The sequence below is a fragment of the Pseudomonas sp. GW460-12-10-14-TSB1 genome (genome assembly GCF_017349775.1).
In the GTDB taxonomy this organism is placed as follows: domain Bacteria; phylum Pseudomonadota; class Gammaproteobacteria; order Pseudomonadales; family Pseudomonadaceae; genus Aquipseudomonas; species Aquipseudomonas piscium.
The window spans coordinates 1-56,646 of the sequence record NZ_JACNAC010000018.1 but is presented as its reverse complement, the minus strand read 5'-3'; the positions used below and the strand labels follow the sequence as shown (position 1 = coordinate 56,646).

51 protein-coding genes and 1 pseudogene (1 of these 52 only partly in view) are annotated in these 56,646 nt (G+C 64.1%); 34 read left to right on the top strand and 18 right to left on the bottom strand.

The genetic code is table 11. The annotated features are described in order from the left end of the window. The 6 genes from xerD to J4D52_RS13440 form a co-directional block, all read left to right on the top strand. Nucleotides 1–712, top strand: the 3' portion of a protein-coding gene (gene xerD / locus J4D52_RS13465) for a site-specific tyrosine recombinase XerD (RefSeq protein ID WP_016702737.1). It extends 185 nt beyond the left edge of the window; the window shows 712 of its 897 coding nt (coding positions 186–897); its start codon lies off the left edge, out of view; its stop codon occupies nt 710–712. Nucleotides 713–900: 188 nt separating this feature from the next. Further along, on the top strand, nt 901–1,632 hold the full coding sequence (locus tag J4D52_RS13460) for a thioredoxin fold domain-containing protein (RefSeq protein WP_025806559.1): 732 nt from the start codon (nt 901–903) through the stop codon (nt 1,630–1,632). A gap of 131 nt (nt 1,633–1,763) precedes the next feature. Continuing rightward, complete coding sequence (locus J4D52_RS13455; RefSeq protein ID WP_007927672.1) at nt 1,764–3,068, top strand: homoserine dehydrogenase; 1,305 nt, start codon at nt 1,764–1,766, stop codon at nt 3,066–3,068. A gap of 62 nt (nt 3,069–3,130) precedes the next feature. Continuing rightward, nucleotides 3,131–4,540, top strand: coding sequence for a threonine synthase (gene thrC / locus J4D52_RS13450; RefSeq protein WP_025806560.1), 1,410 nt, complete (start codon nt 3,131–3,133; stop codon nt 4,538–4,540). Between the two features lie 154 nt (nt 4,541–4,694). Further along, nucleotides 4,695–8,270 (top strand): ATP-binding protein, encoded by a 3,576-nt coding sequence (locus J4D52_RS13445; protein WP_102677739.1) that lies wholly within the window; start codon nt 4,695–4,697, stop codon nt 8,268–8,270. A gap of 90 nt (nt 8,271–8,360) precedes the next feature. Beyond that, nucleotides 8,361–9,605, top strand: coding sequence for an EAL domain-containing protein (locus J4D52_RS13440; protein ID WP_063428531.1), 1,245 nt, complete (start codon nt 8,361–8,363; stop codon nt 9,603–9,605). A gap of 8 nt (nt 9,606–9,613) precedes the next feature. Here J4D52_RS13440 and J4D52_RS13435 read toward each other — a convergent pair whose 3' ends face one another. Beyond that, the gene (locus tag J4D52_RS13435) at nt 9,614–10,276 is read right to left on the bottom strand and encodes a response regulator transcription factor (protein ID WP_025806563.1); all 663 of its coding nucleotides are present in this window, start codon (nt 10,274–10,276) and stop codon (nt 9,614–9,616) included. A 104-nt stretch (nt 10,277–10,380) separates the two neighbouring features. On the opposite strand from J4D52_RS13435, the gene J4D52_RS13430 reads away from it, so the two are divergent. Together J4D52_RS13430 and J4D52_RS13425 are read left to right on the top strand one after the other, a co-directional pair. Then, nucleotides 10,381–10,563, top strand: a complete 183-nt coding sequence (locus tag J4D52_RS13430) for a hypothetical protein (protein WP_124302525.1) — start codon at nt 10,381–10,383, stop codon at nt 10,561–10,563. 189 nt (nt 10,564–10,752) lie between these two features. After that, on the top strand, nt 10,753–11,037 hold the full coding sequence (locus J4D52_RS13425) for a DUF3509 domain-containing protein (protein ID WP_007923026.1): 285 nt from the start codon (nt 10,753–10,755) through the stop codon (nt 11,035–11,037). A 167-nt stretch (nt 11,038–11,204) separates the two neighbouring features. Here J4D52_RS13425 and J4D52_RS13420 read toward each other — a convergent pair whose 3' ends face one another. Continuing rightward, the gene (locus J4D52_RS13420) at nt 11,205–12,074 is read right to left on the bottom strand and encodes a TIGR02285 family protein (RefSeq protein ID WP_371860321.1); all 870 of its coding nucleotides are present in this window, start codon (nt 12,072–12,074) and stop codon (nt 11,205–11,207) included. 66 nt (nt 12,075–12,140) lie between these two features. Continuing rightward, on the bottom strand, nt 12,141–13,340 hold the full coding sequence (locus J4D52_RS13415) for a CaiB/BaiF CoA-transferase family protein (RefSeq protein ID WP_102677738.1): 1,200 nt from the start codon (nt 13,338–13,340) through the stop codon (nt 12,141–12,143). Between the two features lie 149 nt (nt 13,341–13,489). Between J4D52_RS13415 and J4D52_RS13410 the strand changes: the two genes are divergently transcribed. The 3 genes from J4D52_RS13410 (at nt 13,490) to J4D52_RS13400 (ending at nt 17,150) form a co-directional block, all read left to right on the top strand. Further along, nucleotides 13,490–14,029 (top strand): YaeQ family protein, encoded by a 540-nt coding sequence (locus J4D52_RS13410; RefSeq protein WP_025806566.1) that lies wholly within the window; start codon nt 13,490–13,492, stop codon nt 14,027–14,029. Between the two features lie 63 nt (nt 14,030–14,092). Beyond that, a complete protein-coding gene (recJ, locus tag J4D52_RS13405; protein WP_025806567.1) occupies nt 14,093–15,802 on the top strand; it encodes a single-stranded-DNA-specific exonuclease RecJ in 1,710 nt (569 codons plus the stop codon). A gap of 241 nt (nt 15,803–16,043) precedes the next feature. Then, nucleotides 16,044–17,150: an NADH:flavin oxidoreductase/NADH oxidase gene (locus J4D52_RS13400; RefSeq protein WP_102677737.1), complete on the top strand. Its 1,107-nt coding sequence runs from the start codon at nt 16,044–16,046 to the stop codon at nt 17,148–17,150. 214 nt (nt 17,151–17,364) lie between these two features. On the opposite strand, the gene J4D52_RS13395 is transcribed toward J4D52_RS13400, so the two are convergent. Beyond that, nucleotides 17,365–18,984, bottom strand: a complete 1,620-nt coding sequence (locus J4D52_RS13395) for a glucan biosynthesis protein D (protein WP_102677736.1) — start codon at nt 18,982–18,984, stop codon at nt 17,365–17,367. Nucleotides 18,985–19,173: 189 nt separating this feature from the next. Between J4D52_RS13395 and J4D52_RS13390 the strand changes: the two genes are divergently transcribed. Next, nucleotides 19,174–19,707: a GNAT family N-acetyltransferase gene (locus tag J4D52_RS13390; RefSeq protein ID WP_063428548.1), complete on the top strand. Its 534-nt coding sequence runs from the start codon at nt 19,174–19,176 to the stop codon at nt 19,705–19,707. Between the two features lie 3 nt (nt 19,708–19,710). Here the strand turns inward: J4D52_RS13390 and J4D52_RS13385 are convergent, their stop codons facing one another. From J4D52_RS13385 to J4D52_RS13375, 3 genes are all read right to left on the bottom strand, one after another. After that, complete coding sequence (locus J4D52_RS13385; protein ID WP_063428550.1) at nt 19,711–20,916, bottom strand: DUF418 domain-containing protein; 1,206 nt, start codon at nt 20,914–20,916, stop codon at nt 19,711–19,713. A gap of 5 nt (nt 20,917–20,921) precedes the next feature. After that, complete coding sequence (locus J4D52_RS13380) at nt 20,922–21,518, bottom strand: TetR/AcrR family transcriptional regulator (protein WP_063428551.1); 597 nt, start codon at nt 21,516–21,518, stop codon at nt 20,922–20,924. A gap of 166 nt (nt 21,519–21,684) precedes the next feature. After that, nucleotides 21,685–21,990, bottom strand: coding sequence for a hypothetical protein (locus J4D52_RS13375; RefSeq protein ID WP_102677735.1), 306 nt, complete (start codon nt 21,988–21,990; stop codon nt 21,685–21,687). Between the two features lie 161 nt (nt 21,991–22,151). Here J4D52_RS13375 and J4D52_RS13370 point away from each other — a divergent pair, with 161 nt between their 5' ends. Continuing rightward, nucleotides 22,152–22,580 (top strand): hypothetical protein, encoded by a 429-nt coding sequence (locus J4D52_RS13370; RefSeq protein WP_241190621.1) that lies wholly within the window; start codon nt 22,152–22,154, stop codon nt 22,578–22,580. 19 nt (nt 22,581–22,599) lie between these two features. Here J4D52_RS13370 and J4D52_RS13365 read toward each other — a convergent pair whose 3' ends face one another. From J4D52_RS13365 to J4D52_RS13335, 7 genes are all read right to left on the bottom strand, one after another. Then, nucleotides 22,600–24,024 (bottom strand): gamma-aminobutyraldehyde dehydrogenase, encoded by a 1,425-nt coding sequence (locus tag J4D52_RS13365; protein ID WP_102677733.1) that lies wholly within the window; start codon nt 24,022–24,024, stop codon nt 22,600–22,602. Nucleotides 24,025–24,166: 142 nt separating this feature from the next. Beyond that, complete coding sequence (locus tag J4D52_RS13360) at nt 24,167–24,994, bottom strand: ABC transporter permease (protein ID WP_053277602.1); 828 nt, start codon at nt 24,992–24,994, stop codon at nt 24,167–24,169. Continuing rightward, nucleotides 24,984–25,931, bottom strand: a complete 948-nt coding sequence (locus tag J4D52_RS13355; protein WP_102677732.1) for an ABC transporter permease — start codon at nt 25,929–25,931, stop codon at nt 24,984–24,986. Before J4D52_RS13355 ends, J4D52_RS13360 begins: the two co-directional genes overlap by 11 nt. 1 nt (nt 25,932) lies before the next feature. After that, nucleotides 25,933–26,970, bottom strand: a complete 1,038-nt coding sequence (locus J4D52_RS13350; RefSeq protein WP_025806578.1) for an ABC transporter ATP-binding protein — start codon at nt 26,968–26,970, stop codon at nt 25,933–25,935. A gap of 183 nt (nt 26,971–27,153) precedes the next feature. Continuing rightward, a complete protein-coding gene (gene ydcS, locus J4D52_RS13345; protein ID WP_102677731.1) occupies nt 27,154–28,305 on the bottom strand; it encodes a putative ABC transporter substrate-binding protein YdcS in 1,152 nt (383 codons plus the stop codon). Nucleotides 28,306–28,438: 133 nt separating this feature from the next. After that, nucleotides 28,439–29,929: a gamma-aminobutyraldehyde dehydrogenase gene (locus tag J4D52_RS13340; protein ID WP_102677730.1), complete on the bottom strand. Its 1,491-nt coding sequence runs from the start codon at nt 29,927–29,929 to the stop codon at nt 28,439–28,441. A 104-nt stretch (nt 29,930–30,033) separates the two neighbouring features. Next, a complete protein-coding gene (locus tag J4D52_RS13335; protein WP_025806581.1) occupies nt 30,034–30,948 on the bottom strand; it encodes a LysR family transcriptional regulator in 915 nt (304 codons plus the stop codon). Nucleotides 30,949–31,138: 190 nt separating this feature from the next. Here J4D52_RS13335 and J4D52_RS13330 point away from each other — a divergent pair, with 190 nt between their 5' ends. From J4D52_RS13330 to J4D52_RS13260, 15 genes are all read left to right on the top strand, one after another. Then, nucleotides 31,139–31,864 carry a tellurite resistance TerB family protein gene (locus tag J4D52_RS13330; RefSeq protein WP_102677729.1) on the top strand — a complete coding sequence of 242 codons (726 nt, stop codon included), beginning with the start codon at nt 31,139–31,141 and terminating at the stop codon, nt 31,862–31,864. Between the two features lie 232 nt (nt 31,865–32,096). Then, entirely contained in the window at nt 32,097–33,719 is a 1,623-nt protein-coding gene (locus J4D52_RS13325) for a methyl-accepting chemotaxis protein (protein WP_025806583.1), read from the top strand. Next, a complete protein-coding gene (locus J4D52_RS13320; protein WP_097305478.1) occupies nt 33,719–34,255 on the top strand; it encodes a chemotaxis protein CheW in 537 nt (178 codons plus the stop codon). Before J4D52_RS13325 ends, J4D52_RS13320 begins: the two co-directional genes overlap by 1 nt. Next, nucleotides 34,252–35,523, top strand: coding sequence for a protein-glutamate O-methyltransferase CheR (locus tag J4D52_RS13315; RefSeq protein WP_025806585.1), 1,272 nt, complete (start codon nt 34,252–34,254; stop codon nt 35,521–35,523). The genes J4D52_RS13320 and J4D52_RS13315 overlap by 4 nt, the downstream gene beginning before the upstream one ends. Next, nucleotides 35,520–36,200 (top strand): chemotaxis protein CheW, encoded by a 681-nt coding sequence (locus J4D52_RS13310; RefSeq protein WP_025806586.1) that lies wholly within the window; start codon nt 35,520–35,522, stop codon nt 36,198–36,200. Before J4D52_RS13315 ends, J4D52_RS13310 begins: the two co-directional genes overlap by 4 nt. Then, nucleotides 36,197–38,533, top strand: coding sequence for a hybrid sensor histidine kinase/response regulator (locus J4D52_RS13305; protein WP_102677728.1), 2,337 nt, complete (start codon nt 36,197–36,199; stop codon nt 38,531–38,533). Before J4D52_RS13310 ends, J4D52_RS13305 begins: the two co-directional genes overlap by 4 nt. After that, nucleotides 38,530–39,543, top strand: a complete 1,014-nt coding sequence (locus J4D52_RS13300) for a chemotaxis response regulator protein-glutamate methylesterase (RefSeq protein ID WP_025806588.1) — start codon at nt 38,530–38,532, stop codon at nt 39,541–39,543. Before J4D52_RS13305 ends, J4D52_RS13300 begins: the two co-directional genes overlap by 4 nt. Before the next feature lie 48 nt (nt 39,544–39,591). Continuing rightward, entirely contained in the window at nt 39,592–40,593 is a 1,002-nt protein-coding gene (locus J4D52_RS13295) for a PleD family two-component system response regulator (RefSeq protein ID WP_007927977.1), read from the top strand. Nucleotides 40,594–40,701: 108 nt separating this feature from the next. Further along, nucleotides 40,702–41,797 (top strand): peptide chain release factor 2 gene (prfB, locus tag J4D52_RS13290; protein ID WP_097305473.1). Its coding sequence is split into 2 segments (ribosomal slippage): nt 40,702–40,773 and nt 40,775–41,797, totalling 1,095 coding nucleotides; the frame shifts between segments, so codons are not numbered across the junction. 110 nt (nt 41,798–41,907) lie between these two features. Beyond that, nucleotides 41,908–43,407: a lysine--tRNA ligase gene (gene lysS / locus J4D52_RS13285; protein WP_025806589.1), complete on the top strand. Its 1,500-nt coding sequence runs from the start codon at nt 41,908–41,910 to the stop codon at nt 43,405–43,407. Nucleotides 43,408–43,507: 100 nt separating this feature from the next. After that, the gene (locus J4D52_RS13280; RefSeq protein WP_025806590.1) at nt 43,508–44,224 is read left to right on the top strand and encodes a TetR/AcrR family transcriptional regulator; all 717 of its coding nucleotides are present in this window, start codon (nt 43,508–43,510) and stop codon (nt 44,222–44,224) included. A 132-nt stretch (nt 44,225–44,356) separates the two neighbouring features. Further along, a complete protein-coding gene (locus tag J4D52_RS13275; RefSeq protein WP_102677727.1) occupies nt 44,357–44,902 on the top strand; it encodes a hypothetical protein in 546 nt (181 codons plus the stop codon). A gap of 32 nt (nt 44,903–44,934) precedes the next feature. Next, on the top strand, nt 44,935–46,212 hold the full coding sequence (locus J4D52_RS13270; RefSeq protein WP_025806592.1) for a flavohemoglobin expression-modulating QEGLA motif protein: 1,278 nt from the start codon (nt 44,935–44,937) through the stop codon (nt 46,210–46,212). Nucleotides 46,213–46,365: 153 nt separating this feature from the next. Continuing rightward, complete coding sequence (locus J4D52_RS13265) at nt 46,366–47,283, top strand: alpha/beta hydrolase (RefSeq protein ID WP_063428593.1); 918 nt, start codon at nt 46,366–46,368, stop codon at nt 47,281–47,283. Continuing rightward, a complete protein-coding gene (locus J4D52_RS13260) occupies nt 47,280–47,606 on the top strand; it encodes a hypothetical protein (protein ID WP_023969761.1) in 327 nt (108 codons plus the stop codon). The genes J4D52_RS13265 and J4D52_RS13260 overlap by 4 nt, the downstream gene beginning before the upstream one ends. Before the next feature lie 93 nt (nt 47,607–47,699). Here the strand turns inward: J4D52_RS13260 and J4D52_RS13255 are convergent, their stop codons facing one another. The 3 genes from J4D52_RS13255 to J4D52_RS13245 form a co-directional block, all read right to left on the bottom strand. Next, nucleotides 47,700–48,488, bottom strand: coding sequence for an OmpA family protein (locus J4D52_RS13255; protein WP_102677726.1), 789 nt, complete (start codon nt 48,486–48,488; stop codon nt 47,700–47,702). A gap of 53 nt (nt 48,489–48,541) precedes the next feature. Continuing rightward, a complete protein-coding gene (locus J4D52_RS13250) occupies nt 48,542–48,955 on the bottom strand; it encodes a DUF4398 domain-containing protein (protein ID WP_025806595.1) in 414 nt (137 codons plus the stop codon). Between the two features lie 285 nt (nt 48,956–49,240). Beyond that, entirely contained in the window at nt 49,241–49,585 is a 345-nt protein-coding gene (locus J4D52_RS13245) for a hypothetical protein (RefSeq protein WP_025806596.1), read from the bottom strand. Nucleotides 49,586–49,825: 240 nt separating this feature from the next. On the opposite strand from J4D52_RS13245, the gene ppc reads away from it, so the two are divergent. The 6 genes from ppc to J4D52_RS13215 all read left to right on the top strand — a co-directional run bounded on the left by ppc (nt 49,826) and on the right by J4D52_RS13215 (nt 56,371). Next, entirely contained in the window at nt 49,826–52,456 is a 2,631-nt protein-coding gene (ppc, locus tag J4D52_RS13240) for a phosphoenolpyruvate carboxylase (RefSeq protein WP_102677725.1), read from the top strand. Nucleotides 52,457–52,745: 289 nt separating this feature from the next. Beyond that, nucleotides 52,746–53,393 (top strand): adenylate kinase, encoded by a 648-nt coding sequence (gene adk, locus J4D52_RS13235; protein ID WP_025806598.1) that lies wholly within the window; start codon nt 52,746–52,748, stop codon nt 53,391–53,393. A 98-nt stretch (nt 53,394–53,491) separates the two neighbouring features. Continuing rightward, nucleotides 53,492–54,166, top strand: coding sequence for a tRNA (adenosine(37)-N6)-threonylcarbamoyltransferase complex dimerization subunit type 1 TsaB (gene tsaB, locus J4D52_RS13230; protein ID WP_102677724.1), 675 nt, complete (start codon nt 53,492–53,494; stop codon nt 54,164–54,166). Nucleotides 54,167–54,350: 184 nt separating this feature from the next. Next, nucleotides 54,351–54,650 (top strand): hypothetical protein, encoded by a 300-nt coding sequence (locus tag J4D52_RS13225; RefSeq protein WP_025806600.1) that lies wholly within the window; start codon nt 54,351–54,353, stop codon nt 54,648–54,650. After that, a complete protein-coding gene (locus J4D52_RS13220) occupies nt 54,650–55,510 on the top strand; it encodes a DUF72 domain-containing protein (protein WP_102677723.1) in 861 nt (286 codons plus the stop codon). Before J4D52_RS13225 ends, J4D52_RS13220 begins: the two co-directional genes overlap by 1 nt. A gap of 33 nt (nt 55,511–55,543) precedes the next feature. Further along, entirely contained in the window at nt 55,544–56,371 is an 828-nt protein-coding gene (locus J4D52_RS13215) for an oxaloacetate decarboxylase (protein WP_063428600.1), read from the top strand. Between the two features lie 48 nt (nt 56,372–56,419). Here J4D52_RS13215 and J4D52_RS13210 read toward each other — a convergent pair. After that, nucleotides 56,420–56,646 (bottom strand): annotated as a pseudogene (locus J4D52_RS13210) (energy transducer TonB); the annotation flags it as partial.

The window sequence follows — 56,646 nt, the reverse complement described above, 5'->3', positions numbered from 1 at the left end:
GCGGGTGGAGCAAGCCTACAAGCCGCGTTCGACTGCGCGTTTTCTCTCCGGGGTGCGTGGCTTCTATCGTTACCTGCTGCGGGAAAAACTGATCGCCGTGGACCCCACGCTGCAAGTCGACATGCCGCAGTTGGGGCGGCCGTTGCCCAAGTCCCTGTCGGAGGCTGATGTCGAAGCCCTGTTGGCCGCTCCCGACCTCAGCGAGGCTATCGGCCAGCGCGATCGCGCCATGCTTGAGGTCCTGTATGCCTGCGGCCTGCGGGTCACCGAGCTGATCAGCCTGACCCTGGAGCAGGTCAACCTGCGCCAAGGCGTGCTGCGGGTGATGGGCAAAGGCAGCAAGGAGCGTCTGGTGCCGATGGGCGAGGAAGCGATTGTCTGGGTCGAGCGCTACATGCGCGATGCCCGTGGCGAGCTGCTCGGCGGGCGGCCCAGCGATGTGCTGTTCCCCAGCCTGCGCGGCGAGCAGATGACCCGGCAGACCTTCTGGCACCGGATCAAGCATCAGGCCAAGGTCGCCGGGATCGGTAAGTCGCTGTCGCCCCATACCTTGCGGCACGCCTTCGCCACCCATCTGCTCAACCACGGCGCCGACCTGCGGGTGGTGCAGATGCTGCTTGGCCACAGCGACCTGTCGACCACCCAGATCTACACCCATGTCGCCCGGGCCCGTTTGCAGGACCTGCACGCCAAGCACCATCCCCGCGGTTGAGTGAGGTGTCGGTCACGACCCGGCAGCGGCTCCGCGCTGATCGGCAAATGACCGGCTTGGCTCAGCGGGAGCCCGCCAGGCGGGCCTTATGTGGTAGGCTTTGCCGGTTTGCAAAGTGGGCCGTTATGACCCGGTGTTCCAGTACGGGCGTTCTGACCGTCCCATTTGTCCGCCTTCAGGAGTTCCCAATGCGCGTGACCCAGATTATCGCCGCCGCAGCCATTGCGTTGGCCAGTACCTTTGTTATGGCCGATGACGCCGCCGAAAAAGCGATTCGTAAAAGCCTCCAGGGCCTGCAGCTCGAAGTCCCGGTAGAAAGCATCAGCGCCAGCCCGCTGCCTGGCCTCTATGAAGTCAAGCTCAAGGGCAGCCGCGTGCTGTACGCCAGCGCCGACGGCCAGTTCGTGATGCAGGGCTACCTGTTCCAGCTCAAGGACGGCAAGCCGGTCAACCTGACCGAAAAAACCGAGCGCCTGGGCGTGGCCAAGCTGATCAACGCCATTCCGGTCGCTGAAACCGTGGTCTACCCGGCCATCGGCGAGACCAAGACCCACATCACCGTCTTCACGGACACCACCTGCCCGTACTGCCACAAGCTGCACGCCGAAGTGCCTGAGCTGAACAAGATGGGCGTGGAAGTGCGTTACGTCGCCTTCCCGCGCCAGGGCCTGGGTTCGCCGGGCGACGAGCAGTTGCAGGCGGTCTGGTGCTCGGCCGACAAGAAAGCGGCCATGGACAAGATGGTCGACGGCAAGGAAATCAAGGCCGCCAAGTGCGCCAACCCGGTTTCCAAGCAATTCGCCCTGGGCCAGTCGATCGGTGTGAACGGTACGCCGGCCATCGTTTTGGCCGACGGCCAAGTGATTCCGGGCTACCAGCCTGCGCCACAAGTCGCCAAACTGGCGCTGGGCGCGAAATAATCCTGCGTCGTCGAGCCTTTGACGATCATGGCGCAGCGGTTGTGGCCGACGCGTCATTAATAGAGAGCCGTGTGGTTTGCGGCTGTTTTCCACGGCCGACCTAGTGTCGGCCGTTTCATGGGGAGTTCAGAGTGAATCCGGTCAAAGTGGGCATCTGTGGGCTGGGTACCGTCGGTGGCGGTACCTTCAATGTACTTCAGCGCAACGCCGAGGAAATTGCTCGTCGTGCCGGGCGTGGAATCGAAGTGGCACAAATTGCCATGCGCACGCCAAAGCCTCAGTTCCAAACGACCGGTATTGCGATTACCAACGATGTGTTCGAAGTGGCCACGAACCCTGAGATCGACATCGTCATAGAGCTGATGGGCGGCTATACCGTTGCCCGCGAGCTGGTACTCAAGGCCATCGAGCATGGTAAACATGTGGTCACCGCCAACAAGGCGCTTATCGCCGTACACGGTAACGAAATTTTCGCCAAGGCCCGTGAGAAGGGTGTGATCGTGGCGTTCGAGGCCGCCGTGGCGGGTGGTATTCCAGTCATCAAGGCGATCCGCGAAGGCCTGTCGGCCAACCGCATCAACTGGGTGGCCGGGATCATCAACGGCACTGGCAACTTCATCCTCACCGAAATGCGCGAGAAGGGCCGCACCTTCGAAGACGTGCTGGTCGAGGCCCAGGCCCTGGGTTACGCCGAAGCCGATCCGACCTTCGACGTCGAAGGCATCGACGCGGCGCACAAGCTGACCATCCTGGCGTCCATCGCCTTTGGTATCCCGCTGCAGTTCGACAAGGCCTACACCGAAGGCATCACCAAGCTGACCACCGCCGACGTGAACTACGCCGAGGCCCTGGGCTATCGCATCAAGCACCTGGGCGTGGCCCGCCGCACCGATGCCGGCATCGAGCTGCGCGTGCACCCGACGCTGATCCCGGCCGATCGCCTGATCGCCAACGTCAATGGCGTGTTCAACGCGGTGATGGTCAACGGCGACGCCGTCGGCTCGACCTTGTACTACGGCGCCGGCGCCGGCATGGAGCCGACCGCTTCGTCGGTGATCGCCGACCTGGTGGACGTGGTTCGCGCCATGACCAGCGACCCGGAAAACCGCGTGCCGCACCTGGCCTTCCAGCCGGACTCGCTGTCGGCGCACCCGATCCTGCCGATCGAGGCCTGCGAAAGTGCCTACTACCTGCGGATCCAGGCCAAGGATCACCCGGGCGTACTGGCCCAGGTGGCGAGCATCCTGTCCGAGCGCGGCATCAACATCGAGTCGATCATGCAGAAAGAGGTCGAGGAACACGACGGCCTGGTGCCGATGATCCTGCTGACCCACCGGGTGGTGGAACAGCGCATCAACGATGCGATCACCGCGCTGGAAGCCCTGCAGGGCGTGGTCGGTCCGGTCGTACGGATCCGCGTCGAGCACCTGAACTAATCCGCTTCGTTGCGGGAGCCCCGGCGGCTCCCGCTTGAGAACTCTTTTTAGAGGAGCCAGTCATGCGTTACATCAGCACCCGCGGCCAGGCACCGGCCCTGAATTTCGAAGACGTCCTGCTGGCCGGCCTGGCGAGCGACGGTGGCCTGTACGTACCGGAAAACCTGCCACGTTTCACCCAGGAGGAAATCGCTTCCTGGGCCGGCCTGCCATACCACGAGCTGGCCTTCCGGGTAATGCGCCCGTTCGTCACCGGCAGCATTCCGGATGCCGACTTCAAGAAAATCCTCGAGGAAACCTACGGTGCGTTTTCCCACAACGCCATTGCCCCGCTGCGCCAGCTGAACGGCAACGAGTGGGTCCTGGAGCTGTTCCACGGCCCGACCCTGGCGTTCAAGGACTTCGCCCTGCAACTGTTGGGTCGCCTGCTGGACTACGTGCTGGAGAAGCGCGGCGAGCGCGTGGTGATCATCGGCGCCACTTCCGGCGATACCGGTTCGGCCGCCATCGAAGGCTGCAAGCGTTGCGACAACGTCGATATCTTCATCCTGCACCCGCACAACCGTGTGTCCGAAGTGCAGCGCCGGCAGATGACCACCATCTTCGGTGAGAACATCCACAACATCGCCATCGAAGGCAACTTCGACGACTGCCAGGAAATGGTCAAGGCCAGCTTCGCCGACCAGGGCTTCCTCAAGGGCACTCGCCTGGTGGCGGTGAACTCGATCAACTGGGCGCGGATCATGGCCCAGATCGTCTACTACTTCCACGCGGCCCTGCAGCTGGGCGGCCCGGCGCGTTCGGTGGCGTTCTCGGTGCCGACCGGCAACTTCGGCGATATCTTCGCCGGTTACCTGGCCCGCAACATGGGCCTGCCGATCAACCAGCTGATCGTCGCCACCAACCGCAACGACATCCTGCACCGCTTCATGAGCGGCAACCAGTACGTCAAGGAAACCCTGCACGCCACCCTGTCGCCGTCGATGGACATCATGGTCTCGTCGAACTTCGAGCGCCTGCTGTTCGACCTGCACGGTCGCAACGGTGCCGCGCTGGCCGGGCTTATGGATTCCTTCAAGCAAGGTGGCGGTTTCAGCGTCGAGCAGGAGCGCTGGACCGAAGCCCGCAAGCTGTTCGATTCCCTGGCCGTGGACGACGCCCAGACTTGCGAGACCATCGCCGAAGTCTTCGCCCAGACCGGCGAAGTGCTCGACCCGCACACCGCGATCGGCGTCAAAGCCGCCCGTGAGTGCCGTCGCAGCCTGGACATCCCGATGGTGGTGCTGGGCACCGCGCATCCGGTGAAGTTCCCGGAAGCGGTGGAGCAGGCCGGGATCGGCAAGGCCCTGGAATTGCCGGCGCACCTGTCCGACTTGTTCCAGCGCGAAGAGCGTTGCACCGTCCTGGCCAACGACCTGAAAGCCGTCCAGGCCTTCGTCAGCCAGCACGGCAATCGCGGCAAACCGCTCTGATCGAGTGACATCGATCGTCAACAAGGCCCGTCTCTGACGGGCCTTGTCTTTTTATACACAGGCTGTTTATCGCGCGCGGCTTCTAAGGACGGGGCTCAAGGAAAGAGCACAAGGACAGAGCGACGCCGCGTCGAGGATCACTCACAGGATGCTTATGTTGCTGCGCCCGGTTTTCCGCACATTGATGGTTTTGGCGATGCTGTCCCTGGCTCCGTGCCTGATGGCGGCGCAGAACCTGCCCTTCAAGCTGGTGCCGGCCTTCGTTGAGCTGCAACCGCTCACCCTGGCCCCGGCCGAACGGCAATGGCTGGCGGGCCATGGCACCTTGAAGGTGGGCATTTCGATCGACGACTACCAGCCGATCGATATCACCCGCGACCGCAACCGTTACCAGGGCATCAGCGCCGACTACCTGAGCCTGGTGGGCGAACGCCTGGGTGTGTCCCTGGAAGTCCTGGGGTTCTCCGAGCGCGAACAGGCGGTCGAGGCGCTGCGCACGGGGGCGATCGATATCCTGACCAGCGCCAACGGTTACGAGCGTGGTGCCGTGGGGCTGCATTTTTCCAGTGACTACATGCCCGACCGCGCGGTCGTGGTGGTGCGCAGGGACGAGGCGGAAATGCCCGAAGACCTGGCCGGCAAGAAAGTGGTGCTGCTGGAGGGCTATGCGGACGCCAAGATCGCCCATGCGGCCTATCCCAACAGCCAGATCATTCTTTCGCCCAATCTGTACAGCGGTCTGGAAGCCCTGAAACAGGGGGATGTCGATGCCTTTATCGGCAATGAAGTGATCGTCCGTGCCTACAAGGCGCTGCGCCCTTACCTGGGGTTGCAGGTCCGCACTGAAAGCCGGCTGCCGCCGATCGGCTTTGCTTTCGCCACGCGCCAGACCGACCCGCTGCTCGGCCGCCTGATCGAACAGGCGCTACAGAGTATCGACGACTCCACGCGGCGGGAGATTCTGGCCCGCTGGACCACCGGGCTGGGCGCCAGCACCGGCGACGAGCGGATCAAGCTGAGCAAGCAGGAGCGCGCCTGGCTGCTCGAACATCAGCATGTGGTGGTGGCGTCCCAGCAGTTTCCGCCCTACGTGTTCAAGGACAAGGACGGCCAGTGGGCCGGGTTGAACATCGACCTGCTCAGCCGGATTTCGCGCATGACCGGCCTGCAGTTCGTCCAGGAGGAAACCTTCTCCACGGCCCACACCCTGGACCTGCTGCTCAAGGGCCGGGCGCAGATGAACACCACGCTGTCGGCCAACGATGAGCGCTGTGGCTTCCTCGACTTCACCCATGCCTTTGGCGGCTCGGCCTGGGTGTTCGTGGTCCGCGCCGACGACATCCAGCTCAATACCTTCAACCAATTGGCCGGCAAGGTGCTGGCGCTTCCGGCCAAGCATGCGCTGGAGAGTTACGTCCGGCAGAACTACCCGAAGGTCCACCTGCGTCTGGTCGACACCTACCTGGAGGCGCGGGCCCTGGTGGCCAGCGGCGAGGCCGACGCGACCATCCAGAACGAAGTCGAGGTGCAGGGTTACCCGGCGAACGGGCTGCGCATCGGCCGCAGCGTCGAGGGCAAGTGGTCGGCCGACGAGTTGTCGGTGCGCCGGGACCAGCCCGAGCTACTGAGTATCCTGAACAAGGCCCTGGAAGCCTTCCCGGTGGCCGAGCTCAGCGCCATCCGCCTGAAATGGCTGGGGGTGACGCCGGTGCCGGTGCCCATGTGGCAGCGGGTGCCGGTGTGGATCTACTGGGTCACCTTCACCGCCATCCTGTTCGGCCTGTTGTCCCTGGCCTGGAACACCCGGCTCAAGGGGCAGATCCGCCAGCGCCTGCAGGCCGAGCAACGGCTCAACGACCAGCTGGCGTTCAAGCGCGCCTTGCTCGACGGCATCCCCAACCCGATCTTCGTCCGCGACCTGGCCGGACGCCTGATCACCTGCAACAAAAGCTACGAAACCCAGACCGGCATGCAACTGGAACAGATCAAGGGGCTGTGCCTGACCGAGCTGGACGTCCTGCCCGAGGCCACGGCCCGGCAGCTGCACCGCGAGCTCCTGGAGCAGCTGGAGACCCAGGAGCCGGTGTTCGTCGACCGTCAGATCGAGTCCAGGAACGGCCCGGTGCAGGTCTACCAATGGACGGTGCCGTTCTACAGTGCCCAGGGCGATTTGCAGGGGCTGCTGGGGGGCTGGATCGATATCACCGAGCGCAAGCGTCTCGAGGAGGAGTTGCTGGAGGCGCGTCGCGCGGCGGATCGGGCGAACTACGCCAAGAGCGCCTTTCTCTCGACTATGAGTCATGAGATTCGCACGCCGATGAACGCGATCATCGGTTTGCTGGAGCTGGAAAAGGAACAGGCGCGCCTGCGCGGCATGCCGTTTTCCGATGCCTTGCGCGTGGCTTATCAGTCGGCGCAGGAGCTGGTCGGCCTGATGGGCGACAACCTCGACCTGGCCAAGATCGAGGCCGGGCACATGCAGCTGGCGCCGCAGACGGTGGCCCTGCGAGTCTTCTTCGAAGACATACAGCAATTGTTCGAGGTCACCGCGCGCAACAAGGGGCTGCACCTGACGCTGGCCTTCGACAAGGCGGCGGATGGCTTCTACTGGCTCGACCCGTTGCGCCTGCGCCAGGTGCTGCACAACCTGCTGAGCAATGCCCTGAAGTTCACCCAGGCCGGCGAGGTGCGGGTATCCGTGGAGCGCCAGGCCGACGAACATGGCGCCGACCGCTTGTGCATCGGCGTGGCCGACACTGGGTCGGGTATCAGCCCGGAGAAGCAGGCGAGCCTGTTCGATCCGTTCATTCAGGCCCATGTGCAGACGACGCCGGAGCAGGGCGGAACCGGCCTGGGCCTGAGCATCTGCAAGCAACTGGTGGAGCTGATGGGTGGCCGTATTCTGCTGCAAAGCCAACCCGGCGTGGGAACCACCGTGACCCTCGAACTCTACCCGGAACAGGTGGTCGAGGCTTTCAGCCAGTCGCCCCAGGTGACCAGCGAGCGCCCGCAGAGCCGTCGCATGTCGGTGCTGGTGGTCGATGACGTGCGGGCCAATCGCATGGTGCTCAGCCAGCAACTGATGTTCCTCGGGCACAAGGTGGTGGCGCTCGACGGTGCCGAGGCGGCGCTGGCGCGCTGGCAGGGCGAGGCGTTCGACCTGGTGATGACCGACTGCCACATGCCGGGCATGAGCGGTTATCAGCTGAGCGAAGCGATACGTGAGATCGAGGCCCGGGAAGGGCGCGACGCCTGCCCGCTGATCGGCTGCACGGCCAATGCCTTCGAGGATGAACAGCAGCGCTGCGAGCAGGCCGGCATGGATGAACTGCTGGTCAAGCCGGTGACTCTGGACCGGCTGGCGCAGATGCTTGCGCGCTTCTTGCCGCCGCCGTCCTTCGACATCCAGACCCTGCGCACCATGACCCAGGCCGACGAGCCGATCCTGCAACGCATGCTGCGCGAGCTGTGGAACAACCTGGGGCAGGAGCAGGCGGCCCTGGAATCGGCGGTGCTGGAGCAGGACTGGGCGCGTATCGGTGCGTCCACGCACCGCCTGAAAGGGGTGTGCTGCCTGATCGATGCGCTGCCGCTGGCCCAGGTCTGCATCGACCTGGAGGCCGTTGCCCGGGCCCGCTCGACGGCGGAGCTGGCGGAGCACTGGCTGCGTCTTAAGGAGGCCATCGGCTGCTTGCGCAGCGATATCGAGCCGCACCTGGGTAGCGATTAAGACTTGTCTTATGGGGCGACCTGCCCTCTGCGATTAACGTACCGGCCCGCTGCGGATTCTCGCCGCTCTTGCCGTATCGGAGGTCGTTGCATGCACTCGTTGAAAGTGCTCGTTCTAGAAGACAATTCGTTCCAGTTGATGGCCCTGCACCAGATGCTCAACGCCAACGGCGTGTTCAACGTGTTGAACGCCGAAAGCGTTGCCGCCGCCCGGCAATCCCTGGACAGCAAGGGGCCGGTGGACATCGCCATCTGCGATCTGTACCTGGAGCAGGCCGACGGGCTGGAACTGATTCGTTACCTGGCGGAGCAACAACGGGCGAAGGCGCTGATCATTCTCAGCGATGCGCAAGCGGATGTCCGCGAAGGCGCGGCGGCCATGGCCCGGCAGCAGGGCCTGAATGTGCTGGGCTGCCTGCCCAAGCCGGCCTCGGTCACCGTGGTCAATGAACTGCTGAGCCTGTACCAGCAATGTTTCGAGCCGGGCCCGCAAGCCTTGTCGCTGGCCCAGGTGCGCGAAACCCTGGGGCTGGATGTATTCCAGCCTGAAGTGCCGACTGCCGAGGAAGGGCAGGCGGCGGTACTGCGCCATGGGGTCGCGCACTTTCAGCCGGTAGTCAGCCAGGACGGCGAGGTCCAGGGCGTCGAGGCGCTGGCGCGCTGGCAGCACCCGGAGCATGGCTTGATGCTGCCCGCCGAGTTCCTGCCGGTGATCGAGTTCGCCGGGCTGGAAGAAGCCTTCACCTGGCTCATGCTGGAGCAGGCCATGCAGCTGTCGGCCGGGGTGCGGCTGGTCATGGGCCGTTCGCTGGCGATCTCGGTGAACATCCCGGTGGGTATGCTGGAACTGCCGAACTTCGCGCGCCAGCTGGAAGCCCTGCTGCGCCGTTTTGAAGTACCGGCACGCCTGCTGACCCTGGAAATCGTCGAGACCACCGAGCTGCAAACCGATACCGCCCATGTGGAGGCCCTGCTGCGCCTGCGCATGATCGGCTGCAAGCTGTCGATTGGCGACTTCGGCACCGGTGGCACCAGCCTGCAGCGTTTGCTGGAGCTGCCGTTCACCGAGCTGAAGATCCCGCCGGCCTTCGTCTGCGGGCTGGCGGCCGATGAGCGCAAGTCGGCGGTGGTGGCCGGCGCCATGAGCATGGCCCGGCGCATGTCGCTGGGCCTGGTGCTGGCTGGTATCGAGAGCGCCGCCGACTACCAGGCGGCGAAAAAGCTGGGGCAGGCGCGCCTGCAAGGCTGCTTCATCGCCGAACCCATGAGTGCGGTTGCCGTGCGCCAGTGGATCGTCCGGCGCTTGCGTGACGACCTCGACGAACAGGCCGGCTGAGCCCGCGCTCAGGCGAGTCCGTGTTCCTGCACGTAGATGTACAGCGCCGCGGCGCTGGACAGGCCGAGCTTGCGCATGGCGCTGACCTTCTGGGTGCTGACGGTCTTTTTGCTGCGGCTGAGCTTCGCGGCGATTTCCCCTACCGTCATCCCGGCCGCCAGCAGGCGGATCACTTCGAGCTCGCGGGGCGACAGCTGTTCCCCGGACAACAAGCGGTCCGGCCCGACCTCGCCCGCCAGGCTGAGGAGTTGCTGGATGGCCTGGGCGACAAACACCTTGTCCCGGCGCACATGGCTGATCGCCGCCGGCAGTTCATCGGCCAGGCTGGCCTTGCTCAGCAGGCCCATGACGCCCAGGTCGAGAATCGAGCGGAACAGCCCGGCATTGTTGAGCATGGTTACCACCACGATCGGCAGTTCGGGGTGATGTCGGCGCAGTTGCTCGATCAGGCGCAGGCCATCGTTCTGCTGTTCCCCCGGCATCATGAAGTCGGTGACCAGTACTTCGCAGGGACAGCTTTGCAGCAGTTCGATGAGGGCTGTCGGGGAGCTGGCTTCGCCGACGATCTCCAGGTTGTCGTCGCGCTCCAGCACGGCCCGCAGGCCGATAAGGAAGATCGGGTGATCGTCGGCCAGGACGATCCGCAGTTTTTTATTGGATGTTTGATTCAAGACTCGCTCCGGTGAGAAGGCAGCATTTCGGACAGGCCCTGCAGCCGGGCAACCGTCATCGCTGCACCGCCGGGCTTTGCCAACCGCTCGAGGAGAGGGCCCCCATGGCCACACCCCCACCTGCCAGAAAGACCTGCACAAGGCCTGAAAATCCGCCCCGGGAGCAGGTTGCGATGCCGGTGCGGATCGACCCTCGGCGCTATTCCTGCCAACAGGCGGTATCGCGCTACAAGAAGGTCGAGGCGCTGATCAATCAGCCGGCACCCTCGCGTTCGTTTCTGGTTTGAAGTGCCGATTCTAGTCTGATACGGGCTGTTTTTTATCTGTCATGTTTTGCGGGCATGCTGGATCAACTCAGGTCGGCAACCGCCAGCGGTTGCGAACTTTCTTCTCTGGGCGATGGTCACTTGAATGCCAGAAAGCTACCGGCATTGGTGTATTCGAGCCTTAATTCCAGCTATTGAGTGGTGATCGAGATGGAAAGTATCAGCCTATTGTTGGGTGAAGCTTTGAGCCCGTATCAGGTAACTCTGACCCCGCGCGCGCAGGGGGAATGCCTGGTAACCCTGAAGAATGCCTTGGGGGCCATAGTGGTCGAGCGTGAGTTCAGTCAGGCCCAGTTGACCGACAAGCGCCAGTTGACCGATGTCGTCGACGGCCTGCATCGCGACGTATTGATCGCCGAAGGTCGCCTGGAGCCCTGTGTCATCGCGGCCTTGCGCAATGTGGCCCGGGAGAAGGCGTTCGACAGCGCACGCTGATTGGAAAATTTCGGGAACCTTCGCTTCAACCCATCAGTCAGACCCTTGGCAACAGGATCGAGCATTGTGCTCCGGTGCTTGTCGCTTGTTGCACGGGTCTGGTTTCAGACCAGGTTTAACCCCGAGTCGTCTCCCCACTGCTCGGGGTTTCTTTTTGCCCGGATTTTCTAGCGCTGCGGCGCGTCATGGAAAAATGCCAGGGCATCGCTGCGGTATTGCTCGCGCAGCGACGGTTCCAGCCATTGGGCATAAAGCTCCAGCAAAGTGTCCGGGCGCAGTTCGAGCAGCGCCCGGTTGATGCGTTCCACCGCCTGCCGGCCCTGCGGGGTGTTCGAGCAGCCGACGTTCACCGATTGATACTTGGGCATGCCCTGGATCGGGTAGAACTCCAGGTCATCGGGGTCGATGCCTTGCTGTCGTGCCTGGAAACGAATTTCCGTCTGGTAACCGATCAGGGCTTTCAGGCGCCCGTGGCGTTGCATCTGCAGCAGGTTGCCGATGGCGCTGTTGCCGTAGTGGGCAATCAGCGTGCCGAGCGGAGCCTGTTTGAGCAGGCTGTCGATCGGTTCGCCATAACTGCGTTCGGCCACCACGCCCACATTGTGCAGGGGGCTGACCAGCAGCGCGCCCAGGTCGACCTGGCCGTCATGGATAAACGGCAGCAGGCCGGGACGGTCCTGGCGGCGTACCGCCAGACCGTTGCTGAACATGCGAAAAGTGGTGATGGAAAACGCCAGCCATTGCGCCCGCTGCGGGGTGAACAGCAGCGCCGGGTCGCAGACGAAGGGCAGTTCCCGGAGCATCTGCATGGCCCGGGCGCGGTTGACGTGCACGAACTGATGGTCGTACTCCGGCAGGCTGGCCAGCAGCGCGGGCAGGGCCTGGTCGATCACGCCCCGGCCTTTTTGCGGACCTTCGAAAATCGTCATCGGCGGCAGGTCGCGCAACACCCAGACCAGCCTGTCCCGGGCCTGGCTGGCCGGTGACCAGGCGCCGAGCACCAGCAGCATCGACAACAGGCGTATGCCACGAATCATTCGCCTGCTACGGCATGGGGTCATCAGGCTGCTGATCCTTGTCGGTAAAAAGCATCGTTTTCAAAACTAGATCGCGCCGTTGTCACGCAGGCCTTTGATCTGTTGCTCGTCGTAGCCCAGGGCGCCCAGCACCTGGGCATTGTGCTCGCCGAGCGCGGGGCCGACCCATTCGGACGAGCCCGGGGTGTCCGAGAGTTTCGGCACTATGCCGGGCATCTTGAATGCCTTGCCGTCCGGCAGCTTGGCCTGGAGGAACATTTCCCGGGCGAGAAACTGCGGATCGCTGAACATGTCCTCGGCGCTGAAGATGCGGCTGGCGGGGACTTCCGCCTGGTTCAGCAATTCGATCACGCGCTCCAGCGGCAGCGAGTTGACCCAGCGATCGATGACCCCATACAGCTCGTCGCGACGGCTGTCGCGGCCGTCGTTGCTGGCCAGGGCCGGGTCGTTGGCCAGGTCGTCGCGGCCGATCAGCAACATGAAGCGCTTGAAGATCGCATCGCCGTTGGCGCCGATCTGCACGTGCTTGCCATCGGCGCTGGTGTGAATGGAGGAGGGCGTGATGCCGGGCATGATGTTGCCGGTGCGTTCGCGGATGAAACCGAAGACATCGAACTCCGGGACCATGCTTTCCATCATGGCGAAGATCGCTTCGTACAACGCCACGTCCACCACCTGGCCCTGGCCGTCGTTGACCTCACGGTGGCGCAGGGCCATCAGCGCGCCGATCACGCCCCACAGGGCGGCAATCGAGTCGCCGATGGAAATGCCGGTGCGCACCGGCGGACGGTCCTCGAAACCGGTGATGTAGCGCAGCCCGCCCATGGACTCGCCGACCGCGCCGAACCCGGGCTGGTCCTTCATCGGCCCGGTCTGGCCGAAGCCGGACAGGCGCACCATCACCAGCTTGGGATTGAGCGCGTGCAGGGTGTCCCAGCCCAGGCCGAGTTTTTCCAGGACCCCGGGGCGGAAGTTCTCGATCAGGATGTCGGCTTCCGCCAACAGCTTCTTCAGCACCTCCAGGCCGTCCGGGTGCTTGAGGTTCAGGGTCAGGGACTTTTTGTTGCGCGCCTGGACGAACCACCACAGCGAAGTGCCTTCATACAGCTTGCGCCACTTGCGCAGCGGGTCGCCGCCATCCGGCGATTCGACCTTGATCACCTCGGCGCCGAATTCGGCGCAGATGCGCGAGGCGAACGGGCCGGCGATCAGGGTGCCGAGTTCGACGACTTTCAGGCCGGCAAGGGGTTTGGCGGTAAGCGGCATGGAAGATCCTTGTAGGACAAAGATTGGACGGTAGAGCGTTTTAACATAGCCCGGCGCTCCCTCGCCAAAGGATGATGGTGCGCGATTCGTGGATTGGCCCGTGCATCGGTTAGACTTGCCGCCTTTCCTCGTATCAAGAAGCCCCGTCCATGGCCCAGCCGTCTACCACCTACAAGTTTGAATTGAACCTGACTGACCTCGATCGCGGGGTGTACGAAAGCGTCAAGCAAACCATCGCCCGCCACCCGTCGGAAACCGAAGAGCGCATGACCGTGCGTCTGCTGGCCTACGCCCTTTGGTACAACGAGCAGCTGTCGTTCGGCCGCGGCCTGTCGGAAGTGGATGAGCCGGCCCTGTGGGAAAAAAGCCTGGACGACCGTGTGCTGCACTGGATCGAAGTCGGCCAGCCGGACGCCGAGCGCCTGACCTGGTGCTCGCGCCGTACCGAGCGCACCAGCCTGCTGGCCTACGGCAGCCTGCGTGTGTGGCAGACCCGGGTGGTGGACGCGGTGAAGAACCTGAAGAACCTCAATATCGCCGGCGTGCCCCAGGACGTCCTGGAAGTCCTGGCCAAGGACATGCCGCGCGTTATCAAGTGGGACGTGATGATCAGCGAAGGCACGATCTTCGTCACCGACGATCGTGGCCAGCACGAAGTCCAGCTGGAATGGCTGTTGGGCGAGCGCTGAGTTCGCCACGCCGCGCGCTGTTTCGCTGTATCCCCCGTATCGAAGAGAAGCTTCTGTCACCCCATGCGTATCGAACCTCGTGAGTTGCCCGCCACCCTGCCGTTTCTCGGTGATCTGCCGCCGTTGCTGACCCGCCTGTACGCCGCCCGTGGCGTGCAGTCCGAGGCCGAGCTGGACAAGAGCCTGGCGCGGTTGATCCCGTTCCAGCAGCTCAAGGGCATCGAGGCGGCGGTGGATCTGCTGGTGACCGCACTGGAGCAGCGCGAACGCATCCTGATCGTCGGCGACTTCGACGCCGACGGCGCCACCGCCAGTACCGTGGGCATGCTCGGCCTGCGTCTGCTGGGCGCGGCCCATGTCGATTACCTGGTGCCGAACCGTTTTGAATACGGCTATGGCCTGACTCCGGAAATCGTTGCGGTGGCCCTGGAGCGCCAGCCCCAGCTGCTGATCACCGTGGACAACGGCATCTCCAGTGTCGAGGGCGTGGCGGCAGCCAAGGCGGCCGGGCTGAAAGTGCTGGTCACCGACCACCACTTGCCAGGCCACGAGTTGCCGACGGCGGATGCCATCGTCAACCCGAACCAGCCCGGCTGCGAGTTTCCGAGCAAGGCCCTGGCCGGTGTCGGGGTGATCTTCTATGTGCTGATGGCGTTGCGGGCTCGCCTGCGCAGCCTTGGCTGGTACGAAACCAAGCCGCAGCCGAACATCGGCGAACTGCTGGACCTGGTGGCGCTGGGCAGTGTCGCCGACGTGGTGCCGCTGGATGCCAACAACCGCATCCTGGTGCACCAGGGGCTGGAGCGGATTCGTGCCGGGCGCGCGCGGCCGGGGATCAAGGCGATCCTCGAAGTGGCCAAGCGCGAGGCGTCGCGCATCACCTCCACCGACCTGGGCTTCATCCTTGGCCCACGGCTGAATGCCGCCGGGCGCCTGGACGATATGAGCCTGGGCATCGAATGCCTGCTCAGCCATGACATGGCCCTGGCGCGGGAAATGGCCAGCCAGCTGGACGAGTTGAACCAGGATCGCAAATCCATCGAGCAGGGCATGCAGCGCGAAGCCCTGGCCCAGCTCAAGGACTTGCCGGTGGAGTCGATGCCGTTCGGCCTGTGCCTGTTCGAGCCCGACTGGCACCAGGGGGTGATCGGGATCCTCGCTTCGCGGCTGAAAGAGCGCTACCACCGGCCGACCATCGCCTTTGCCGACGCCGGCGAGGGCATGCTCAAAGGTTCGGCACGTTCGGTGCCGGGCTTTCATATCCGCGATGCCCTGGACGCGGTGGCGGCCAAGCATCCGGACCTGATCAGCAAGTTCGGCGGCCACGCCATGGCGGCCGGCCTGTCGCTGCCGGAGCAGAACTTCCCGGCCTTCGCCGAAGCCTTCGACACCGAGGTGCGCCGCCAACTGCGCGAGGAAGACTTGACTGGGCGCCTGCTGTCGGACGGCACCCTGGCGGTGGAAGAGTTCCACCTCGAACTGGCCCGCGCCCTGCGCCATGCCGGGCCCTGGGGCCAGCACTTTCCCGAGCCGCTGTTCCATGGCGTGTTCCAGTTGGTGGAACAGCGGGTCGTCGGCGAGCGCCACCTCAAGGTGGTGCTGCGCAGCGAATGCGGCTCGGTGAAGCTCGACGGCATCGCCTTCGGCATCGACCGCGATATCTGGCCGAACCCGACCATCCGCTGGGTGGAACTGGCCTACAAGTTGGACCTCAACGAGTTCCGTGGTCAGGAAACGGTGCAACTGATGATCGCCCATATCGAACCGCGCTGATGGCACGCCGGCGATGCAGGCGCCGCGGTGCATCAGGTACGACGCCATCGCGGGCAGGACCTGATCCGGGCACAGGAACCTGCTTCCTTGCTCATTGTCGACTAGTCTCTAAACACTGCTTGATTGGCCTTGTGACGTCTTGTCCTTTTTCTCCCGCGGGGGCGGGCGCTGTTCCTTTCCAGTCACTCGTCGACTTTTCAAACAGAACCCTGGAGCCTGACCACTGATCGAGAGGTGCCCCATGAGTCTGCTGCTTGAACCCTATACCCTTCGTCAACTGACCTTACTCAACCGCATCGCGGTATCGCCCATGTGCCAGTACTCCAGCGTAGATGGACTGGCCAATGACTGGCACCTGGTGCACCTCGGCAGTCGTGCTGTGGGCGGCGCCGGACTGATTTTCACCGAGGCCACGGCGGTCACCGCCGATGGGCGCATCACCGCCCAGGACCTCGGCCTGTGGAACGACGAACAGATCGCACCCTTGCAACGCATCACCCGCTTCATCACCGCCCAGGGCGCGGTCGCCGGCATCCAGCTGGCCCACGCCGGACGCAAGGCCAGCACCCATCGGCCGTGGTTGGGCAAGCATGGCAGCGTCAAGCCCGAGGAGGGCGGCTGGATCCCGGTAGGCCCTTCGCCGATTGCCTTCGACCCGCAACATACGCCGCCGACCCAGCTCGACGAGGGGCAGATCGCCGCGATCGTCCAGGCCTTCGTCGACTCGGCCAAACGTGCCCTGGTCGCCGGTTTCAAGGTGGTCGAGGTGCATGCCGCCCATGGTTACCTGCTGCATCAATTCCTCTCGCCCCTGAGCAATCAGCGCCGCGACCAGTACGGCGGCTCCTTCGATAACCGCATTCGCCTGGTCCTGCAGGTGTGTGAGGCGGTACGGGCGGTCTGGCCGCAAGAGTTGCCGCTGTTCGTCCGGGTTTCGGCCACCGACTGGGTGGAGGACGGCTGGAATCCGGACGAAACCGTCGAGCTGGCCTGCCGCCTGAAGGCCCTGGGGGTGGACCTGATCGACGTCTCGTCGGGCGGTACCGCGGTCAATGCCGAGATCCCCACCGGCCCGGGCTACCAGACCCGCTTCGCCGAACGGGTGCGCAAGGAGTCGGGGATCGCCACCGGCACCGTGGGCATGATCACCGAGCCGGCCCAGGCCGAGCACATTTTGCGCACCTGCCAGGCCGACATCATCTTCCTGGCCCGGGAGCTGCTGCGCGACCCGTACTGGCCGCTGCATGCCGACGACGACCTGAGCGGACACAAGGCGATCTGGCCGGCGCAGTACCAGCGCGCGACCCATCGCGACCAGCCGATCCACGAGTCGGATCTGCGTGAGTGAGGTGAGCGAGGCATAAAAAACCGGCCTGTGAGGGCCGGTTTTTTTGTGCCGTATCGTGTAACCGCGACCTGTAGCCGCTGCCGCAGGCTGCGATGGGCCGCGTAGCGGACCGCCTCTGGACACAACGGTCGATCGCTCCATCCGCGGCGCCCGTTTACGACCGGTTCCCGGTCGATCGCAGCCTGCGGCAGCGGCTACAGGCGATGGTGCTTCCTCAGCTGTACTTGCGCTTGTCCGGTGCCGGCGGGAAGTACTGGTACAGCCAGGTTTCGCTCAGGGTGCGATCGTTGGTGCGGATGAACAGCCGCAGTTCCACCGGATCGACGCTGTCGTTGGTCGGGTACCAGTCGAAGAGCACGCGATAACCCTGGATCTCGTCCAGCTTCAGCACATGGAAATCCTTGACCTGGCCGTTCGACGCGGTGACCACAGGTTCGATGCCGGTGCCCTCCGGCAGCCGGTCCAGGCCGCCGCCATTGAAGTCCACGGCGAAGCGCCGGGCCCAGACCGGCGGGTAATGCTCGCCCGGCGCCCAGCCTTCGACGAAGCCGCCCATGCCCGAACGGGTGGCGTTGACCCGTGCCAGCGGCGTGCCTACCGGTGGCAGGGCGCTCCAGTACAGCTTGTAGCCGTAGTTCAGCGAATCCCCGGCAGCCAGCGGCTTTTTCGGGGTCCAGAAGGCCACGATGTTGTCCAGGGTCTCGCCGGTGGTGGGGATCTCCAGCAGGTCGACCGAGCCTTCGCCCCAGGCGGTGGTCGGTTCGACCCACAGGCTCGGACGCCGGCTGTACCAGTCCACGGTGTCCTGGTAGTTGGCGAACTCATGGTCGGTCTGCACCAGGCCGAAGCCTTTCGGGTCCTTGTCGGCGAAGGCGTTGAACTGCAGGGTCGCCGGGTTGTTCAGCGGGCGACAGATCCACTCGCCGTTGCCGCGCCACATGGCCAGGCGGTCCGAGTCGTGGATCTGCGGATGGATGGTGTCGCACATGCGCCGCTCATGGGTGCCGCAACTGAACATGCTGGTCATCGGCGCGATGCCCAGCTGTTCGATGGCGGTACGGGCGTTGACGTGCGCATCGACATCCATCACCACGCGCTCGGCCTGGCAGTCGATGTCGAAACGGTAGGCGCCGGTGGCGCTCGGCGAGTCGAGCAGGGCATAGACTACGAAGCGGGTGCTGTCCTTGTCCGGGGTCTCGAACCAGAACTTGGTGAAGTCGGGAAACTCTTCACGTTTCTTGGCGTAGGTGTCGATCGCCAGGCCGCGGGCCGAGAGGCCGTACTGGCCGGTCTTGTCCACCGCGCGGAAATAGCTGGCGCCGAGGAAGGACACCACGTCGTGCTTGTCCAGTTCCGGGGCCTTGAACAGCTTGAAGCCGGCAAAACCCAAGTCGCCCTTGAGCTGCGCGGTGTCGACGCTGGTGTTCTGGTAGTTGAACAGCGACGGGCGGAAATGCACTTCCCGCGCCTGACGGCTCCTGGTATCGACGCTGTACATGCGCACCGGCTGCTTGAAGCCCATGCCGACGTGGAAGAACTGCACGTCCAGCTGGCCGTTCAGCTCCTTCCACAGCGAGTGGTTGCCGTCGTACTGGATCGCGTTGAAGTTCTGCGGGGTCATGGTCGCCAGGGTCGGCGGCAGCACCTGCTTGGTGTCCACGTAGGGCTTGCCGGCCAATTGCTTGGCCTGGGCCTTGAGAATCTCGAAATCGAAGGCTTGCGCTTCGCCGTCGGCGGCGCCCGCCCAGGCCCGGGTGGCCAGCAGCCCCGTGGCCGACAGGCCGGTGTAGGCTGCCAGCGCCATGGATGCTTTCAGAAGATGCCTGCGATGCATAAGTGAACCTTGTCAGGAGATCCCGAGCCCTTCCTGGCTGCACTGGATCGGAAATGGAGGTTCGGTCATGCCTTCGGCCAAACACAACGGACTTTTAACAGCTGGCGGATAGAATAATCGGTTCGCCCGAGGCAAAAAATAGCCCAGCTATCGATACGTAAAACCACGGACGGCTTCAGGAAAACCGACATGCTGAACGAGCGCCTTTTGACTGCGCAGGACATCCCCCTGTTCAAACTCATCGACCGCGCGGAACTGATCGAAGCGTTCTACCGCCTGCTGGACGGGCAATTGCTGTGTTATCCCCAGCGCGAGGTGGTGAGCGGCTGGCCGCCCGGCGAGGCCGAGCATGACGCGCTGGTCTTGCAAGCGTGTGAACAGAGCGGTGGCTGGTTGTATGGGGTGTTCGACGAACAGCGGCTGGTGGCCGCGGCGGTGGTCGATTGCCTGGTTATCCACAACGCCGGCTTGCAACTGCGGCAGTTGAAGTTCCTGCATGTCAGCCAGGCTTATCGCGGGCGCGGCCTGGGCCAGCGGCTGTTCGGCCTGGCCACCGAGCAGGCGCGGCGCATGGGCGGCGAAGGGCTGTATGTCTCGGCCACGCCGTCACGCAATACCGTGGATTTCTACCGCCGCCTGGGTTGCGAGCTGTTGTCGGCCCCCGATCCAGCGCTGTACCGCCTGGAGCCCGAGGACATCCATCTGTACCTCAGGCTGGCCTGATCTTCAGCGGGTTTTGCACCAGGCCGGCCAGGCGAGGATGGTTACGGCCCGCAACAGCCATTCGCAAGGGCCATATTGATGGCTGCGCATCCACAGGGTGCTGAGCCACAGTTGCAGCGCGTAGAGAGCGATCACGATCAGCAGGATCCAGGCCGAGTCCAGCTGGTTGATCAGGCCCAGGCCGTAGCCGGTGAATATCAGGCTCAGGAGCAAGGATTGCAGCAGGTAGTTGCTCAGCGACATGCGTCCCATGGGGGCCAGCAGTTGGCACACGCGCTCGCCCAGGGGCGAGTTGAACGCGCCAAGGAGCAGCAGCACGTAGCTGGCGGTGAGCAGGGGCGCGGTCAACTGGCCTATGCCGTATCCCAGGGCTTCCAGGCCGGCACCGGGGGCATAGGCGGCGGTATAGCCATAGATGAGCGCGCCGCCGAGGCCGATGGGCAGCATCAGGCTCAATAACCTGTCCTTCCAGGCGTCGAAGACATAGGGCGCCACCAGCCAGCCGCGGCGGCCGGCCACATAGCCGAACAGGAACATCGCCAAGGTACTGGGGCCCTGCAGCAGCCATAACGCGAGGATGGTCTCTGGCAGGTGACTGAGGTTGAAGCTCAAGGTGCCCAAGGCGCTCGAGCCGAGCAGGAAGGCCTTGTCCACGGGTTCCCACTCCATGCTGCCGACGTAATTGCCTTCGGCCAGTTGCAGCAGGCCCAGCGCCATGAACATCAGCGCCGAGCACACCAGCAGTCCCACCGCCAGCTTGAGCGCGCGTCGCGGGCACAGGTTGCGCAGCCCCAGCAAAGCCAGGCCGAGCACTGCGTAGAGCGACAGGATCTCACCGTAGAACAGCACGGCGCCGTGGATCAGTCCGATCGCCAGCAGCGCCAGTTGCCTGCGCACCATGCGCGGTACGAACGCGCTCTGCGAGCGCTGCGCCGAAGCCAGTTGCAGGGTGAAGCTGTAGCCGAAGAGAAAGGAGAACAGCAGGTAGAACTTGGTTTCGAACAGGGTCGAGATCAGGAAGCGGATGGCGTGGTCGATGGCGGCGGGGTAGGCCGGATTGCTCACCGAGGCACCGTAGTAAGGGTCGGTAAACACCCAGATATTCACCGCCAGGATGCCCAGCAAGGCGAACCCGCGCAGGGCATCGATGTGCAGCAGGCGAGTGGCGGACGTGATTTTCTCGGGGCCGGGGCGAGCGGGGCTGTTCATCTGGGTCAGCGTCCTTGCAGCAGGTGGGTCACCAGTTGTTGCAGCACCTGGGATTGGTCTTGCGGGTTGAACTGCGGGTCGGCGGCGACCCGGGCGAACAGGCCGTCGATCAAGGCGGCCAGCCAGGTGGCAGCCTGCTCGGGGCTCAGCTGGGTGTGCAATTGCCCGGCCCGGCCTGCGGCGTCCACCAGGGCGGCGAGCCCTTCGCGCAACAGCAGGTCATTGGCCTTGACCAGGTGCGCCACGGCTTCGTCGCGGTGGCCCAGGGCGGAAATCTCCAGGGCCAGGCCGGCGTAATGGCGGTCGCTGGCCAGTTGGCAGACGTGCTCGAGGAAGCCCGACAGGGCCGCCATCGGGTCTTCAGCCGCGACCAGTGCCGCCATCGCGGCGGCGGTCTCTTCGCCTTCCCGGGCGATCAGCGCCAACAGCAGTTCGTGCTTGCTGCTGAAGTAATGGAACAGATTTCCGGAGCTCATGCCCGCGGTGCTGCAAATGTCAGCGGTGCGGGTGGCGACAAAACCGGCTTCGGCAAAACACTGGGCAGCGGCATCCAGCAGGGCGGTGCGCTTGGCTTCGCGTTGCAGGGGATTGGCGGGGCGCATGTGGGCTCGTTAGTTAATTGACTGGTCACTCAATTAAAGGATGAAGCTGAATGCTTGGCAAGCCTTGTCTGCAAAAAATCAGTCGACGGGATGATTTCCACCGCGGGCCCCAGGTCTATCGCTGGCCGAGCAGGAAGATCGACGGGGCTCCCGTGGGTCCGGTGATTCATAGGCCGCTACCCGCCAACGGCATGAACCGCGGCACGGCACACAGCACCAGCACGCAGCCCAGCCACAGGCCCAGCCAGCGATAGTGGGTCGGCATGCCGCAGGCGTGCCAGCCTTTGGCGGCGGCATACACCAGGGTGATCTGGATCAGCGCCAGGGACAGCACCCCGGTGGGAATCGCCAGGGCCGAGACAAAAGGCGCGGCGACGGCGTGGGTCAGTACCAGGCCCAGTTGCAAGAGGGTGAACGGCAGCACCAGCCAGACGGCCACTTGCAGCATCAGGCTGACGATTCGCGAGGGCATGGGCGCATCCTTGCTGCCGAAGAAGTTTCAGCGCCGCGGGCAGCCGGGCGCTTTCTGGCGGCGGATGGTGCCGCAACTTGATCGGCTTGGCCAGACCTCGTTCAATAGCCGCCTTTCAAGGAGATCAGGCACATGAATTGCGGTTTTTCGGCGTGCGCGCGATGAAGTACAAGAAGACCCTGGCGGTCGTGGGAGGGCTGCTGGGAGCCTGTGCACTGGTGTTTATCGGCGCACTCTACACAGTGCTCGAACGCGAGCCCTATTCGGCGACCAGCCCCTCCGGTCGTTACCTGCTGCAGCATGCCTCGGCCGGAGGGCTGCTGGTGCCTTTCGGCGGTAAGGGCTATCTGCAGGTCATCGACCTTGAGGATCCGCAGCGGGTCTATCGCACGCCCTTGATCCGGGACTGGACGCTGGACCTGCGGATGTACGAGGACGACAAAAGCATCAGCATCTTTGGCCTGGAGTTCATCAAGGCCACCAAGACCTACATCATTCAGTGGCCGGATTGGCAACACCACTGGCTCGACTGGTTCATCAGCAACACGCCCTACGAGTTTTGCCAGGAAACCGACGGCAATTGTTTCTAGCAGGGCGTGCTGCCCGATGTCAGTGCTTGAACATCACATGGCGCACGATGCTGTAGTCCTCCAGCCCGTACAGGGACAGGTCCTTGCCGTAGCCGGAGAGCTTCTGCCCGCCATGGGGCATTTCGCTGACCAGCATGAAGTGGGTGTTGACCCAGGTGCAGCCGTATTGCAGGCGCGCCGAGAGGCGGTGGGCGCGGCCGACATCGGCGGTCCACACCGAGGACGCCAGGCCGTAGTCCGAGTCGTTGGCCCAGCCCAGGACCTGGGCTTCGTCGGCGAAGCGGGTGACCGAGACCACCGGCCCGAACACTTCGCGGCGGACGATTTCGTCGTCCTGCTGGGCATCGGCCAGCACCGTCGGTTCGAAGAAGAAGCCGTTGCCGTCCACCGTCTTGCCACCGGTGACCAGGCGGATATGCGGCTGGGCGATGGCACGCTCGACGAACCCGGCCACCCGGTCGCGGTGCTGGGCGCTGATCAGCGGGCCCAGCTCGGTGTCCGGGTCGCCCTGCAGGCCGTACTTGATGCTGGCGACCGCCGCGCCGAGCTTCTCGACGAAGCGTTCGTAGATGCCCTCCTGGGCATAGATGCGGCAGGCGGCGGTGCAGTCCTGGCCGGCGTTGTAGAAGCCGAAGGTGCGGATGCCTTCCACGGCGGCGTCGATGTCGGCGTCGTCGAAGATGATCACTGGCGCCTTGCCGCCCAGTTCCATGTGCATGCGTTTGACACTGTCGGCGGTGCTGGAAATGATGTTCGAGCCGGTGGCGATGGAGCCGGTGAGCGACACCATGCGCACCTTCGGATGGGTTACCAGCGGCTGGCCCACCGTGGCGCCACGGCCGAATACCAGGTTCAGCACCCCGGCGGGAAAGATCGCCGCCGCCAGTTCGGCCAGGCGCAGGGCGGTCAGCGGGGTCTGCTCCGAGGGTTTGAGCACCACGGTGTTGCCGGCGGCCAGGGCCGGGGCGATTTTCCAGGCGACCATCATCAGCGGGTAGTTCCACGGCGCGATGGAGGCGATCACCCCCACCGGATCGCGACGGATCATCGAGGTGTGGCCCGGCAGGTATTCGCCGCCGGCCGAACCGCTGAGGCAACGGCTGGCGCCGGCAAAGAAGCGGAATACGTCGGCAATCGCCGGGATCTCGTCGTTCAAGGCCGCGCTCAGCGGCTTGCCGCAGTTGTCCGACTCCAGCCGGGCCAGCTCTTCGCCATGGGCTTCGATGCTGTCGGCCAGCTTGAGCAACAGCAGCGAGCGCTCTTTCGGCACGGTTTGCGACCAGCTTTCGAAAGCGCTGTCGGCGGCGCGCACCGCGGCATCGACCTGGGCTTCGCTGGCCTCGTTGATGTCCACCAGCACCTTGCCCAGCGCGGGGTTGAATACCGGCTGGGCAGGGCCTTCGCCGGCGATCAGTTGGCCGTTGATCAAGAGTTTGGTTTGCATGGCTGTTCTCCTGAAATATCTGTTGGATGTTCTGCGATCTGTAGCCGCTGCCGCAGGCTGCGATAAGGCCGAAGGCCTTCAGCGAACCGGAGGGCGCCACGACCCTGCGGGTCGATCGCAGCCTGCGGCAGCGGCTACAGGGTTATTTGCCGCCGCTGCCCGCCACGCTCTCGCCGCCGCGGGTCAGGTAATAGGCGCCGAGGATCGGCAGCATGGTCACCAGCATCACCAGCATGGCGACGACATTGGTCACCGGTACGTCCCGCGGCCGGCTGAGCTGGTTGAGCAGCCACAGTGGCAGGGTACGTTCATGGCCGGCGGTGAAGGTGGTGACGATGATTTCGTCGAACGACAGGGCGAACGCCAGCATGCCGCCGGCCAGCAACGCCGAGCCGAGGTTGGGCAGGATGATGTAGCGGAAGGTCTGCCAACCGTCGGCGCCCAGGTCCATCGAGGCTTCGATCAGGCTGTGGGAGGTCCGGCGCAGACGGGCGATCACGTTGTTGTAGACAATCACCACGCAGAAGGTCGCGTGGCCGACGATGATGGTGAACACCCCCGGCTCGATCCCCAGGGTCTTGAAGGTCGCCAGCAGGGCGATGCCGGTGATGATCCCCGGCAGGGCGATGGGCAGGATCAGCATCAGCGAAATCCCCTGTTTGCCGAAGAAGTCCCGCCGGTACAGCGCCGCCGAGGCCAGGGTGCCAAGGACCAGGGCGATCAGGGTGGCGATGGCGGCGATCTGCAGTGACAGCTTGATGGCGTCCAGCACGTCGGGGCGGGCGAAGGCCACGCTGAGCCACTTCAGGGTGAAGCCCTGGGGCGGAAAGCTGAAGGCCGCGTCTTCGGTGTTGAAGGCGTAGAGGAAGATGATCAGGATCGGGAAATGCAGGAACAGCAGCCCGCCCCACGCGGCGATGCGCAGGCCCAACGAGGCTTGTTCTCCGTGCTTGGCTGAATCAGAGCGCATCGAAGGCCCCCAGGCGTTTGACGATGGACAGATAAATGGCGATCAACACGATCGGCACCAGGGTGAAGGCGGCGGCCATCGGCATGTTGCCGATCGCCCCTTGCTGGGCGTAGACCATGCTGCCGACGAAGTAGCCGGGCGGGCCCACCAGCTGCGGCACGATGAAGTCGCCCAGGGTCAGGGAGAAGGTGAAAATCGAGCCGGCGGCGATGCCCGGCACCGACAGCGGCAGGATCACCTGCATGAAGGTCTGGTGCGGCTTGGCGCCGAGGTCGGCGGAGGCTTGCAGCAAGGACGGCGGCAGGCGTTCCAGGGAGGCCTGGATCGGCAGGATCATGAACGGCAGCCAGATGTAGACGAACACCATGAAGCGCCCCAGGTGCGAGGTCGACAGGGTGCTGCCGCCGACCCCGGGAATCCCCAGGATGAACTGCAGCAACGGCTCCAGCCCCAGGTGCTGGACGAACCACTGGGCCACGCCGCCCTTGGCCAGCAGCAGGGTCCAGGCGTAGGCCTTGACGATATAGCTGGCCCACATCGGCAGCATCACCGCGATATAGAAGAACGCCTTGGTCTTGCCGCTGGTGTAGCGCGCCATGTAGTAGGCGATGGGGAAGGCGACCACGGCGCTGGCGAGCGAGACGGCGATGGCCATGCTCAGGGTGCGCAGGATGATGTCGAAGTTCGACGGCTGGAACAGTGCGGCGAAGTTGGCCAGGGTCAGGTCCGGGGTGACCGCCATGGTGAAGTCGTCGAAGGTGTAGAAGCCTTGCCAGAGCAGGATCAGCAAGGAGCCCAGGTAGATCGCGCCGAACCAGATCAGCGGCGGTACCAGCAGCAGCGCCAGGTACAGGTTCGGCCGCCGGTACAGCAGGTTGGAAAAGCGCCGCAACGGCGAGCCGCCGGGGCTTTGGGGTGTGATCGCCAGGGTGTTCATGTCATGCCCCGCTCGCCAGGGTGTCGGTCAGCGGGATCATCGCCTCGCGGGCCCAGCGCGCGCTGATGCGTTGCCCGGTCTGGTGCTGAGCGCTGTTGTCCAGCCACTGGTCGTTGGCCTGGCTGATGCTGAGGGTCTGGCCGTTGTCCAATTGCAGTTCGTAGCGGGTGGCGCTGCCCTGGTACTGGATATCGTGCAGCAGGCCGCTGACTTCGATCTCGTGGCTGGGCAGCGGGCCTTCGGCGAAACGCACGTGTTCCGGGCGGATCGAGAAGGGCCGCTGGCTGCCGCTCAGGCGTTCGGCCAGTTCGCCGCGAATCACGTTGGAGGTGCCGACGAACTCGGCGACGAAGGTGGTGGCCGGTTTCATGTACAGGTTGCGCGGGCTGTCGACCTGCTCGATGCGGCCCTTGTTGAACACCGCCACGCGGTCGGACATCGACAAGGCTTCGGTCTGGTCGTGGGTGACGAAGATGAAGGTGATGCCGAGCTGGCGTTGCAGCTTCTTCAGTTCGCCCTGCATCTGTTCGCGCAGCTTCAGGTCCAGCGCCCCCAGGGGTTCGTCCAGCAGCAGGACCCGCGGCCGATTGACCAGCGCCCGGGCCAGGGCCACGCGTTGGCGCTGGCCGCCGGACAGCTGCACCGGCTTGCGCTCGCCGTAGCCTTCCAGGGCGACCATGGCCAGGGCTTCTTCGGCGCGTTTGAGGCGCTCGGTCTTGCCGACGCCTTTGACTTTCAGGCCGTAGGCCACGTTGTCGCGCACGTTCATATGGGGGAACAGCGCGTAATCCTGGAACACGGTGTTGACGTCGCGCTGGTAGGGCGGCAACCCAGTGGCTTCGGCCCCGTGGATGTGGATCGAGCCGGTGCTCGGCTGTTCGAAACCGGCGATCAGGCGCAGGCAGGTGGTCTTGCCCGAGCCGGAAGGGCCGAGCATGGAAAAGAACTCGCCGTCCTGGATATCGATGGAAACCCGGTCAACGGCCTTCACCTCGCCAAACTGCCGGGAAACGTTGGTGAACTGGACTGCAAGCGTCATGGTGCGGTGCTCCGGAAAAGCGCGCTGTCGAAATAAGCGGGATCAGCTCTGGCGGCGCCGGCCTGGCGCAGGAACCTGTAGCCGCTGCCGAAGGCTGCGATCGCCCCGCAGGGGCGCGGCGATCCTCAGGGTGCAGGAGGTCCTGAGGACCTTGCGCAGCCTGCGGCAGCGGCTACAGGGGGCTCATCTTCCGCCCATGATCGCGATGTAGTCCTGGGTCCAGCGGCTATACGGCACGAACTTGCCGCCCTCGGCCTGCGGGGTTTTCCAGAAGGCGATCTTGTCGAACTGGTCGAAGCCGTTGGTCTTGCAGCCCTCGGCGCCCAGCAGTTCGCTTTCCTTGCAGGCCGCCGGCACGGCCGGCAGCGAACCGAACCAGGCGGCGACGTCGCCCTGGACCTTCGGCGTGAGCGACCAGTCCATCCACTTGTAGGCGCAGTTGGGGTGCTTGGCCTCGCTGTGCAGCATGGTGGTATCGGCCCATCCGGTGGCCCCTTCCTTGGGAATGGTCGAGGCGATCGGCTGTTTCTCGTTGATCAGGCCGTTGACCTGATACGGCCAGGAGCTGGCGGCGACCACGCCTTCGTTCTTGAAGTCGCTCATCTGTACCGTGGTGTCGTGCCAGTAGCGGTGGATCAGCGGCTGCTGGGCACGCAGCAGCTCGAGTACCGCCTTGTACTGGGCTTCGGTCAGTTCGTAGGGGTTCTGGATCCCCAGTTCCGGTTTCGTGCTCTTGAGGTAGAGCGCGGCGTCGGCGATGTAGATCGGCCCGTCATAGGCCTGCACGCGGCCCTTGTTGGGTTTGCCGTCCGGCAGGTTCTGCGCATCGAACAGCACGCCCCAGCTGGTCGGTGCCTGCTTGAAGACCTTGGTGTTGTACATCAGCACGTTCGGGCCCCATTGGTAGGGGGTGCCGTAGGTCTGTTTGTCGACCACATACCAGGGCGCGTCCTTGAGGCGTGGGTCGAGGTTTTTCCAGTTGGGAATCAGCGCGGTGTTGATCGGCTGCACGCGCTTGCCGACGATCAGCCGCAGGGAGGCGTCGCCGGACGCGGTGACCAGGTCGTAGCCGCCCTTGGCCATCAGGCTGACCATCTCGTCGGAGGTGCCCGCGGTCTTGACGTTGACCTTGCAACCGGTCTCCTTCTCGAAGCCGCTGACCCAGTCGTAGTTCTTGTCGCTTTCGCCACGTTCGATGTAGCCGGGCCAGGCCACGATATCCAGCTGACCTTCGCCGGCACCGACGGCCTTGAGCGGCTCGGCGGCCTGGAGGCTGGCGCTGGCCAGCAGGGCGGTGGTGATTGCACTGAGCAGTGCGGTCTTGTGCACGAACATGGGAAAACCCTCTTTTTCAAATTATGGTCGGGGCAGTTGTGAGCCTGGTGGAGCGCGCCGTGACGGCTTGTTATTAGCTTAGGCCCTGTACGAAAAGTGGCTGGCGCCGGCGTTGTCTACAGAGCCTTGTGCGTTATTTCAGGTCATTGCCGTGGCGCGCCATGATGTGCCGCACCACGCTGTAGTCCTGCAGCGAATCGCTGGACAGGTCCTTGCCGTAGCCGGAGCGCTTCAAGCCGCCGTGGGGCATTTCGCTGGCCAGCATGAAATGGCTGTTGATCCAGGTGCAGCCGTATTGCAGGCGGGCCGCCACCTGCATGGCCTTGTCCAGGTTCTGGGTCCAGACCGACGAGGCCAGGCCGTATTCCGAGTCGTTGGCCCAGTCCACCGCCTGCGCCAGCTCGTCGAAACGGGTGACGGTGACCACCGGGCCGAAGACTTCGCGCTGGACGATTTCATCCTGCTGTCGGCAGCCGGCCAGCAGGGTCGGCTGGTAATAGAAGCCGGCGCCCGAATGCACTGCGGCGCCGGTCACCCGTTCGATGTGCGGCTGGCCCAGGGCGCGTTCGACGAAGCTGGCCACGCGGTCGCGCTGGCGGGTGCTGATCAGCGGACCGATCTCGTTGTCGGCATCGCGCTTGCCGGCGAAACGCAGGTTGCTGACGGCGGCGCCCAGCTCGGCCACCAGGCGGTCATGGATCCCGCCCTGGGCGTAGATCCGGCAGGCCGCGGTGCAGTCCTGTCCGGCGTTGTAATAGCCGTAGTTGCGCAGGCCTTCGACCACGGCCTGCAGGTCGGCATCGTTGCAGACGATCACCGGGGCCTTGCCACCCAGTTCCAGGTGCGTGCGTTTCAGGGTTTTCGAGGCGGCCTGGAGGATCTTCTGCCCGGTGACGATATCGCCGGTCAGCGACACCATGCGCACCTTGGGGTGGCTGACCAGGTGGCTGCCCACGCCTTCGCCACCGCCGCAGACAATGTTCAGCACGCCGCGCGGCAGCAGTTCGGCCAGGGTTGGCGCCAGGGCCAGGATCGACAGTGGGGTGTGCTCCGACGGCTTGAATACCAGGGTGTTGCCGGCGGCCAGGGCCGGGGCGATCTTCCAGGCGGCCATCATGATCGGGTAGTTCCATGGCGCGATGGATGCCACCACGCCGATAGGGTCGCGCCGCACCATGCTGGTGTAGCCCGGCAGGTACTCGCCGGCCAGCTGGCCGGTCTGGCAGCGCACCGCGCCGGCAAAAAAACGGAACACGTCGACGGTGGCGCCGAGATCATCCTGGCGCGCCAGGTGCAGCGGTTTGCCGCAATTCAGCGATTCCAGGCGGGCCAGGTGGTCGGCCTGCCTTTCCACGGCATCGGCAATCGCCAGGAGGATGTTCGAGCGTTGCTGGGGCGTGGTTCGCGACCAGTCGGCAAAGGCGCGGTGGGCGGCGAGGATCGCGCCTTCCACCTGTTCGCTGCTGGCCTCGGCGATCTGGGTCAGCACTTCGCCGGTGGCCGGGTTGAGGATCGGCTCGACAAGACCCTGGCCGGCGACCAATTCGCCATCGATCAACAAAGCGGTGGACAACGGAGTCTGCGCGCCAGCCATTTTCCGGGTTCTCTTTTCTTGTATGGCCATGGTGCTCCCCAGTGACGGAGGCCCGGCCCTCTCTGGACGGATGAGCAGAGACTAGTAGCGGGGCCTGTGCTCGACAAATACCAAATACTGAATGCGGCGTTCGATTAAATAGATGGCTTGCGTCCGCCGTGGGGCTGTTCGCGGGCCACGGTCAGGAACGGGTCCACCAGCGTCGGGCGCGCCGTGCCGCGACGCCAGGCCAGGCCGACGTCGAGGGTCTGGCTGAGGTCGGCGATGGGTCGGGCTTCGATGATGTCGCCTTCCAGCGACCAGGGGCGATAGGTCATGTCCGGCTGGATCGACACCCCAAGCCCGGCGGCGACCAGGCTGCGCACCGCTTCGGTGGAGGCGGTGCGCAAGGTGACGCGCGGTTGCAGGCCGGCGCCGGACCACAGGCGCTGGGCGTTGCGGTCCATTTCATCGACGTTGAGCTGGATCAGCGGCTCGCGGGCGACATCCGCCAGGTTGATGCTGTCGTGTTCCAGCAGCGGATGCTGGGCGGGCAGCCACAGGCGGTGAGGGGAGTGGGTCAGCACTTCGGTCTGCAGGGCGTGGCGGTCCTCGAGATTGGAGAGGATCAACACCCCGACGTCGATCTCGCCGCTGACCAGCAAGTGTTCGATGTACGGGCGTTCGTCTTCCATCACGCGGATTTCCACATTGGGATAGGCGCGCTGGAAACGCGTGAGCAAATCCGCCAGGTAATAGCCGGCGACCAGGCTGGTCACGCCGACGATCAACTGGCCGGCCACCTGGTCGGTGCTCTGCTGCAGGCTGCGCTTGGCGTTGTCGACCGTGGCCAGGATCAGGTGCGCCTGGCGCAGGAACTGGTGGCCCTGGTGGGTCAGGGTCATGCCCTTGGCATGGCGGTTGAACAGGCTGACGCCGATTTCCTGTTCGAGCTGCTGGATCGCCAGGGTCAGGGTCGACTGGGAAATGAACACCGCCTGGGCGGCGGACGAGATCGAGCCGGTCTCGGCCACGGCGATGAAGTGACGGATCTGGCGCAAGGTCATCATGGACAGTCACCGGTCAGGCGGTTTTATCGATTTTTTCGAGTGTATATCTTTTTAATCGAAGGGCTGCCCAGGCGTATGAGCGAACCCGGCGAAGCAACATCTGGAAGCACACTCGAGCCCAGGGTTGGGGCACTTCGATCTAGGCTGGTGGCCTTATTGGTTCGATCAACTCAAGTTGCTGGAGGTTTGGATGAACACCCGTGGATTGCTCGATCAATTGCTCAAGTCTGGCCAGGAACTGTTGCAGAACAAGGCCGGGGCGCAGCAGGGCAAGGCATCCGCTGCCGACAAGGGCGCGCTGGGCGGGTTGCTCGGTGGCGGTTCCGGCGGGCTCGGCAGCCTGTTGTCCGGTGCTGGCGGCGGGGCGTTGGCGGCCGGCGCCATGGGCCTGCTGCTGGGCAATAAAAAAGCCCGCAAGTTCGGTGGCAAGGCGCTGACCTATGGTGGCCTGGCGGCGTTGGGCGTGATCGCCTACAAGGCCTACGGCAACTGGCAGGCGCAGCAGGCCGGTGCGCCGAAAAGCGAGCCGCAGACCCTCGACCGCCTGCCCGCGCAGCAGGTCGAGCAACACAGCCAGGCGATCCTCAAGGCGCTGGTGGCCGCGGCCAAGGCCGATGGCCATATCGACGAGCGCGAGCGCGCCCTGATCGAAGGTGAGTTCACCAGGCTGGACAGCGATCAGGAACTGCAGCACTGGCTGCACGCCGAACTCAACAAACCCCTGGACCCGGCGGATGTGGCGCGGGCCGCCGGCACGCCGGAAATGGCCGCCGAAATGTACGTTGCCAGCGTGATGCTGGTGGACGAGGAAAACTTCATGGAGAAGGCGTATCTGGATGAACTGTCGCGTCAGCTCAAGCTGGAGCCGGGGTTGAAACTCGAACTGGAAAAGCAGGTTCGCCAGGCCAGTCTTTGACGCCAATCGGGCGTGCGCTGGAGAAAGCTCCGCACGCCCTCTTTGATGGCTGAAATGCCCTCTGCTTGTGCCGGATCATCACTGGCGGCGCTCGAGTCATCTGACGGAAAGTAGCCCTCCAGAGCGGACCCTGCCTTTCGCTCTGAGTGAGACGTGGTGCGCAATACGCTGATAAATGATGGCACGCCCTCGGCTATACTCCCCACCATTTGAATGGCCCCGAGGACTGACTGTGAAGAACTGGACGTTGCGCCAACGCATTTTGGCGAGCTTTGCGGTGATTATCACCATCATGCTGCTGATGGTCATAGCCTCGTACTCCCGCTTGTTGAAGATCGAGGCCGGCGAAGACCGCATGCGCTCCGATGCCATTCCCGGGGTCTATTTCAGTTCGATGATTCGTGGTTCGTGGGTCGACAGTTTCCTGCATACCCAGGAAATCATCGGCCTCAACGAAGGCAAGGGCGTCAGTGCCAAGGATGAGGCCGATTTCAAGAGCTTCGAGCAACGCCTGCAGAAATACATGGCCAGCTACAAGGACACGCTTCGCGGTGAGACCGACCTGCAGGAGTTCGACGAGTTTGAAAAACGCCATCAGGAATTTCTCAAGATCCAGGCTACGGTCCTGGATCTGCATCGGCGTAATCAGGAAGCCGAGGCTGTCCGCGTGTTCCATGACCAGTTGACGCCCACCTGGATCGCCGGTCGGATGAAACTCAACGACATCATCGACGAGAACAAAGGGGTCGCCGATTCGGCCGCCTTGCAGATCGACGATGCGGTGGCTGCGGCCAAAGTCACCATGGGTGTTTCCCTGCTGGTGGCGGTGCTGGCGGCGGGCCTGTGCGGTCTGCTGCTGATGCGCGCGATCATGGCGCCGATGAACCGGATCGTGGAGATCCTCGATGTCATGCGCACGGGCGATCTGACCAGTCGCCTGAGCCTGGAGCGCAAGGACGAATTCGGCGCCGTGGAAACCGGCTTCAACGACATGATGACCGAGCTCAACTCCCTGGTGTCCCAGGCGCAGCGCTCCTCGGTCCAGGTCACCACCTCGGTCACCGAGATCGCCGCCACCTCCAAGCAGCAACAGGCGACCGCCACCGAGACCGCGGCGACCACCACCGAAATCGGCGCGACCTCCCGGGAAATCGCGGCTACCTCGCGCGATCTGGTGCGCACCATGACCGAAGTCTCCACCGCCGCCGACCAGGCTTCGGTGCTGGCCGGCTCCGGCCAGCAGGGCTTGGCGCGGATGGAAGAAACCATGCATTCGGTGATGGGCGCGGCCGACCTGGTCAACGCCAAGCTGGCGATCCTCAATGAGAAGGCCGGCAATATCAACCAGGTGGTGGTGACCATCGTCAAGGTCGCCGACCAGACCAACCTGCTGTCGCTCAACGCCGCGATCGAAGCCGAGAAAGCCGGCGAGTACGGGCGCGGTTTTTCCGTGGTGGCCACCGAAGTGCGGCGCCTGGCGGACCAGACCGCGGTCGCTACCTACGACATCGAGCAAATGGTCCGGGAGATCCAGTCGGCGGTATCGGCCGGGGTCATGGGCATGGACAAGTTCTCCGAAGAAGTGCGCCGCGGCATGGCCGAGGTGCAGCAGGTCGGCGAGCAGCTGTCGCAGATCATCCATCAGGTCCAGGCCCTGGCGCCGCGGGTGTTGATGGTCAACGAAGGCATGCAGGCCCAGGCCACCGGCGCCGAGCAGATCAACCACGCCCTGGTGCAACTGGGCGATGCCAGCAGCCAGACCGTCGAGTCGCTGCGCCAGGCCAGTTTCGCCATCGATGAACTGAGCCAGGTGGCGGTGGGGCTGCGTAGCGGCGTCTCGCGTTTCAAAGTCTGATGAACGAGCTCGCAGCGAAACGCGGCGCAGGGACGGCGACCAAAGACGCGCTGTTCCTGGTGTTCCGCATCGGCACCGAACGTTACGCCTTGCAGGCCGTCGAGGTGGTCGAGGTATTGCCGCGCCTGCAGCTCAAGCCGATTCCCCGGGCGCCGTCCTGGGTCGCCGGGGTCTTTGCCCATCGCGGTGCGGTGGTGCCGGTGCTCGACCTGAGCGCCCTGACCTTTGGCGAGCCGGCGCAGGAGCGCACCAGCACCCGCCTGGTGCTGGTGCATTACCGCCCGCAGGCGGCAGAGCCTGCGCGGTTGCTGGGGCTGATCCTCGAGCAGGCCACCGATACCCTGCGGTGCAACCCGCAGGACTTCAAGGCCTACGGCCTGGATAACCGCAATGCGCCGTATCTGGGGCCGGTCTATGAAGACGCCCAGGGCCTGTTGCAATGGGTGCGTGTCGAGGATCTGCTGGATGCCGAGGTGCGTGCGCTGCTGTTTCCCTCGCCGCCGCTGGACCTGGCGCTGCTCGGGGAGTCGCCATGAGCAGCGACCAGCGATTTTTCGATTTCCTCAAGGAGCGCATCGGCCTCGACGTGGCCTCGGTGGGGCCGGCGATCATCGAGCGCGCGGTGCGCCAGCGCAGCATCGCCCAGCAGGCGCTCAGCGCCGACCATTACTGGCAGACCCTGCAAGGCTCGCGGGATGAACAGCAGGCCCTGATCGAGGCGGTGATCGTTCCGGAAACCTGGTTTTTCCGTTACCCGGAGTCCTTCGCGACCCTGGCCAAACTTGCCCTCTCGCGCCTTGCCGAACTCAAGGGTATGCGTGCGTTGCGTATCCTCAGCCTGCCGTGCTCCACCGGCGAGGAGCCGTACTCGATTGCCATGGCCCTGTTCGATGCCGGGCTTGCTCCCCATCAGTTCAAGGTCGATGGCTTCGATGTCAGCCCGCTGTCGGTCGAGCGGGCCAGGCAGGCGGTGTACGGCAAGAACTCCTTTCGCGGCCAGCACAGCGATTTTCGCGAGCGGCACTTCACCGCCGAAGATGAGCGCTACAGCCTCAGCGAGCGGGTGCGCGAGCAGGTGCGCCTGCAGGTCGGCAACCTGCTGGACCCGACCTTGCTGGCCAATGAGCCGCCCTACGATTTTGTCTTCTGTCGCAACCTGCTGATCTATTTCGATCAGCCGACCCAGCGCCAGGTGTTCGAAGTGCTCAAGCGCCTGACTCACGTTGAAGGTGTGCTGTTCATCGGCCCGGCCGAAGGCAGCCTGCTGGGCCGCCTGGGCATGCGTTCGATCGGCATTGCCCAGTCCTTTGCCTTCAGCCGGCATAACGAACCTGAGCCCGCGCCGGCACCGGCCTTCGTCCCGAGCGCATTGCCGGTGCGCCAGCCGGTGCGCAGCATCGCGCCTCCCGTGCGCAGCCGGCCGTTTGCCAGTGCGGTGCCGAGCCCGAGCCCTGCACCGACCAGGCCGGCCAACGACGCCACGACCCTGCTGGCCAGCATCGCGGCCCTGGCCAACGAAGGCAAAAGCGCCGAGGCCCGGGTGGCGTGCGAGCATTACCTGGACACCCACGAACCGGTGGCGCAGGTGTTCTATTGGCTGGGGCTGCTCAGCGATGTGGCGGGCAGCGCCCTGGAGGCCCAGGGTTTCTATCGCAAGGCCCTGTACCTGGACCCGCAGCACGCCGAGGCGCTGGTGCACCTGGCCGCTTTGCTGGCCTCCCAGGGAGACGTCGCCGGTGCCCGTCGATTGCAGGAGCGTGCGGCCCGCAGCGGCCGTGCAGCAGACAGTGAGCGTAAATCATGAGCGGCTCTGTTTCGTTGAACGTGACCCATGAAGATGCGCAGGCCATCGACGATTGCTGGAACCGCATCGGTATCCACGGCGACAAGAGTTGCCCGTTGCTGGCCGGGCATGTGCATTGCCGCAACTGCTCGGTGTATTCCGCCGCGGCCACCCGTCTGCTCGATCGCTATGCGTTGCAGCAGGAGCGCCATGAGCAAGCGGCCGAGGCCGATACGGATGTCGTCACCCGTTCGCTGTTGATGTTCCGCCTGGGCGAGGAATGGCTGGGCATTGCCACCCGTTGCCTGGTGGAAGTGGCGCCGCTGCAACCGATCCATTCCTTGCCGCACCAGCGTTCGCGGGCCTTGCTGGGTGTGGCGAATGTGCGTGGCGCGTTGGTGGCCTGCCTGTCGTTGGTGGAGCTGCTGGGGCTGGACACCACCAGCACGGTCGTGTCGGGCGCGCGGGTTATTCCGCGCATGCTGATCATCGCCGCCCAGGGCGGCCCGGTGGTGGTGCCGGTGGACGAGGTGGAGGGCATCCATGCCATCGACGAGCGCACCCTGAACGCCGCCGAAGTTTCCGGCCAGCAGGCCAGTGCCAAGTACACCCGTGGCGTCTTGCAGTGGAAGGGCCGCAGCCTGCGTTGGCTGGATGAAGAGCAGTTGCTGTCCGCCGTGACCCGGAGCCTGACATGACCCCTGATCAAATGCGCGACGCCTCGCTGCTCGAACTCTTCAGCCTGGAAGCCGAAGCCCAGACCCAGGTGCTCAGTACCGGCCTGCTGGCGCTGGAACGCAACCCGATCCAGGCCGACCAGCTGGAAGCCTGCATGCGCGCCGCCCACTCGCTCAAGGGCGCGGCGCGGATCGTCGGGGTCGACGCCGGGGTCAGCGTGGCCCATGTGATGGAAGATTGCCTGGTCAGCGCCCAGGAGGGGCGGCTGTACCTGCGTCCCGAACATATCGATGCGCTGCTGCAGGGCACCGACTTCCTGATGCGCATCGCCACGCCGGGCAACCAGGTCGGTGAGCAGGACATTGCCGCCTACGTGGGGCTCATGGAGCAGTTGATCGGCTCGCCGGGCGCGGTGGCGGCGGGCGTTGTCCTGCCCAGGGTCGAGCCGAGCCTGCTGCCCATGGCCGAGCTGCAACTGGAGGCCCCGCGGGTCGAGCCCGAGCCGCAGGTCCCACCGTTCGAGATGCCGCAGGAGGTCTTGCAGGAGACGCTGCAAGAGGCATCCGTGGCCACTCCGCAGAAGGGCAAGAAGCTCGCCGAGGGCGGCGAACGGGTGTTGCGGGTCACGGCCGAACGCCTGAACAGCCTGCTGGATCTGTCGAGCAAGTCGCTGGTGGAAACCCAGCGCCTGAAGCCGTACCTGGCGACCCTGCAGCGCCTCAAGCGCATGCAGAGCAACGGGCTGCGCGCTTTGGAAAACCTCAATGGGCATCTCAAGGAGCAGGTGCTGGGCCTGGAGGCCCTCGAAGCCCTGGAGGATGCGCGGCGCCTGCTGGCGGAATCCCAGCAACTGCTGATCGAGAAAACCGCCGAGCTGGATGAGTTCGGCTGGCAGGCCAGCCAGCGTGCCCAGGTGCTCTACGACACCGCGCTGGCCTGTCGCATGCGGCCGTTCGCCGATGTGCTGGTGGGCCAGGTGCGGATGGTTCGTGACCTGGGGCGCAGCCTGGGCAAGCAGGTGCGCCTGGAAGTCGAGGGCGAGAAGACCCAGGTCGATCGCGACGTGCTGGAAAAACTCGAAGCGCCCCTGACCCACCTGTTGCGCAATGCAGTCGATCACGGCATCGAAACGCCCGAGCAGCGGCTGCTGGCGGGCAAGCCGGCCGAGGGCCTGATTCGCCTGCGCGCTTCCCACCAGGCCGGATTGCTGGTGCTGGAACTCAGCGATGACGGCAACGGCGTCGATCTGGAGCGGGTGCGCCAGAGCATCGTCGAGCGCCAGCTGTCCCCGGCCGAGACCGCTGCCCAGCTGAGCGAAGAAGAACTGCTGACCTTCCTGTTCCTGCCGGGCTTCAGCCTGCGGGACAAGGTCACCGAGGTTTCCGGGCGCGGTGTCGGCCTGGATGCGGTGCAGCACATGGTGCGTCAGCTGCGCGGCGCGGTGCAGCTGGAGCAGGTGGCGGGGCAGGGCAGTCGTTTCCACCTCGAAGTGCCGCTGACCCTGTCGGTGGTGCGCAGCCTGGTGGTGGAGGTCGGCGAAGAGGCCTACGCCTTCCCGCTGGCGCATATAGAACGCATGTGCGATCTGGAGCCCGACGACATTGTCCAGCTGGAAGGGCGCCAGCATTTCTGGCACGAAGGCCGCCATGTCGGCCTGGTCGCGGCCAGCCAGCTGCTGCAACGCCCTGCGGGGCAGAGCAATGAATCCACGCTCAAGGTGGTGGTGATTCGCGAGCGCGACGCGGTCTATGGCGTGGCGGTCGAGCGTTTCATCGGCGAGCGGACCCTGGTGGTGCTGCCGCTGGACGACCGCCTGGGCAAGGTCCAGGACATTTCCGCCGGGGCCTTGCTCGATGACGGCTCCGTGGTGCTGATCGTCGACGTCGAGGACATGCTGCGTTCGGTGGACAAGCTGCTCAATACCGGCCGCCTGGAACGCATCGCCCGCCACAACCGCCATCAGGCCGAGACGGCGCGCAAGCGCATCCTGGTGGTCGACGACTCGCTCACCGTGCGTGAGCTGCAACGCAAGCTTTTGCTCAACCGTGGTTATGACGTAGCGGTCGCCGTCGACGGCATGGATGGCTGGAACGCCCTGCGTTCGGAAGACTTCGACCTGCTGATCACCGACATCGATATGCCCCGAATGGATGGGATTGAATTGGTCACACTCCTGCGCCGTGACAATCGCCTGCAGTCGTTGCCGGTGATGGTGGTTTCCTACAAGGATCGCGAAGAGGACCGGCGCCGTGGACTGGATGCCGGAGCCGACTATTATCTAGCCAAAGCCAGTTTCCATGATGACGCCCTGCTGGATGCGGTGGTGGAGCTGATTGGAGGAGCGCGGGCATGAAAATCGCGATCGTCAATGACATGCCCATGGCCGTGGAGGCCCTGCGCCGGGCCCTGGCCTTCGAACCCGCGCACGAAGTGGTGTGGGTCGCGACCAATGGCGCCGAGGCGGTCGAGTACTGCGCGAAGCTGACGCCCGACCTGATCCTGATGGACCTGATCATGCCGGTGATGGACGGCGTGGAAGCGACCCGCCGGATCATGGCCGAAACCCCTTGCGCCATCGTGATCGTCACGGTGGACCGCCAGCAGAACGTGCATCGGGTGTTCGAGGCCATGGGCCATGGCGCGCTGGACGTGGTCGATACACCGGCCTTGGGTGCCGGCAATGCGCAGGAAGCGGCGGCGCCCTTACTGCGCAAGATCCTCAATATCGGCTGGCTGATCGGCCAGCAGCGCGGCAACCACGTGCGTTCGGCGCCGGTGCCGATGCGCACCATGGCGCAACGCCAGGGCCTGGTGGCGATCGGTTCGTCCGCCGGTGGCCCGGCGGCGCTGGAAGTGCTGCTCAAGGGGTTGCCCGCCCATTTTCCGGCCGCCATCGTGCTGGTGCAGCACGTCGACCAGGTGTTCGCCGCGGGCATGGCCGAATGGCTCAGCAGTGCTTCCGGGCTGAAGGTGCGCCTGGCCCGCGAAGGCGAGCCACCGCAGAGCGGTACGGTGCTGCTGGCCGGGACCAACCACCATATTCGGCTGTTGAAGAACGGTACCCTGGCCTACACCGCCGAGCCGGTAAACGAGATCTATCGGCCATCGATCGATGTGTTTTTTGAAAGCGTCGCCAGTTACTGGAATGGCGATGCGGTCGGCGTGCTGCTGACCGGCATGGGTCGCGACGGCGCCCAGGGCCTGAAACTGATGCGCGACCAAGGTTATCTGACCATCGCCCAGGACCAGAATAGTAGTGCGGTGTATGGCATGCCCAAGGCGGCCGCTGCCATCGACGCTGCCACAGAGATTCGCCCACTGGACAAGATCGCTCCACGATTGCTGGAGATATTTGCCAAATGACCGACAAACGCAGCTGTCCTGGCCAGGTAGCAACTCAGGTGACAACCCATGAATGATTTACAGCTCGACGATTTTAAAACCGATGAAAATGCTGCGATGGTGCTGCTGGTCGACGACCAGGCAATGATCGGTGAGGCTGTGCGGCGTGGGTTGGCGAATGAAGAAAACATCGATTTCCACTTTTGTGCCGACCCGCACCAGGCCATTGCCCAGGCGATCCGCATCAAGCCGACGGTGATCCTGCAGGACCTGGTGATGCCGGGCCTGGACGGCTTGACGCTGGTGCGCGAGTACCGCAACCACCCGGCGACCCAGAACATTCCGATCATCGTGCTTTCGACCAAGGAAGACCCGCTGATCAAGAGTGCGGCCTTCGCGGCCGGGGCCAACGATTACCTGGTCAAGCTGCCGGACAACATCGAGCTGGTGGCGCGCATTCGTTACCACTCGCGCTCCTACATGACCCTGTTGCAGCGGGACGCGGCCTATCGCGCGCTGCGGGTCAGCCAGCAGCAACTGCTCGATACCAACCTGGTGCTGCAGCGCCTGATGAACTCCGATGGCCTGACCGGCTTGTCCAACCGCCGGCATTTCGACGAGTACCTGGAGCTGGAGTGGCGCCGGGCAATGCGCGACCAGACCCAGTTGTCGCTGCTGATGATCGATGTCGACTACTTCAAGTCCTACAACGACAACTTCGGTCACCTGGAGGGCGATGAAGCCCTGCGCAAGGTGGCGACGGCGATCCGCGAGGCCAGCAGCCGACCGTCGGATTTACCGGCGCGTTATGGCGGGGAGGAGTTTGCCCTGGTACTGCCGAACACCTCGCCCGGTGGGGCGCGGCTGGTGGCCGAGAAACTGCGCCAGACCGTGGCCGCGCTGAAGATTCCGCATATCGCGCCGACCGAAGGGGCCAGCCTGACCATCAGCATCGGTCTGTCCACCATGACGCCGCAGCCGAGCACCAGTTGCCGGCAATTGATCTCGGCCGCCGACAAAGGCCTGTATCTGGCCAAGCACAATGGTCGCAATCAGGTGGGGATCGAGTGAAAAAAACCGCCACCGCGGGGGCCTAAAGCCGCCAGGCGGGCTGCCGCGCCAGCTTGATTACGTTATACTCGCCGGCTTTCAAAAGTTCGCCAACGAGTGCTGCCTGCCATGGAAATCAACCCGATCCTTAACACTATCAAGGACCTGTCCGAGCGCTCCGAAACTATTCGGGGGTATCTTTGACTACGATCAAAAGCATGAGCGTCTGACCGAAGTCAATCGCGAGCTTGAAGATCCGAACGTCTGGAACAAGCCTGAATACGCCCAGGAACTGGGCCGTGAACGCGCAGCGCTGGCGCAGATCGTCGAGACCCTGGACGAGTTGTCCGGTGGCCTGGCCGATTGCCGCGATCTGCTGGACATGGCCGTCGAAGAGAACGATGAAGGCACAGTGGGCGATGTGGTCGCCGAACTGACCCGTCTCGACGAAGCGCTGGCCAAGCTGGAATTCCGTCGCATGTTCAGCGGCGAGATGGACATGAACAACGCCTACCTGGACATCCAGGCCGGCTCCGGCGGCACCGAAGCCCAGGACTGGGCCAACATCCTGCTGCGCATGTACCTGCGCTGGGCCTCCAAGCGTGGCTTCGACGCCACCATCATGGAGCTGTCCGAAGGCGAAGTCGCCGGCATCAAGGGCGCCACCGTGCACATCAAGGGCGAGTACGCCTTTGGCTGGCTGCGCACCGAGATCGGCGTGCACCGCCTGGTGCGCAAGAGCCCGTTCGACTCCGGCGCCCGCCGCCACACCTCGTTCTCGGCGGTGTTCGTGTCGCCCGAGATCGACGACAAGGTGGAAATCGAGATCAACCCGGCCGACCTGCGGATCGACACCTACCGTTCCTCCGGTGCCGGTGGTCAGCACGTAAACACCACCGACTCGGCCGTACGTATCACCCACGTACCGACCAACACCGTGGTCAGCTGCCAGAACGAACGGTCCCAGCACGCCAACAAGGACACCGCCATGAAAATGCTGCGGGCCCGGTTGTACGAGCAGGAGATCCAGAAGCGCAACGCCGCTTCCCAGGCGCTGGAGGACAGCAAGTCCGACATCGGCTGGGGTCACCAGATCCGCTCCTACGTGCTCGATGCCTCGCGGATCAAGGATCTGCGTACCAACATCGAACGCAGTGACTGCGACAAGGTGCTCGACGGCGACATCGACGAATACCTGGTGGCCAGCCTGAAATCGGGGCTGTAAGCCGCGACACCCATGCCGCGGGCACGGCGCGCTTCTGTAGGAGCGAGGCTGGCCCGCGATCTCTTGCCACAGGCAAGGGGCAACGAACCTGTGATGGAAATTTTAAAGACATGAGCGACCTACAACTCGACCAGGCCCTGCAACAGGAAGAAAACACCCTGATCGCCCTGCGCAAGGAAAAGCTTGCTGCCGAGCGCGCCAAGGGTCAGGCCTTCCCCAACGACTTCCGCCGCGATAACTACTGCAACGACCTGCAGAAACAGTACGCGGACAAGACCAAGGAAGAGCTGGCCGAGGCGGCGATTCCGGTCAAGGTTGCCGGTCGCATCATGCTCAACCGTGGTTCGTTCATGGTGATCCAGGACATGACCGGGCGTATCCAGGTCTACGTCAACCGCAAGACCCTGCCGGAAGAGACCCTGAACGCGGTCAAGACCTGGGACCTGGGCGACATCATCGCCGCCGAAGGCACCCTGGCCCGTTCCGGCAAGGGCGACCTGTACGTCGAAATGACCAACGTGCGTTTGCTGACCAAGTCGCTGCGCCCGCTGCCGGACAAGCATCACGGCCTGACCGACACCGAGCAGCGCTATCGCCAGCGTTATGTCGACCTGATCGTCAACGAAGACGTACGCGAAACCTTCCGCGTGCGTTCCCAGGTCATCGCCCACATCCGCAGCTTCCTGATGAAGCGTGACTTCCTGGAAGTGGAAACGCCGATGCTGCAGACCATTCCTGGCGGCGCGGCGGCCAAGCCGTTCGAGACCCACCACAACGCCCTGGACATGGAAATGTTCCTGCGTATCGCGCCGGAGCTGTACCTCAAGCGGCTTGTTGTTGGCGGGTTTGAAAAGGTGTTCGAGATCAACCGCAACTTCCGTAACGAAGGCGTTTCGACCCGGCACAACCCTGAATTCACCATGTTGGAGTTCTACCAGGCCTACGCCGACTACGAAGACAACATGGACCTGACCGAAGAACTGTTCCGCGAGCTGGCGCAGCTGGTCCTGGGCAGCACCGACGTGCCGTACGGCGACAAGGTGTTCCACTTCGGCGAGCCGTTCGTCCGTCTGTCGGTGTTCGACTCGATCCTCAAGTACAACCCTGAGCTGACCGCCGATGATCTGAACGACATCGACAAGGCTCGCGCCATCGCCAAGAAGGCTGGTGCCAAGGTGCTCGGCTTCGAAGGCCTGGGCAAGTTGCAGGTGATGATTTTCGAAGAGCTGGTCGAGCACAAGCTGGAGCAGCCGCACTTCATTACCCAGTACCCGTTCGAAGTCTCGCCGCTGGCCCGTCGCAACGACGAGAACCCGAACGTGACCGACCGTTTCGAGCTGTTCATCGGTGGTCGCGAAATTGCCAACGCCTACTCCGAGTTGAACGACGCGGAAGACCAGGCCGAGCGTTTCATGGCCCAGGTGGCCGACAAGGACGCCGGTGACGACGAAGCCATGCACTACGATGCCGACTTCGTTCGTGCCCTGGAGTACGGCATGCCGCCGACCGCCGGTGAAGGTATCGGCATCGACCGTCTGGTGATGCTGCTGACCAACTCCCCGTCGATCCGCGACGTGATCCTGTTCCCGCACATGCGGCCGCAAGCGTAAATATGTTGAATAAAAAGCCGCCGCTAACAGGCGGCTTTTTATTGTCTGTGTGGCACTGACGTACTGCTTTTTTCATTTTTATGTGAGAGGAATACCTGTCGTGAACCGTGCAATTGCTCAAGAAGGTGCAGCTGGCATCGCCACTGCGGTCGCTGAAAGTGTTCAGTACCAGGGCCGCAAGGCCAGCCGACAGGGCAGTGAGCAACGTCGCCAGGATATTCTCGACGCGGCCATGCGCATTGTCGTGCGCGATGGCGTGCGCGCCGTGCGCCATCGCGCGGTAGCCGCCGAAGCCGGTGTGCCGCTGTCGGCCACCACCTACTACTTCAAGGATATCGATGACCTGCTCACCGATACCTTCGCCCAATACGTCGAACGCAGCGCCGCCTTCATGGCCAAGCTCTGGGCCAACAACGAGGGCTTGCTGCGGGAGATGGTCGCCTATGGCGATGGCAGCCCGGAGTCCCGCGCGCAACTGGCCGATGACATTGCCCGCCTGACCGCCGACTACGTGCAGCGCCAGCTGCACAACCGCCGCGAGCATCTGATGGCCGAGCAGGCGTTTCGCCAGGAGGCGCTGCTCAACCCGCGCCTGGCGCTGCTGGTGCGTTCCCACCAGCAGATCCTGTTGCACGGCACTTGCCAGTTTTTCCAGGTATTGGGTTCCCGCGAGCCGCAACAGGATGCCAAAGTGTTGACGTCTATAATCGGACGGATGGAATATCAGGGCCTGCTCAACGGGGCAGAGCCTCTGGCCGACGAAGACATGCTGGGCATTCTTACCCGGTACATGCACTTGGTTCTGGCCTCGGTGTGATGCGGTCGCTGTAGCCGCTGCCGCGAGGCCCGAAGGGCCTTCCTGCGATTCCATGGGGCCTGTACCTGGAGCGGACGCAGGCTTCGCCAGCTGCTACCTGCGTTTGAGTCGACTGCCGATAGGGAGTGTTGAATGAAAGCCTGGCGCGTTGTGATCGCCTTGTCGTTCCTGCTGCTCAGTGGCTGCCTGGTGTCCTTCAAGGAACCCTTGCCGGCCGATCAGGCCGCGCCCGCGGCGTTGCTGGGCAAATGGACCAGCAAGAATGCCTGGGGCGAACCGCTGACCCTGCAGCTGAGCCGCATCGGCAACAACCGCTACAAGGCCGTCACTTCCGTCAAGGCCAGGCCGCAACAGCACGACACTTACGAATTTACCGTTTCCCGCCATGGTAGCCGCTGGTATCTCTCGGCGGCGGTGCCCCAGGCGCTTGGCGGGCACTTCACCATCGCCGGTTTCGAGTTGACCGACGAACACGAACTGGTGCTCTACCAGCTCGATCTCGAACAGATCAATCAGGCCCGCGGGCAGAATGCCCTGCATGGCGAGCCGTTCGACACCAAGGACGGCGAGGGCGTGCTGATCGACAGCGCGCTGCCACAGGTTTTCGCCTATCTGGACGATCCCGCCAACTCCGACGTGTTCGTCGAGGCGGCGCGCTTCCAGCGGGCAGGCAAGTAAACGCGGTACAGACGTTTCAACAGGAGTTTGTGGTGGACGATTACCAGCAGACGATACGCACCTTGTCCGATCGCATTGTGCTGGCACAGACGCCGATCCGCGTGCTGGATGCGGTGAAGTGGGATGACAACATCCGCAAGGGTTTCCTCAAGGCCAAGGGCAAGGAAATGCCGGCGGTGGACCGCGCCTATTACGAAGGCCGGGCGCTGTCTTTCGATTCCAGTGCGGTGAAGCTGGAGTTCCAGAACATCGAGCGTGACATCACCCGGCAACTGGGCCAGTTCAACCCGGTGGGGCAGATCATGCGGCGCATGTGCAAGGAGTACCGCATGGTGGTGCGGATGCTCGAAGCCCGTGGCACCGAGGATTTCGGGCTGATTTCCCAGGAACTCTACGGCGCGGCCTCCGATGCCTTTCATGCCGGCGACCCGACCTTGTCGGACCTGGGCCTGATGCTCTCGGATTACCTGAACAACATCGACGGCCGCGGCGACCTCAAGGACGAACCCAAGACCCTGAGCGCCAAGGAGGCCGTCAGCCTGCTGCAAAGCCGGCTGAACAAGGTGTTCGGCGAGGCCGAGGAAACCATCCGGGTCTTCGAGTCCGACGGCATCGTCGCCGACGCGGCGGCCGGCGCCGACTACATCAAGATCCGCGCCGACGCCATGTTCAACAATCGCGATGTGCGGGCCCTGGAAGTCCATGAAGGCCTGGTGCACGTGGGCACCACCCTCAACGGCCTGAACCAGCCGATCTGCACCTTCCTGTCCAAGGGCCCGCCCTCGTCGACCGTGACCCAGGAAGGCCTGGCGATCCTGATGGAGATCATCACCTTTGCCTCCTACCCGAGCCGTCTGCGCAAGCTGACCAACCGCACCCGCGCCATTCACATGGTGGAAGAGGGCGCGGACTTCATGCAGGTGTTCGAGTTCTTCCGTGAGCAGGGTTTCGAAATGGCCGAAAGCTATGGCAACGCCAGCCGGGTGTTCCGCGGTTCGGTGCCGACGGGCCTGCCATTCACCAAAGACTTGTCCTATCTCAAGGGCTTCATCATGGTTTACAACTACATTCAGTTGGCCGTGCGCAAGGGCAAGCTCGAGCAGGTGCCGTTGCTGTTCTGCGGCAAGACCACCCTGGAGGACATGCGTACCCTGCGGCAGTTGGTGGATGAAGGCCTGGTGGTGCCGCCCAAGTACCTGCCGGACCAGTTCCGCGACATGAACGCGCTGTCGGCCTGGATGTGCTTCTCCAACTTCCTCAATCACCTGAGCCTGGACCGTATCGAGGCGGATTACTCCAACATCCTCTGACGCACACCCCGTGTAGGAGCGGCCGGTCGACGTTCGATTGCCCGCGATAAAGGCGCCGCGGTTTTTCTGAGTCACCGCGCCATCGGTTATCGCGGGCAAGCCTCGCTCCTACAGAAGTATCCTTTTCAACTCCTGTCGCGAGGCTTCAAACGGATGCGAGTCCTCAGCATTGTCTGCCTGCTACTGACCTTGAGCGGTTGCAGCTCGCTGCTGTTCTACCCCGAGCGCGGCTTGCCGTTCACCCCGGACAAGGCCCGGCTCGACTACCGCGACGTCACCCTGACCGCCGCCGACGGCACGCGCCTGCGCGGCTGGTGGCTGCCGGCCAAGGCCGGGGTGCCGGTCAAGGGCACGGTGCTGCACCTGCACGGCAATGGCGGCAACCTGTCCGGGCACCTCGGTGGCAGTTGGTGGTTGCCGGAGCAGGGCTACCAGGTGCTGCTGGTGGACTACCGTGGCTATGGGGTGTCGCAAGGTGAACCGAGCCTGCCGGCGATCTACCAGGACGTCGACGCGGCCTTCCAGTGGCTGGACCGGGCGCCCGAAGTCCAGGGCAAGCCGCTGATCGTCCTGGGCCAGAGCCTGGGCGGCGCCCTGGCCATCCACTATCTGGTGGAGCAGCATCCGGAACGCCAGCGCCAGCTCAAGGCCATTGTCTTCGACGGGGTGCCGGCCAGTTACCGCGAGGTGGGCCGCTTCGCCCTGAGCACGTCCTGGATGACCTGGCCGTTCCAGGTCCCGCTGTCCTGGCTGGTGCCGGATGGCGACAGCGCGATCAAGGCCATTGCGCGCCTGGATGGCGTGCCCAAGCTGATCTACCACAGCATCGACGATTCCCTCGTACCGCTTTCCAACGGCATCCGTCTGTATCAAGCTGCGCCCCCGCCCAGGGTGTTGCAGCTGACCCGTGGCGGGCATGTGCAGACCTTTGCCGACCCGGTCTGGCGCCAGGTGATGTTGCGTTACCTTGAAGACCCGCAGCATTTCAACGGCCTGCGCCGCCTGGGCGAAATCCCGAATTACCCTGCACCCTTGAATCCAGTCGTAGAACCTCCAGAGAGTCCGCAATGAGCGAAGAACGTAACGCCATCCCCCTGATCATCACCGGTATCTGCAGCATCCTCGGCACCGTGGCGTGCCTGTGGTACTACGGCTACCTGCATTTTGCCAAACCGGAGGATGCGTTGCTGCTCAACGATTTCACCATGCTCAAGACCGTGCCCGGCGAGGACTACAAGGTCTCCCTGGAGCCGGCGGCCGAGGTGGCGCAGTGTATCGATGGCGTGCTGGTGCTGTTCGACACCGAGCAGAAGGGGCTGACCGGCGTGCTGGTCAACAACAAGAAGCGCGCCGTGCGCTGCATGGGCCAGGAAACCCCGAAGCTGGAGCAGTGACCGAACGGCGTGATCCGTTTGCCGGATAAAAAAGCCCCGCCGATAAAGGCGGGGCTTTTTATTGGGGACGCGCTTCAGTGCGCAGGGTCGGGCTTAGTTGGCGCTGACGGTCGAACGTGGCGCCACCGGCTGGTTGTCGTTGGAAATGGTGACTTCCACGCGACGGTTCATGGCGCGCCCGGAAACGCTGCCGTTGTCGGCAACCGGGTATTGCTTGCCATAACCCTGGGCGACGATGCGTGCCGGATCGATACCCATCTTGATCAGGGCGACCTGTACCGAAGTGGCGCGACGCTCGGACAGCGACTGGTTGTAAGCCGCGCTGCCGGTGCTGTCGGTGTAGCCTTCGACAATCACTTTGCGGTCAGAGTTGTCGCGCAGGAACTGCGCCAGCTTGTTGATGTTGACCAGGCCGTTGGACTTCAGGTCGGCCTTGTTGGTGGCGAACAGCACGTCACCGAAGGTCACCAGGGTACCGCGGTCGGTCTGCTTGGCGTTGAGGCTCGATTGCAGTTGCTTGATCTGCGCGTCGCGGGCATCGAGCAGCGCCTTGGCGCGCTGGTCGCCGGCGTCCTTGAGCTGGGTTTCCGCGGTGCGCAGGGCGATGGTCTGCTTGGCCACTTCAATCCGCTGGTTGGTCAGGTAGGCCAGTTGGTCGACCTTTTTCTCGTCCTCCTTGTTCAGGTAGGCCTTGTCGGCCTTGTCCAGCCATTCGCTGGCGTCCTTGGTTTCCAGGGCCGCCACCTTGGTGGCCTGCGGATTGGCCTGCAGGGCGGAGTAGTTGGTCCGGGCGTTTTCCAGGTTGGCGTTAGGCGGGGTGGAGCATGCCGCCAGCGCCACGCTCAGGGCCAACAGGGCAGGGATCATCAGTTGTTTACGCATAATGGGTTCGTCCTTTTATCGATGGCGAATACGTGGGAATCGGCGCCCGTGGCTCATTGCACGCTGCGCATGCCTTCCTGGCGTAGTTCCTGAACGCCTTTCTGAGAGTCCTTCAATGCCTGTTCGGCCTTGGCGGCCTGGGCCTTGCGCTCGGCGACGCGGGCGTCCCATTCGGCCTGTTCGGCCAGGCGCCGGGCTTCGTCGTAGTTCTTGTCGTGCATGGCGAGCTCGGCTTGTTTGAGCTTGTCCTGAGCCGACTTCATTTCCACGGCGGCAAACTCGGTACCGCCCGCGCTGACTGCGCTGTTGACCGCAGATTGCGTCACCGCGTATTGCTCGCTCGGCGGATTACCGGCGCAACCGGCCAGGACCAGGCTGCTACCGAGAGCCAGCGCGGCCAGCTTCAGCCCGCGCAGAGGGTTTGACGAGGATTTGGCAGTGCTGATCTTCATGGTCTTCAACTCCATTGGATAACTCCTGAAAAACATCAAAACCATCCCGGTTCCGCTGCCGTAACGCTGAGTGACGGTGTTGCCGAGGGTGCTGAATTGAAACGGCCGTTCCAGTGATGGTTACTGGGTGTGACCGGAAGCTTTTTTGAATAGTTCAGAGAATATGGCCAGTTGCCGGGAAACTTTCTGACCGGGAAGACAAGGCTCTAAATCGGGAACTTTTGCCATGCGTAGGGGTACTCCTGACCCGATTCGGGGTCAGGAATAACGGTTTTCACAGGTGAGAAAATCAGCAGTGGATCAGTGTTTCTGCTCTTCGGCCTGAGCCGACATATCGTGCAGATAACGCCGCGACAGGGCGAGAAAACGCGGGGTAGGACCGATGTCCTCATAGAGCGGATCGCCTTCTTCGTCGGTGGCGACCACATGCTGGCCCTGGACATAAGGGAAACTGGTTTCGAGTTCCTCCAGGGCAGCCCCGATCAGTTCGCCGAGCAGTTCCTCGGTCTGGCGTTTGGGGTACATCTCGGAAATCGCCGCCAGGCGTGCTGCGGCTTCGACGTCCAGATAGATCGTGTAGCCGGTCTTGGTCAGGCGACCCTTGGCGTTTTCTTCCCAGTGTTGCGCGAGCTCACGGATTTTCATGGCAACCTCAATGAACGCCTGCTTGTGGCAGGGCCTGGTGAGTGACCGGCCTGTGCCGGCGCTAAGCCGTTGTGCGGCTTACTCTTGAGACTAGCTCCATCGCGCAAGGTTTAAAGGCGCTTCGTCGTGCGCCGGCCTTGCCCGGACCCGTTCGCGCCAAGACCGCCCTTGCTAATAGCCATGCGCTGGCGGCACTCTTGGGGCTTACCAGGAGCCCCAAGTCCGCTGGAGAACAGGTAGATGACCGATATTGATGCGCGCTTGCGCGAAGATGTTCACCTGCTGGGTGAGCTGTTGGGCAACACCATTCGTGAACAGTATGGCGAGGGTTTCCTCGACAAGATCGAACAGATTCGCAAAGGCGCCAAGGCCGACCGGCGCGGTTCGCTGGACGCCGAACTCAGCGCCAGCCTCAACCAGCTCAGCGAGGACGAATTGCTGCCGGTGGCGCGGGCGTTCAACCAGTTCCTCAACCTGGCGAACATCGCCGAGCAGTACCAGTTGATTCACCGTCGCGAGGAGTCGCAGCCGGCGCCGTTCGAGTCGCGGGTGCTGCCGGAACTGCTGGCGCGCCTGCGGGCCGAAGGCCATGGCGCCGAGGCGCTGGCCCGGCAGCTGGGACGGCTGGAAATCGAGCTGGTGCTGACCGCCCATCCCACGGAAGTCGCCCGCCGCACGCTGATCCAGAAATACGATGCCATCGCCGCGCAACTGGCCGCCCAGGACCATCGCGACCTGACCTCGGCCGAGCGCGCGCAGATCCAGGCACGCCTGCAGCGCCTGATCGCCGAGGCCTGGCACACCGAAGAAATCCGCCGAACCCGGCCAACCCCGGTGGACGAAGCCAAGTGGGGCTTCGCGGTGATCGAACACTCGCTGTGGCAGGCCATCCCCAACTATTTGCGCAAGGCCGACCAGGCCCTGCATGCGGCCACCGGCATGCACTTGCCCCTGGAGGCGGCGCCGATCCGCTTCGCTTCGTGGATGGGCGGCGACCGGGACGGCAACCCCAATGTCACCGCGGCGGTGACCCGCGAGGTGCTGTTGCTGGCGCGCTGGATGGCCGCCGACCTGTACCTGCGCGATGTCGATCAACTGGCTGCCGACCTGTCCATGCAGCAGGCCAACGCGGCGCTGCGGACCCTGGCCGGCGACAGCGCCGAACCCTATCGTGCGGTGCTCAAGCAGTTGCGCGAGCGCCTGCGGGCCACCCGCAACTGGGCCCAGGCCTCGTTGAGCGGTAGCGTGCCGGCGACGGCCCAGGTGTTGCAGAACAACCGCGAGCTGCTGGACCCGCTGGAGCTCTGCTATCAGTCCCTGCATGAATGCGGCATGGGGGTGATCGCCGACGGTCCGCTGCTCGACTGCCTGCGTCGCGCGGTGACCTTCGGCCTGTTCCTGGTGCGTCTGGACGTGCGTCAGGACTCCTCGCGGCACACCGCGGCCATGACCGAAATCACCGACTACCTGGGCCTGGGCCGCTACGGCGACTGGAGCGAGAAGGAGCGCATCGATTTCCTGATGCGCGAACTGGGCAGCCGTCGTCCACTGCTGCCCGGTTACTTCAAGCCATCGGCCGATACCGCCGAAGTGCTGGCGACTTGCCGGGAAGTCGCCGCGGCCCCGGCGGCGTCGCTGGGCTCCTATGTCATCTCCATGGCCGGCGCCGCTTCCGATGTGCTCGCCGTGCAACTGCTGCTCAAGGAAGCCGGTGTGCTGCGGCCGATGCGCGTGGTGCCGCTGTTCGAAACCCTGGCCGACCTGGACAACGCCGGCCCGGTGATCGAGCAACTGCTGCTTCTGCCGGGCTATCGCTCGCGCTTGCAGGGGCCGCAGGAAGTGATGATCGGTTATTCCGACTCGGCCAAGGATGCCGGCACCACCGCGGCCGCCTGGGCGCAGTACCGGGCCCAGGAAAAACTGGTGGATATCTGCCGCGAGCAGCAGGTCGAGTTGCTGCTGTTTCACGGTCGCGGTGGCACCGTGGGACGTGGCGGCGGCCCGGCCCACGCGGCGATCCTGTCGCAACCGCCGGGATCGGTGGCGGGGCGCTTCCGCACCACCGAGCAAGGGGAAATGATTCGTTTCAAATTCGGCCTGCCGGACATCGCCGAGCAGAACCTCAATCTCTACCTGGCGGCGGTGCTGGAAGCGACCTTGCTGCCGCCGCCCCTGCCGCAGCCGGCGTGGCGCGACCTGATGGACGAGCTGGCCGCCGATGGGGTGAAGGCCTATCGCGCGGTGGTGCGGGAGAACCCGCAGTTCGTCGAGTATTTCCGCCAGTCCACGCCGGAGCAGGAGCTGGGGCGCCTGCCGCTGGGCAGCCGGCCGGCCAAGCGCCGTGCTGGCGGCATCGAAAGCCTGCGGGCCATCCCGTGGATTTTCGGCTGGACCCAGACACGCCTGATGCTGCCGGCCTGGCTGGGCTGGGAAACCGCCTTGAGCAAGGCCCTGGAGCGCGGGGAAGGCGAGTTGCTGGGGCAGATGCGCGAACAGTGGCCGTTTTTCCGCACGCGCATCGACATGCTGGAGATGGTGCTGGCCAAGGCCGACGCGGATATCGCCCGTTCCTACGACGAGCGATTGGTCGAACCGGCACTGCTGCCATTGGGTGCGCATTTACGCGACTTATTGTCGCAGGCGTGTTCAGTGGTCTTGGGGCTGACCGGTCAGTCGCAGTTACTGGCACATAGCCCTGACACCCTGGAGTTCATTCGCCTGCGCAATACCTACCTGGACCCGCTGCATCTATTGCAGGCCGAACTGCTGGCCCGCTCGCGACGCCAGGATGGCGCCCAGGACAGCCCGGTGGAACAGGCGCTGCTGGTGTCTGTGGCGGGGATTGCCGCCGGTTTGCGTAATACCGGCTAAGGTAATTGCCGGGGTTTTCAGTGGCTTGGCGCGGTACTTCGAGCGCTGGCCCGAAAGGGCTGGCGACCGTTGCCAGGCGACACTTTGTTATGGGGTTGCGACCAGCAATACCCTGTCGCCAGGGCATAAAGGCAGCGGGTTGCTCCGACTTTCGGCTGCTTGTGTGCGCTGTGTCGGCTGTGTATCTTGATCAGCCTTTGGCCGTTTGGGCGGCCACTATCCCATTTCCGAGATTGGCCCCACGAGGCGAATCCGAGCGTTTCTAAATAAAAAATTGAGGAGCACATCGATGCGCGTAATTCTGCTGGGAGCTCCCGGGGCCGGTAAAGGTACTCAGGCAAAGTTCATCACCGAAAAATTCGGCATTCCGCAAATCTCCACCGGCGACATGCTGCGCGCAGCGGTCAAGGCTGGCACCGAGCTGGGCCTGAAAGCCAAGAGCGTGATGGACGCCGGTGGTCTGGTTTCCGATGACCTGATCATCAACCTGGTCAAGGAACGCATCAGCCAGGCGGATTGCGCCAAGGGTTTCCTGTTCGACGGCTTCCCGCGCACCATTCCTCAGGCCGAAGCGCTGGTCAAAGCTGGCGTCGAGCTGGACAACGTGGTCGAAATCGCTGTCGATGACGAAGAGATCGTCCAGCGTATCGCCGGTCGCCGTGTGCACGAGGCCTCGGGCCGCGTTTACCACACCGTCTACAATCCGCCGAAAATCGCCGGTAAAGACGACATCACCGGTGAAGACCTGGTCCAGCGTAAAGACGACACCGAAGAAACCGTGCGTCATCGCCTGTCGGTCTACCACTCCCAGACCAAGCCGCTGGTGGAGTTCTACCAGGGCCTGGCCGCCAATCAGGGCAAGCCGAAGTACAGCCACATCGCGGGCGTCGGCTCGGTCGAGTCGATCACCGGCAAGGTGCTTGAAGCGCTGAACTGATCAGTCGGATTTGCTTCATCTTCAACGGCCCGCTTGCGGGCCGTTGCTGTTTATAATGCGTCACTTTTTTCAACTCCCTCTGCCTTATGGAAACATCGATGAGCACCTTGCTGGCCCTGGACACCGCGACTGAAGCCTGCTCGGTTGCCTTGCTGCATGACGGCAAGGTGACGAGCCACTACGAGGTGATCCCGCGCCTGCATGCACAGAAGCTGCTGCCGATGATCCAGAAACTGCTGGCCGATGCCGGCACCAGCCTGCAGGCCGTCGATGCCATTGCCTTCGGCCGCGGGCCGGGGGCCTTTACCGGTGTGCGGATCGCCATCGGCGTGGTGCAGGGCCTGGCCTTCGCCCTGGAACGCCCGGTGCTGCCGGTGTCGAACCTGGCGGTGCTGGCGCAGCGGGCGTTGCGCGAACACGGCGCGACCCAGGTGGCCGCCGCCATCGATGCGCGGATGGATGAGGTCTACTGGGGCTGCTACCGCGAAGTGGCCGGCGAGATGCGCCTGGCAGGGGCCGAAGCAGTGCTGCCGCCAGAAGCCGCCGCGTTGCCGGCGGACGCCAGCGGCGACTGGTTCGGCGCGGGCACCGGCTGGGGCTACGCCGAGCGTATCGGCGTTGAGCTCAGCGGCCAGGACGCGGGCATGCTGCCTCACGCCGAAGATTTGCTGACCCTGGCGCGTTTTGCCTGGGAGCGCGGCGAGGCGATCCCGGCGGACGAGGCGCAACCGGTGTACCTGCGGGACAAGGTGGCGACGCCGAAGGCGCGCTGACCGCGCTACAGGGCCATCTGCCAGCACGAATCCGTGCGATGAGCGTGCCAATCGTCAGGTTTTCGTGGCCGTTTCCGGCGGCTTTTAAACCTTTTGCATTTTCTGTGTTCTAGTTATCACTCGGGCATTTGCGTAGTCGGCTAGGTGCCGCTAAATTGCCATCATTGATATCGAGCATGTGATTATGCGCATAGACGGCATTTCCTCTCAGTCCTACCCCATCAAGCGCAAGCCTCGCAAAGGCGGCGTGCTGCTGGACGACTCGCTGGAGGACGCAGATGCCGTCGAAGTCCAACCCGAGACTCCTGCCCAGGCGCGTTCCCAGTCCGCCGGGAGCACCAGCAATCTTCCCGCCCGTCCGCAGGACATGATCTTCCATCGCGCCATGAAAAGAAGCGTGGCCAATGCCCTGGCCAGCTACCTGACCACCGCCGGTTTCGTCGATTGGGATATGGAAGTGGTGGGTCTCGACCTGCATATCTGATGTTGCTGCCTTATTACCTCGGTTGCCCTTCCTGGAGCGAAAACGCCTGGCGTGAGTACCTGTATCCGGAAAGCGCGCGCCCGACGGATTTTCTCGGCCTGTATTGCCAGGTCTTCAATGCCGTGGAAGGCAACACCACTTTCTACGCGCGCCCCGCCGAGGTCACGGTGCAGCGCTGGGCGCAAACCATGCCCGAGCATTTTCGCTTCACCGCCAAGTTTCCCGGCGATATCAGCCATGGTGGCGATCTGCGCGAGCAGCTGGGCGCGGCCGAGAGCTTCCTGCAGTTGCTCAGCCCGTTGGGCGAGCGTGTTTCGCCGCTGTGGCTGCAACTGCCCGCGAGCTTCACGCCACAACGCCTGGCCGAGTTGGCGGGCTTTATCGACGGCCTGGAGCGGCCGTTGGCGGTGGAAGTCCGGCACCGGGACTTCTTCGCCAAGGGCGATGCCGAGCGCATGCTCAATCGCCTGCTGCTGGATCGCGGCGTGGAGCGCATCTGCCTCGATCCGCGCGCCTTGTTCAGTTGCACTTCCAGCGAGCCGTCGGTGCTCCATGCGCAATCGAAGAAACCCAAGGTGCCGCCGCGCCCGGCCGCCTTCACCCAGTTTCCCCAGGTGCGCTTTATCGGCCATCCGGAGCTCGAGGCCAATGATCCGTTTTTGGTGCCCTGGATCGACAAGGTCGCCGGTTGGATCGAGGAAGGGCGAACCCCCTACATCTTCCTGCACACCGCCGATAACCGCCTGGCCGCCGAGTTGGCGCGGCGTTTCCACGCACGCCTGATGGAGCGCCTGCCTGGTTTGCCGGCCTTGCCTGAGCTATACAGAGAGCCCGCCGCGGAGCAACTCGGCTTGCTCTGAGGCGGAATCATTTCCCTGCCCAGGAGTCCGCCAATGGATGCGCAAACCCTCCGTGCCCAAACCTTCAAGGCCCTGCATGAGCGTGATCGGGCGTTCGTGATTCCCAACCCCTGGGACGCGGGCTCCGCCAAGATGCTGGCCAGCCTCGGCTTCGAGGCTCTGGCGACCACCAGCGCCGGTTTCGCGTTCTCCCTGGGCCGCCCCGACGCTGAAGGCGCCTTGTCCCTGGAGGACACCCTGGGCAACGTTCGCGCCATAGTCGGGGCCAGTAGCCTGCCGGTGGCGGTGGACCTGGAAAACGGTTTTTCCGACAGCCCCGAAGGCTGTGCACGGACCCTGCGCCAAGCGGCCGCCAGCGGGGCGGTGGGCGGCTCCATCGAAGACGCCACGGGGCGGGCCGATGACCCGATCTATGACTTCAAGCTGGCGGTCGAGCGTATCGAGGTCTCGGTCGCCGCGGTGCGGCAATTGCCTTTTCCCTTTGTGCTCACGGCGCGGGCGGAGAACCTGCTGCATGGCCGGCAGGATCTGCCGGACACCATTCGCCGCCTGCAAGCCTACGCCGAGGCCGGCGCCGATGTGCTGTATGCACCTGGGCTGAGCTCGGCGGAGGAAATCATTGCGGTGGTCCGGGCGGTGGCGCCGAAGCCGGTCAACGTGCTGATGTCGGGCGGCCTGAAATTGACCCTGGCGCAGTTGAGCGAGCTGGGGGTGAAGCGGATCAGCGTCGGTTCGGCCCTGGCGCGGGCCGCCTATGGCGCCTTCTACCGGGCGGCGCAGGAAATTCGCGACCATGGCAGCTTCGACTTCGCCGACCGGGCCATACCGTTCGGGCAGATCAACCAGTTGTTCAAGGGCTGAGCGGCCAGGTTGTCGCTGGGCGCCATTGAGGTAGTGGCAGCTTGAGGTTTAGGCAGCGATCCGCAGGTTCTGCAGGATCAGCGGACGCGCCCAGCCGGTATCGTAATCGAACTGTTTCTGTTGCTCGACGAGCTCTTCCGGCGGGAAGGGCGGAAAGGGTTTGTCCAGCAGGTCCATTTCGAATTCGGCAATCGGCAGGTGCAACGGCCGTGGTTGCGGCGCCGGACTCGGCTCAGGCACAGGCTGGCCGGCATTGAGGACGATGGGGCGCACCC

Excerpts from the sequence above, each read along its gene's own strand:
- J4D52_RS13460 (WP_025806559.1), top strand. The coding sequence starts at position 901 with ATGCGCGTGACCCAGATTATCGCCGCCGCAGCCATTGCGTTGGCCAGT.
- thrC (WP_025806560.1), top strand. The coding sequence starts at position 3,131 with ATGCGTTACATCAGCACCCGCGGCCAGGCACCGGCCCTGAATTTCGAA.
- J4D52_RS13445 (WP_102677739.1), top strand. The coding sequence starts at position 4,695 with ATGTTGCTGCGCCCGGTTTTCCGCACATTGATGGTTTTGGCGATGCTG.
- J4D52_RS13440 (WP_063428531.1), top strand. The coding sequence starts at position 8,361 with ATGCACTCGTTGAAAGTGCTCGTTCTAGAAGACAATTCGTTCCAGTTG.
- J4D52_RS13430 (WP_124302525.1), top strand. The coding sequence starts at position 10,381 with ATGGCCACACCCCCACCTGCCAGAAAGACCTGCACAAGGCCTGAAAAT.
- J4D52_RS13425 (WP_007923026.1), top strand. The coding sequence starts at position 10,753 with ATGGAAAGTATCAGCCTATTGTTGGGTGAAGCTTTGAGCCCGTATCAG.
- J4D52_RS13420 (WP_371860321.1), bottom strand. The coding sequence starts at position 12,074 with ATGATTCGTGGCATACGCCTGTTGTCGATGCTGCTGGTGCTCGGCGCC.
- J4D52_RS13415 (WP_102677738.1), bottom strand. The coding sequence starts at position 13,340 with ATGCCGCTTACCGCCAAACCCCTTGCCGGCCTGAAAGTCGTCGAACTC.
- J4D52_RS13410 (WP_025806566.1), top strand. The coding sequence starts at position 13,490 with ATGGCCCAGCCGTCTACCACCTACAAGTTTGAATTGAACCTGACTGAC.
- recJ (WP_025806567.1), top strand. The coding sequence starts at position 14,093 with ATGCGTATCGAACCTCGTGAGTTGCCCGCCACCCTGCCGTTTCTCGGT.
- J4D52_RS13400 (WP_102677737.1), top strand. The coding sequence starts at position 16,044 with ATGAGTCTGCTGCTTGAACCCTATACCCTTCGTCAACTGACCTTACTC.
- J4D52_RS13395 (WP_102677736.1), bottom strand. The coding sequence starts at position 18,984 with ATGCATCGCAGGCATCTTCTGAAAGCATCCATGGCGCTGGCAGCCTAC.
- J4D52_RS13390 (WP_063428548.1), top strand. The coding sequence starts at position 19,174 with ATGCTGAACGAGCGCCTTTTGACTGCGCAGGACATCCCCCTGTTCAAA.
- J4D52_RS13385 (WP_063428550.1), bottom strand. The coding sequence starts at position 20,916 with ATGAACAGCCCCGCTCGCCCCGGCCCCGAGAAAATCACGTCCGCCACT.
- J4D52_RS13380 (WP_063428551.1), bottom strand. The coding sequence starts at position 21,518 with ATGCGCCCCGCCAATCCCCTGCAACGCGAAGCCAAGCGCACCGCCCTG.
- J4D52_RS13375 (WP_102677735.1), bottom strand. The coding sequence starts at position 21,990 with ATGCCCTCGCGAATCGTCAGCCTGATGCTGCAAGTGGCCGTCTGGCTG.
- J4D52_RS13370 (WP_241190621.1), top strand. The coding sequence starts at position 22,152 with ATGAAGTACAAGAAGACCCTGGCGGTCGTGGGAGGGCTGCTGGGAGCC.
- J4D52_RS13365 (WP_102677733.1), bottom strand. The coding sequence starts at position 24,024 with ATGCAAACCAAACTCTTGATCAACGGCCAACTGATCGCCGGCGAAGGC.
- J4D52_RS13360 (WP_053277602.1), bottom strand. The coding sequence starts at position 24,994 with ATGCGCTCTGATTCAGCCAAGCACGGAGAACAAGCCTCGTTGGGCCTG.
- J4D52_RS13355 (WP_102677732.1), bottom strand. The coding sequence starts at position 25,931 with ATGAACACCCTGGCGATCACACCCCAAAGCCCCGGCGGCTCGCCGTTG.
- J4D52_RS13350 (WP_025806578.1), bottom strand. The coding sequence starts at position 26,970 with ATGACGCTTGCAGTCCAGTTCACCAACGTTTCCCGGCAGTTTGGCGAG.
- ydcS (WP_102677731.1), bottom strand. The coding sequence starts at position 28,305 with ATGTTCGTGCACAAGACCGCACTGCTCAGTGCAATCACCACCGCCCTG.
- J4D52_RS13340 (WP_102677730.1), bottom strand. The coding sequence starts at position 29,929 with ATGGCCATACAAGAAAAGAGAACCCGGAAAATGGCTGGCGCGCAGACT.
- J4D52_RS13335 (WP_025806581.1), bottom strand. The coding sequence starts at position 30,948 with ATGATGACCTTGCGCCAGATCCGTCACTTCATCGCCGTGGCCGAGACC.
- J4D52_RS13330 (WP_102677729.1), top strand. The coding sequence starts at position 31,139 with ATGAACACCCGTGGATTGCTCGATCAATTGCTCAAGTCTGGCCAGGAA.
- J4D52_RS13320 (WP_097305478.1), top strand. The coding sequence starts at position 33,719 with ATGAACGAGCTCGCAGCGAAACGCGGCGCAGGGACGGCGACCAAAGAC.
- J4D52_RS13315 (WP_025806585.1), top strand. The coding sequence starts at position 34,252 with ATGAGCAGCGACCAGCGATTTTTCGATTTCCTCAAGGAGCGCATCGGC.
- J4D52_RS13310 (WP_025806586.1), top strand. The coding sequence starts at position 35,520 with ATGAGCGGCTCTGTTTCGTTGAACGTGACCCATGAAGATGCGCAGGCC.
- J4D52_RS13305 (WP_102677728.1), top strand. The coding sequence starts at position 36,197 with ATGACCCCTGATCAAATGCGCGACGCCTCGCTGCTCGAACTCTTCAGC.
- J4D52_RS13300 (WP_025806588.1), top strand. The coding sequence starts at position 38,530 with ATGAAAATCGCGATCGTCAATGACATGCCCATGGCCGTGGAGGCCCTG.
- J4D52_RS13295 (WP_007927977.1), top strand. The coding sequence starts at position 39,592 with ATGAATGATTTACAGCTCGACGATTTTAAAACCGATGAAAATGCTGCG.
- lysS (WP_025806589.1), top strand. The coding sequence starts at position 41,908 with ATGAGCGACCTACAACTCGACCAGGCCCTGCAACAGGAAGAAAACACC.
- J4D52_RS13275 (WP_102677727.1), top strand. The coding sequence starts at position 44,357 with ATGAAAGCCTGGCGCGTTGTGATCGCCTTGTCGTTCCTGCTGCTCAGT.
- J4D52_RS13265 (WP_063428593.1), top strand. The coding sequence starts at position 46,366 with ATGCGAGTCCTCAGCATTGTCTGCCTGCTACTGACCTTGAGCGGTTGC.
- J4D52_RS13260 (WP_023969761.1), top strand. The coding sequence starts at position 47,280 with ATGAGCGAAGAACGTAACGCCATCCCCCTGATCATCACCGGTATCTGC.
- J4D52_RS13255 (WP_102677726.1), bottom strand. The coding sequence starts at position 48,488 with ATGCGTAAACAACTGATGATCCCTGCCCTGTTGGCCCTGAGCGTGGCG.
- J4D52_RS13250 (WP_025806595.1), bottom strand. The coding sequence starts at position 48,955 with ATGGAGTTGAAGACCATGAAGATCAGCACTGCCAAATCCTCGTCAAAC.
- J4D52_RS13245 (WP_025806596.1), bottom strand. The coding sequence starts at position 49,585 with ATGAAAATCCGTGAGCTCGCGCAACACTGGGAAGAAAACGCCAAGGGT.
- ppc (WP_102677725.1), top strand. The coding sequence starts at position 49,826 with ATGACCGATATTGATGCGCGCTTGCGCGAAGATGTTCACCTGCTGGGT.
- adk (WP_025806598.1), top strand. The coding sequence starts at position 52,746 with ATGCGCGTAATTCTGCTGGGAGCTCCCGGGGCCGGTAAAGGTACTCAG.
- tsaB (WP_102677724.1), top strand. The coding sequence starts at position 53,492 with ATGAGCACCTTGCTGGCCCTGGACACCGCGACTGAAGCCTGCTCGGTT.
- J4D52_RS13225 (WP_025806600.1), top strand. The coding sequence starts at position 54,351 with ATGCGCATAGACGGCATTTCCTCTCAGTCCTACCCCATCAAGCGCAAG.
- J4D52_RS13220 (WP_102677723.1), top strand. The coding sequence starts at position 54,650 with ATGTTGCTGCCTTATTACCTCGGTTGCCCTTCCTGGAGCGAAAACGCC.
- J4D52_RS13215 (WP_063428600.1), top strand. The coding sequence starts at position 55,544 with ATGGATGCGCAAACCCTCCGTGCCCAAACCTTCAAGGCCCTGCATGAG.